The following is a 57,671-nucleotide window of genomic DNA, read 5'->3' as shown; positions in this document are numbered from 1 at the left end:
GCTGTTCTGCTGATCTTCATGGTCATCGGATTGTTCTTCTACGGTCCGCTTGGCGATGCGTTCGAACTGACATTCTATCGGCGTCAACAGGAGCGCGCCTTTGTGCGCATCCGGGAAGTTCTCGCCATGGAGCGGCTGAGCGAACCCCATGCTGTGGGCAAGCCGCATGACACGGGGATCGAGTTCGAGCGCGTGTCCTTTTCCTATGATCGCGCGTTACCGGCATTGCGCTTGGCGAGCTTCGTCCTGCCGGCAGGTGGCCTCTATGCCCTGGTGGGGCCATCGGGATCAGGAAAGTCCACGGTGCTGAACCTATTGGCGCGCTTTTGGGATGTGGACGAAGGGGCGGTGCGCATTGGTGGTGTTGACTTGCGCGATATGAGCGAAGGCCAGCGCGCTGGTATGTTTGCTACGGTCTTTCAGGACACATTCCTGTTTGACGACACGGTGGCCGGGAATTTGCGAATTGCCAAACCCGAGGCAACTGACAGCCAGCTCGAAGCTGCATGCAGGGCTGCCGCCTGCCACGGCTTCATCGAGGCACTCGAACAGGGCTACGACACGCATATCGGCGAAAACGGACAGCTTTTGTCTGGAGGGCAGCGGCAGCGGCTGGCCATTGCGAGGGCGCTCCTCAAGGACGCACCGATCATTCTCCTCGACGAGGCGACCGCATCGGTGGATCCGGAGAGTGAGTTCGAGATACGGACAGCGATCGCATCGCTTTGCGCAGGGCGTACGGTCATCGTCGTTGCCCACAAGCTGCGCTCGATCACCGGGGCCGATGCGATTCTCGTCTTTGAGAACGGCTCACTTGTCGCCGATGGGCGGCACGAGAAACTGCTTTCCGATTGCGCTGTTTACCGGCGGCTCTGGAATGCGGAACGCGCTGCGCGGGAGGGTGCTGTCCCCGCTGGGCAGGGGGCTGAATATGACAAAACAATTTCTTGAGACCACGAAAGTGGAGTCTCTGGAGAAGTTTTTTTGCCTGTTCTATCCCCGGGGTGAACTGTCGGTTCAGTGGACCGATCCAGAGTGAGGTGGGGTTTGTAATGGTTGGTAACAAAGGGACGCTCCTGGCATCCACGTTTCTTGGAGGGGCACTCCTGGGCGGGGCGGCGGGTTTTCCGGCTCATGCAGACGAGGACGCTGCCACAGTCTTGCCGGTTCTGACCGTCACCGCTCTGAAGCGGATCGAAGCGGCCCATGAACTTGCAGGCAGTGTAACCGTCGTTGAAGGTGACGATCCGGTTTCAAATGCTGTCGATCCGGGTGCGGCGCTGACGCGCTCTGCGCCAAACTTCTATTTCGGCGGTTTCGGCCAGCCTGGCCTCGATTTCGTGAACATGCGTGGCATCGGACCACTGGGACAGCCGGCGAACTCTCTCGATAACTCGGTTGGTTTTGCAACCAATGGTGCCGGCACGAGCGCCTTCGGCTTCCCGCCGTCGCTGCTTGACGTGGAGCGGATCGAGGTTCTGCGTGGTCCGCAGGGCACGCTCTTTGGGCGCAACGCAATGGGCGGTGCGGTCAATGTCGTGACACGCCCTGCCGATGGCGAACACGAAGTAAGGCTTACGGGCGAGGTCGGGACCGAAGGTTATGCGCTTGGCGAGGCGGTGATTGGCGGTTGGCTTCAGGAGGGGGTACTCGCCGGGCGTGGAGCACTCCGCTACCAGAAGCAGGACGGGGATGTTCCCAATGTTGTGATCGGTGGCGAGGAAGGCGCTCTCGACATCGCGGCAGCACGCGGAACCCTGCGCTACACGCCCACCGACGATCTTTCGGTCAATCTGGTTCTGGGTTTCGACCGCGACGAGCGGCACAACAATTACAATATGTACCTTGAAGCGCCGGGCTTTCCGGTCAGCGGCTCCGACGTCATTCCCGAAAACCGCCGCACGCGTGCGGAAGCGACACTTGAGATTGAAAAAGAGTTCGAAGCCTTCAGGCTGACATCGATCTCCAATTACCAGAACATCAGACTCAATGGTCTTGTGGACGTGACTGACGCCGTTCTTTTCGATGGTGCCTATGGTTACGTACCGACGCCGGGGCAGGACAATTCGCACTCGGATGAACGCGAGCAGATATTCAGCCAGGAGTTACGTCTGAACTCTTCGGAAGATGCGGAGATTTCATGGGTTGCCGGCGTCCACTATTTCTTTTCCGACTATGCGTCGGATCGCAATCAGGACAGCACCTACAGCCCATATTCGAGCGGCATCTTCAATACCGGGATCCGTTCGCAGACAGTCTCCGCATTTGGAGATGTGACCGTGCCCGTCACGGAAAGGCTGAAGGTTTCGGGTGGTCTCCGGCTCGCACATGATCGACAGAGACTCGATCTCGACTATACCGGCAAGGGTTTTCCCGGCACGGTCAGCGCATTCTCGCAGGATGGAGAAATCTCTGACACCTATCTCACGGGCCGTATGGCCGTGAGCTACGATTTCTCGCACGACTGGATGGGCTATGCCTCCGTCTCGCATGGTTACGCATCGGGCGGTTTCGAACGCTTTACGCTCAATGCACCGGTGGGGCGGCCCACCATACCGTTCAGGCCGTCAAATGTGTGGAGCTACGAAGCCGGCCTGAAGGCGAGCCTTTTGGACGAGCGTCTCGATCTCTCCATCAGCGCCTTCTACAATGATGTGCGTGACGGGCAGCTGGTCGCGTATGATACTTCTCAATTGCCCATCACGTTCTCCTTCGTCAACCAGGACTATGAGAGCTACGGGATGGAATTGCAGGGCCGAGCTGCAATCACCGATGCGCTGTCCCTCGGTGCCGGCCTTGGCTTTACGATCTCGCGGATCAAGAATGTGGGTGCGGATGCCGTGCCGGGCACTTTCGATGGAAACCGCGTCCCCAACGCACCGAAGTTCACCGCTTCGGCAGACATTGACTATCGGTTCTGGGAAGATTTCCATTTCAACGCTCAGTACCAGTATGTCGGCAAACGTTCCGTGGATATTCAGAATACGGCCGACCTCGATGACTACCATATGGTCAATATGAGACTTGGCTGGAGCCGCGACGGTCTCGACATATACGCCTTCGCCAACAATCTTCTTGACGAACGGCCGGTATATTTCGGTTCGACCTATTCGCCCACTGTTCACACGGCCACAGTGGGACCCGGTCGCGTTGTCGGAGTGGGTGTGAGCAAAACTTTTTAAAGCGCTGTGCGTCCATCTGTACGCAGAAAGGACACTCTAGTCAGTTTGTTCTCCGCATTTCTGCGGACGCCGGGTGATCTCACCTGATTGCAAATGCTGTAGCAAGAAGACGCGGGTGAGGGGACAATTTGTGGCCTCACCCGTTGTCTCGTCCACTCGTCTTCAGCCACTCCATGTATCGAGGTCCAGCGCCGGCGCGCCGAGGCGGGCCGATGTCAGGCGTATCAGCGGCCGTGAAAGAAGAACGGGGAGGACCCAGGACTGTATGCGCATGCCCCGTTTGCTTTGCGGCACATAATGCCCGCCGATCTGACGCGAGACCGCCTGCATGCGCGTCACCAGCGGACGGAGGCGGTTTTCATAAGCGGAAAAAGCTTCGCCAAAAGGTTTGCGGGCAAGTTCGGACGCGAGAATATAGGCACCGGCCATCGCGGTGGATGTGCCCTGACCGGCAAGAAATGTCAGGCACCAGGCGGCATCGCCAAGCAGGGCGACCCGGCCTTTTGACCAGTGCGGTACTTCAATCTGCGAGATTGTGTCGAAGAACGCCTGATCCCAGTCGATGGGCAGGCGCAGTGCTGAATGTATGGGGTCCGGCCAGTCGCCGAAGCGCTCCATGAGAACATTGAGGCGCTCCTTCGGGCCAAGCCGCCCGGTGTCTTTATCACGCCAGCAGAAGAGCGTCGCGGCTGTTCCATCGCCGACATTGTAGAGACCGCCCTGATGATCGACATCCATCATGCCGACGAAACTGGCCTCAAGCGGTTTTTCGATCTGCACGCGCCACGCGCTTGCCCGGTAACCGAGCGGTCTCAGAAACCGTTCAAACGGCCCGAATGTCATGGCGCGCAGATGACTGCGATATCCATCCGCGCCGATCACAAGATCGAAGCGGTCCGAACGCCCGTCCGAGAATGTGACATCGACACCGTTCCTGTCATCGGTCACGCTTTCAAGCGTGGTCCGGTAGCGTATATCGACGTCCCTTTCGATTTCCTGCGTCAGGATGTGCTGAAAATCACTGCGCAGGATGGCGAGCATCTGGCCATCCGCAGCTTTCGCAAGCGTCCGGTAATCATAGGAAAAGAGCTTCCGTCCCGTGCGGTCAAGTTGATGCGCGGGACCAAGCGGCATCGCCTTCGCGCGGAAGGTCTCGATCAGCCCAAGCCGCTCCGCTACGCTCCATCCATTGACGTGGAGGCCGATGGAATAACCTCCGGTGCGCCCCTTCTCGTTCTTCTCCATGACCGTGGCTTCGATGCCTCGGTCACGCAGGCAGGCGGCAAGGGTCAGGCCGGCTGGGCCGCCGCCGGCAATGAGGACACGCATGACCCGTCCCCTAAAATGTCAGGTTGATGCGGCCGCCGATCGTGCGGCCCTGACCAACCTGATAGACATTGCCGTAGGGCGAACCGGCATTGAAGCCGTAGGTGGTATAGGTCGTGTCGAAGAGGTTGGTGACGAAGGCCTCGGCGGCCACCTTCTCGTTGACCTCCCATTTCATGCCAAGGTCGACGAGCGCATAGCCATCCTGTCCAATCGTGTTGGTTTCGTCGAAGTAGATGTCACTCACATAGCTGACGGCGGCATAGGGGATGAGTGCGCCATAGTCGCCTGCAAGATCGAACCGGTAATCGACCATGAGATTGGCCGTCAGTTCAGGGGCGTAGGGCACTCTGTTTCCGGTGTAATCGATGCCGGGCGTGAAAGGATTGTCGTATTTGGTGAAACGGGTGTGATTGTAGCCGATGCCGGCGGTTATGCCGAACCTGTCGGTAGGCATGGCGCGCACTTTCAGGTCGACGCCTTTCGATGTGACTTCGCCCACATTCTGGAGATACTGGACCGGCTGAACGCCGACAAACATCTGGTAGTCGCGTGTGACATTGTAGTAGGCGGAAAGCTGTGCTTCCAGAGTGCCGGCATCGTTGCGATACTTGACGCCTACTTCGCCATTGTAGGTGTTTTGTGGATCGTAGGTGAAGGCGATGTTGGCAGGCGTCACATTGCGGGTGAAGCCACCGGCTTTGAACCCGGTGCTGAACAGGCCGTAGACCAGCCATTCGTCCGAAAGGCGATAGCTTGCGCCCAGTTTGGGTGAAAGGGCGGAGAAGCTGTTTTCGCCGTCGAGCGTGACGCCGCCCGTGGCGGTTGCGGTGGCCTTCTCATGATCGAAGCGCAGGCCGGGGCTGATGTCGAGACGGTCGGTTGCATGCCAGGTGAGATCGGCAAAGAGCGCGTAGGAATTGATCTTCTGATTGGAGACCTGACCGGCCACCGGCACTTTGCGTGTGAAATCGAGGTTCTGATAATAACCGCCGATCACATAATCGATCGGATTGCCCTCATCCGGGTTGGAAGCGATGCGAAGTTCCTGGCTGAAGGTGCTCTGCCATTCCGGCGTGTAGCTGCCGAAAATCGTCCGGTCGAGCGTGCTGTCCTGATAGCCGGTGAGCGCGGTTAGCGTCGCGAATCCCAGATCGTAGCTGGCGTTCAGCCCTAAATTCCACGTGTCGAGATCGTAGCTGGAAGGCACTGGAAGCGCGATCCTCTCCTTCAGCATGGATTCCAGGACGAAATACTCCTCCGTGGAGGTCACCCGGCCGCGCCCGGCTGTCAGCATCACGTCAAACGGGCTGCCCTCCGGTGCGTAGCGTAGCCGGACTTGACCGTGAACGTTGTCGGTGCCGCCCACATCCTCGCCCGTCATCGTCGTGTAGCTGTCCTTATCGCGCAGGGCGGAGAAGGTCGCGTCCGCGAACAATGCCCCATCGATGAGAGGAAGGTTGACGTGAAGCGAACTCCTGGCGCTTTCTGTGGTGATCGCGCCGTCCAACCCGAAGCGGAATTCATCGTCGGGCTTGCGGGTTGTGATGTTGATGACGCCGCCAATGGCACCGCGGCCGTATAGCGTGCCCTGCGGGCCATAGAGAAGCTCGACGCTATCCAGATTGCCGGGCAGGGCGCGTGCGAGATTGAAACTGTCCTGCGGCAACCCGTCGATATAGACCTGTGTGCTCGGATTGTAGAAATCCAGCGATGCCTGCCCGCGAATGGTGAAGTTCGCATAGGTGCGGCCGGAACGCGTGCGGATGTTGACGTCGGGAAAAACCCGGTCGAGGTCCGCCACATTGTCGATGTTGCGCCGCTCAAGCGCGTCGGGCTGGGCGATGTCGATCGTCGCCGGCAATGCGAAATAATCCTGATTGCGCTTTGTTGCGGTAATGGTCAGGCGTTCAAGCAGTGTGGGGTCGGAGTAATCCTGTGCAGACGCACCCTGTAACGAAAGGCCGGTGACAAGGGCGAGAAGGGAAACGTCCCGAAGGAGCTTGTGTTTCATTTTTGCAGAACCTCTTCAGGGAGTTGTGAATGTGACGGTTTCGGACCTGCTCCAGCCAGAAGGCGCGGCGCGATGAACAGCGCGCCTGCGATCAGGAAAGCGGCAAAACAGAAGATCCAGCCATAGCCGAAGGTCTGGCCAAGCACGCCGGCGACCGAGGCGGCGGCAATCGCAAGCACGGCGTCGATGCTTTGCAACACGGCAAAGTCCGTGGCTGCCTGGTGCGGGTTGCACCAGTTCATCATCGCCGCGTAGACGGCGACGAAAGACATGGCCACGGCTGCACTCTCGACGATAAGCAGGACAATGGCGGTCGTGGTCGACACGCGTCCTGACATCTCCAACCCCGCAAGAAGAAGCAGCACACCGGCGTTCAGGGCCGCAAGCAGGGTGATCGAACGGACGATGCCGGCCTTCTGCACCAGGACGGCCCCGAACACTGCCGCGAGGAAGCCGGCAGCCGCGCCGCCGGCACCGCGGATGATGCCGATCAGGTCGAGCGAGACACCCTTGTCGACCAGATAGGGCCCGGTCATGGAGGAACCCGCGCGCAGCCCCAGCTGATAGAAAAGCAGAAAGATCAGTCCGCGCATCAAGGCGCGGTTCGAAAGCGTGTTGCGCAGGCGGGCTTTCGGCAGGGCTTCACCGTATTCGGCAGGGTGTCCGGTGCGCTGTTTTGCAAGCGCGATAGGCAAGCTCAGCGCGACAACGAACGCGGCCATGGCAAGCATTGACACAGCCCAGCCGGCATAGTTGTAGACGATCAGCCATATGCCGCCACCAATGAGAAAGCCAAGATAGGCGCCTGCGGTGGACGCACCGCTTGCCGCGCCCCGCGTCTCGGGCGTTGTCGCGTGAACGGCCAGCTTGTCGGTTGCGATGTCCTGTGTCGCGGCCAGAAAGCCCATCATCAGAAGAACACCGGCGAGCGCGGGCATATGATCCTGGGGCGGCAGGTTGGCAGCAGCGATGAAGCAAAGCGTGATCCCCGTCTGACAGAGAAGAATCCATGTGCGCTCGTTCAGGAACCGGTCGATCAACGGCGCCCAGAGAAACTTCAGTGCCCATGGCAGGAAAAGCACGGACAGATAGCCGATGCTGTCGAGCGGCATGCCAATGTCGCGCAGTACAACCGGCAGTGCCGTCTGCACCATGCTTCCCGTGACCGATTGCGCGGCGTAAAGCCCTGCGAGCCAGCCGAGTATGGCCCAGCCAGCGGAACGCGCCATCACGTATCGAACGATCTTCACCATGCCCCCTCAGTCTCGAAACCGGGGCTTCATAGGATGGTGCGAAAAACTTGACTATCATTATCAGGTTCAATGATAGTGCGATCAGGTCCATAATTTGCGGCAAGCGGGAACGGATGCGCAATTCGTGGGGGCATGGCTTTGAGTTTACATATCGAGCAAAGAACGCTGGCGCAGTCCGAACAGCGCGAAGTGGTGGTTCTTGGACCGAGTCCAGCGGAGAAAGTGACCGCTCCACCGAGCACCGATGGCGCCTACAAGGTTCTGGGGGTGCGCAACGGCCTCACTCTGACTGTCTTCGATATCGTCGTCGGCGGGGATTTCGTAGGCCGCTATCAAACGGAGCCCTGCGTCGCCATTGATTGTCTTTTTTGCGCTTCGGGGCAGGGCTGGATACTCGGTTCCGAAGGGGAACGCGCCGCCGTGGTGCCCTATCGACCGGGCCGCGCTTATGTGATGGCAGCGCCACGTGGTGCGCACGGCTATTATGACGTGCCGCTTGGCTCTCGCTTCAAGGGGATCGACATCCGCGTTGACATGGAGTTCTGGGGAAGGCTCGGTGCCGGCGATCTTCTCAATACGCTGACGGACGGGCATCCGCTTCACTCGGCTTCGAGCGAGGAGACATGGGTCGGTGTCCTGCCGGTACCGCCAGAGCTCCTGGCGCACGCAAAAGCGCTTTTCGATAGCGCGATGTCCGACAGCGGAGACCTGGTGCTGGAGGCGCGGGCGCTGGACATCATCGACATGGCAATAAGCGAGCTGCGCGAGGCTCAACCCGCCACGCTGGCCGCACCGCGCGACCGCCGTCAGCTAAAACAGGCACGCGATGCGATGACCAGCGACCTCGGTCGTGCGTGGACGATCGAAGCACTTGCACGTGAAGTCGGGCTCAGCCAGAAGCGGCTGAAGTCGGGATTTCGCAACATGTATGGCACAGCGGTCTATGCGTATCTGCAGGAGCAGCGTCTTATGGAAGCGCAGCGGATGTTGCAGACAGGTGAAATGAGCGTCACCGAGATCGCGTATTCCGTCGGTTATAACAGCGCAAGCCACTTTTCGCGGCTGTTCGTTCGTCGTTTCGGCGTTCAACCATCGAAAGTACGGTGTTTGGTTGTCCAGGAAGCGGGAAGCCTTTGAGAGCGGTTAAAACGGCTCCCGGGTGCATTCATGACGAATGCAGCCATACCCGCGACCGGACTTGGATCGATATCAATACTGTTTCGCAAACTCTTTTGGCGAACAACCGACACGCCGCCTGAACATGGCTGAAAAAGCGCTGGGGCTTACGTAACCGAGATCCATGGCGACGGTCGTAACTGGGTCACCGGCAGCAAGGCGCGCAAGGGCGTTCAGAATCAAAGCCTGCTGACACCATTCTGAGTAGGTCATCTTCAGCTCTGTCTGAAAAAGCCTTGTCATGGTCCGGTGGCTGACATTGCCGATGCGAGCAAGCTCATCCTTGCCACGCAGAACGGTCGGTTCACGCAATATGGCATTGCAGATGCGCGCCAGTCTCCTGTCCCGCGGCATTGGCATCGACATATCCAGACGACTTGCGAGTCCGATCTCGTCACGGATCAGGGTTACGATGGCATCGAACGTCGAACTCGAAAACGCGCCCTTCTCCTCGATCTCGATCATTCGCTGCATCAAGCATTCGAACAGATCCGAGGCATGGAACACTTCGGAATTGCCTGGAAGGTCCGGCCACAATCCATTTTCGACGTAAATGCTCAGCATGCACATCCCATCCTGCGCCTGTGCCTGATGGTACATGTTCGGCGGAATCCAGATGAAATGACCGGGCGGAACGATAATCGTCCCCTCGTCCGTCATCACCAGCATCATTCCGCTTTGACAATAGCTGATCTGACCGCGACCATGCTTGTGGCGGCTGGACAAAAACCCCTGCGCATAATGCGATTGCAAAGCGACCGCCGTGTTGGTGCAATGCTCCAGATTGGCAACGATCGCGCAGGTATCCGTCATCGATTCGGTAACAAAACCATGCTCGACCACCGGACGTGATTGCGACCGTACGGGTTGCGTTTGCATATCCATCATCACGGTGTCCCTGCGCTCCCAAACTCTTCAGCAGCGTGTCATGAAGGATACCACCTGACAAGCCACGGGAAGCATGCCATCGCCTCAATGCACCGGCTCGATAGGTATGACCTCACCGCCAACACGCTCCATTGCGTTGGCGGCGGCGAGCAGACGTCCATCATTGAAGCGGTTGGCGATAAGTTGCACTCCGAGGGGCCCTGCCCCGTCGATCGATATCGGAACGGAAAGCCCCGGCAGACCGAGGATCGGCGGCATGGTGGTCGGCGAGAGTTCTGTAAAGAAACGGTCGAACCAGGTCTTGTTCGTCTGGTCCGTGCCCACACGATACGGTTTGCGCCAGCAGACAGCCGTAAGCACGAGTGGATGGGTTTCAAAAAGCAACTGCCAGTCGCGCAAAAGCGTGCTTCTGCTCGCCAGGGCCTGTAGGAAACCCGTCCGGTCCAGTTCTGGAACGCCCTCGCAAAACGCTTCCGCCGCATAGCGAATTGCAGCATCGCCGTTCTTTTCAATCTGTGTGAGAAGCCCACTGCGCATTTCGTTTATCATCACCGTGCGCCACAGATGAGCAGCCTCTGAGATCGACGGTATCGGCACCTCCTCCACCTGATAGCCAGCTTCACGCAATCGCTCCGCAGCCAGAAGGATCGCTTGCGCAACGTCCGGATCAACAGCACATTCCTCCGGGTCGGCAAACAATGCCACGCGGCAGGGTTTCTGCATTTCCGGTGAGGTCAAGTTCGGTGCCGGAACTTGCCAGACATCGCGTGGATCGTGACGGGACAGGGCCTCGATACCGAGAGACAAATCACCCGCCGAGCGCGCAAGCGGACCCTGAACCGCCATCATTTGCGATGCGATCATGCGCTCGGAAAGCTGAGAGGGGTTGTAGGAAGGCAGGAGACCCGATGACGGACGCAATCCATAGACGCCGCAACAATAGGCCGGATAGCGTATTGACCCGCCAATGTCGTTGCCGTGGGCAATCGTGCCGATACCGGCTGCCGCTGCCGAACCGGCTCCACCCGATGACCCACCGGGCGTTATGTCCTTGTCGTGCGGGTTGAGTGTGGCGCCATGCAAGGCGTTGTCTGTGAACCAGCGCATGGAATAGCAGGGCGTGTTCGTCCGCCCGATAACAATCGCACCTGCGGCGCGCAGATTGCGCACAACAGAGCCGTCCTCCGGGGCGATGAGGTCAGCCTGGCTACGGACACCATTGGTCGTTGCCCTGCCTGCATAATCGACATTTATCTTAACGGTGACGGGGACCCCATGCAGAATGCCCGGATTGTCGCCACGCGCGAGTGCATCATCAGCGGCGCGGGCCTCGGAGAGCGCGGCCTCAGGCAACGGATCCACTACGGCATTCAAATGCGGGTTCACGGCCTCCATCCGTGCAATAGCACTCTCTACGGCCTCTCTGGAGCTGACTCGCCTTTCCCGGATCGCCTTGGCAAGATCGCTGGCATTCCATGACCACAATTCATCATGCATCGTCGTCCTCCCCTTGCGATCTCGCCTCCAGACGCTCCATGAAATCTGCGCTGCGTGCCGTGGCTACATCCCTTGCCAGCGCAGCCCTCACGCCCTTCCTGTCAGCTTCGGATTTGTCCTGATTGAACTTCAGTTTGCCTTCGATGCGATCGATCTCGATCTCCAGCCCGACAATGGCACGCAGTCTCGGCGCAATCATTTCCTCGGGCATGGTCTCGAACGACCAATCGCCATCCTGCGGACGCTCGTATCGGGCTATGGTTTTCTCAAGGATCTTCCAATTGATCTCGGGATCCTGATTCAGGCGCACTTTTCCGTAAACATGGATCGCTCCGTAGTTCCATGTGGGAAACGTGTGCTGCATGTCGTACCAGTTGACGGAGACGAAAGCATTTGGCCCCTGAAAGATGATGAGCGCATCGCCGCCAGCCTCGAAATGCCGCCATTGCGCGTTGTTCCTGGCAATATGGCTGGTCAGTATTCCGAGGTCTTTATGCCCGCCCGGCGCAAGCAGGAAGGGCAAGTGCGTAGCCAGCAAACCATCCTGACCGTGCGAAACGATCGTGGCGAAACTCCATTCACGCATCAAGTCGTGCAGGAAGGCGGTGTCCTGCTCGCGATAGGAGGCAGGCGTATACATCAGCCGATCCTTTCGCGCAGCCAGTCTGCCGTTTCACCGATCGCCCGGCGGCTGACGGCCGCGATCGACATCGCTTCCAGAAAGCTGTGAACCGTACCCGGATAGATGTTGTCGCAAACCTCGACACCGGCCTCGCGTAGCGCCTTGGCCATGGCGACATTGTCATCATAAAGGACATCGTGGTCGGCGATCGCCATGAAGGCAGGCGGCAGGCCGGCCTTCTCGCCGCGTAAAGGGCTGGCCAGAGGGTCCAGCATGTCATCCGGCGTGCGGATATAGTTCATGGTGAACCACAGCATCATGTGTGTGCCAAGCACGTAGGCCCCATTGCCGAACTTCACGACGGAGTCCTTGGCAAACCCTAGATCGAAGGATCCATAGTTGAGAAGCATCGCGGCAGGCAGACGTTTGCCTGTATCGCGCCGTTTCATGCAGGTGGCGACTGTGAGATTGCCGCCGGCACTGTCTCCACCCATTGCCAGTTTGCCGAAGGAAAAACCGAGGGTGGCGTCGTTTTGCTCCAGCCAGTCAAGCACCGCGTCGAGTTCGTGTATCGCTTGCGGAAACTTCGCCTCCGGTGCCCGCGAATAATCGATGCCCAGAACCGTGATGCCCGCAGCCTGAGCGTACTCGCGCATCAGCCGGTCATGGGTATCCACGCTGAACAAGGTCCAGCCGCCGCCCGGAAGATAAAGCAACGCCCCATCGCCCGACCGGTTCTTCGGATGATAGACGCGAAGCCTTAACGCCTCATAGGGTGTGGGAACCGCGAACTCTTCGACGGACGCCATGGTTGGCCCACCTTCAACCCATTGCGAACGCACAATTTCGGCCACTTTACGGGCCTCCGGCGGCGACATGCTTTCGCGCGGTGGAAATTTCTGGGATGCCACTACGCCACGGCGGATGAATTCGGCGATCTCAGGGTCGAGAAGCGAAAGGGGATCGGTTGCAGACTTGATGTCCGGCTCGGTCGTCATGCGTGTATTCCTGTTCCTGTCGCGGTGATGTCCTGATCGGCAAAAAATTTGCGCCCCGGCACCGCAGCCAAAAGGCTGCGCGTGTAGTCTTCTGTCGGAGAGGAGAACAATGTCTCTGCAGGTGCATCCTCGACGATGCATCCGTTGCGCATCACGACAATCCTGTCCGCGATTTCGCGGGCAACGCGCAGGTCGTGCGTGATGAACAGCATCGTCAGACCCATTTGCGCTTTGAGATCCGACAGCAGTTTGAGCACCTGCGCCTGAACCGAAACGTCGAGCGCAGAAACGGCCTCGTCCGCGATCAGGAACTCAGGATCGAGAGCGAGGGCTCGGGCAATGCAAATCCGTTGGCGCTGGCCTCCTGAAAATTCATGCGGAAAACGATCAAACGCACTCGCATCCAGTCCAACGCGTTCGAGCCATTTCCTTGCCGTGGCCTCCGCCTCCCTGCGTGGGCTTCCGAACGCTATGGGACCACGGGCGATGCTGTCACCCACACGCAGTCGAGGGTCCAGAGACGCGTAGGGGTCCTGAAAAACGATCTGCGCGCGGCGGCGGTATTCCCGCAAAGCCACGCGCCCCATACCGCGGACATCCTCTCCATTGAACAGAACCTGCCCGCTGTCTGCATCGATCAGCCGAAGTATCATCCGCGCGAGTGTCGATTTTCCAGAACCGCTCTCCCCGACCACGGCAAGGGTTTCCCCCTTGCTGATCGACAGCTCAAGCCCGGCAGCAGCATCGACGCGGCGATACTTGGCAAACAGCCCCTGCTTCACGACGAATGTCTTGCGCAGGTCACTGATCTGCAGGAGCGCTGTTTTTTCCCCACCACCTGCGCGCACATGACCACGACCGGGAATGGCATCCATGAGTTGGCGTGTGTAGGCATCACGCGGATTGTTCAGAATTTCACTCGCCGTACCCTGTTCCACCACTTTGCCGTGGCGCAGCACCACCACGCGATGCGCTATGTCGGCAACAACACCGATGTCATGGGTGATGAACAGAACGCCCATGCCACGCTCGGCCTGCAGCGAACGAATGAGATCCAGAATCTGCCGCTGTGTGGTGACATCAAGGGCCGTTGTCGGTTCGTCGGCGATCAGAAGAGCCGGGTCGTTTGCCAACGCCATGGCAATCATGACACGCTGCCGCTGGCCGCCCGAAAGCTGGAACGGAAAAGCGGATACCGCCGCTGCGGGATCGGGCAAACCGACCTGTGAGAAAAGCTCGATCACCCGCTGCGAAATGCTCTTTGCCGAAACATCGCTGCGGTGCGTGTAGATCGCTTCAGCCACCTGCTCGCCCACGCGCTGTAGCGGATTGAGAGCGGTCAACGGCTCCTGAAAGATCATGGCGAGGTCGGAACCCCGAAGTCGTCTGATTTCGCCGGCGGGAGCCTCTGTCAGCTTCTTTCCATTGAAGACGATATCGCCATCCAGATATCGCACCTTGCGCGGCAAAAGGTCGAGGATCGCATGCGCGATCATGGACTTGCCCGAACCGCTTTCGCCCACCAGGCAAACAATCTCGTTGGGCCTGACATCAAGGCTGACAGCGTCCAGCGCCTTTTTTCGGTCTGCGCCCTCGGGCAAGGCCAGAGAAAGACTCTGAATGGAAAGCAGTCCGCCGCTCATGATCTTGAAATCCTCGGATTGAGAGCGTCGTTAAGCGCTTCTCCGACCAGATTGATGGCGACCACCGTCACCAGAATGGCAATCCCCGGGAAGAAACTCATCCACCAGGCCTGACGGATAACCGTACGACCCGCGCCAATCATGTACCCCCATGACATGTGGTTGGGATCGCCAAGCCCCATGAAAGAAAGAGCCGCTTCGATCAGAATGGCCGATGCCACCGTCAGGGATCCGGTGACGATGATCGGCGAAATCGCATTCGGCAGAACATGGCGGAACATCACGGATAGTGGCGATTGCCCCTGGCAGCGTGCTGCCTGCACAAACTCTCGCTGGGTGACCGACATCACCTGCGCGCGCGCCAAGCGCGCAAGCGGCGGCCAACTGACAAGTGCAATCGCCACGATGATCGTGCCAAGCGAGGGCGACAGAATGGCTACGAAGAGGATCGCCAGAACAAAGCTCGGTATCGTCTGGAAGATCTCGGTAAACCGGACAGTGACCGTATCGACGGTGCCACCCGCATAACCAGCGACACATCCCAACAAAACGCCCACGAACAGCGCTGCAAGCGTTGAAACAATGCCTATAAGCAGGGAAACGCGGGCACCATGCATGACACCGCTGGCGATATCCCGGCCGAGAGTGTCCGTTCCAAGAAGCATCCCGTTCTCACCGGGCGCGCTAAACGGAATGCCCGACATTTCCCACGGCGAAGCGGGATACAGAATCGGCGCGGAAACGGCCATCAGACAGCTGATTGCCAGCAAAAGCAGTCCTGCTATTCCCGCCGGGCGGCCAAGGAAAGTTTTCACAACATCCTTCATATCTGCCTGCCTTTACTGAGTCGCAATACGAGGATCGACCAAGCGATAGATGAGATCGGTGAGGAGATTGACGGCAATCACGAGGATGGACATGACGAGGAACAATCCCAGCAGCACCGGGTAGTCGCGCTGGGTCACGGCGTCGAACGTCAACCGGCCAAGTCCCGGCCATGAAAACACGGTCTCGACCACCACGGCGCCACCGATCAGCGCACCAACCTGCATCCCGGCCATCGTAACGACTGGCAACGCCGCATTGCGCAACATGTGCCTGCGCAGGATCGCGCCCTCCGCAACGCCCTTGGCGCGCGCTGTCTTCACGTGATCTTCCTGTGACACCTCGATGAGGGAAGAGCGCATGAGCCGGGTGTAGACCGCCATGTAAATGGCAGACAGTGTAACGGCCGGCAGGATCAGGTGACGCGCCACATCCAGAGCGTAGTTCCACGCCGAAAATCCGGAGGCGCGTATGTCGACATAACCAAACGCGGGCAACCACTCAAACTGGATGGAGAAGACGAGAACAAGCATCAGCCCCAGCCAGAAAACCGGCGTCGCATAGAGCAGCAGTGCCACCATCGAAATTGCCACATCCGACCATTTGCCGTGACGCCGCCCCGCAAGCGCTCCAAAAAAAACACCCCCGATCAATGAGAGAAAAAATGCGCTCAATGTCAGGATGAGGGTTGGGCCGAGCCGCTCAAGGATAAGATCTGAAACCTCCTGGCGTTGACGAAACGAATAGCCGAGATCGAATTGCGCGACCTTCAGCAGGTAGGTTCCGAGTTGCACGGGCCAGGGTTTGTCCAGGCCGTACTCCGCACGAATCTGCTTCAGAAAGGTTTCGTCCGCGGCACCGGATTGTCCGGCCATCACGGCAGCGGGGTCTCCCGGTGCCGCGTTGACCAGTGTGAAGTTGATGACCGCGATGAGAAATATCGTCAGGACAATCCCGGCTATGCGGAATCCGATACGGAGTAAGATTTCCAACCTGCTTTACTCCGCATAGCGCGCGGCGGCGAAGTTTCCGTTGACGCCGGTCGAAGTGGTGATGAGATTTTCGATCCGGGCGTCGTAAATGGTCGGATAGCGTTGCTCGGTGAGCCACAGCAGCGGCGCGTCCTCTACCAGAATCCGTTGAGCTTCGGAGTACAGTTCCTGACGCCTTGCATCCGAGGTCTCAACCGCCGCCTCGTCGAACAGCCTGTCGATATCGGGATTGGAATAGCCGGACGTGTTGGAGAACATCACCCCTTTGCGGATGTTGGAGGAGATGTAGGTGCGCGCGACACCAAGCGCAGGGTCGCCATACTGGTAAAGCATGTTGGTGGTAAGGTCGAAATCCCAATTCGAGATGGCCGACGCCCAGCCGCCAATATCATAACTGTCGAGAATCACCTCGATCCCGGCTGGCGCCACGGCCTGACGGAAATACTCCGCCGTGCGAACCCACATCTCGCCATAAGGCGCCACGGCAAAGCGCAGCGTGATGCGCTTTCCATCGCTGTCAGGCTTCAGACCGATTTCGTCCAGCAGGGCTGTCGCCTTCTCAACCGACAATTCATACTGTTTGACATCGCTTTCAAAGAAACGCGTCGTGGAGGCGATCGGACCCGTCGCCGGTTTCGCAAGCCCAAACATGATCCGTTCGGCAACGAATTTCTTGTCCGTCAGATGCATGAGCGCCTGCCGGAAGCGCTTGTCATTCATGGGCTCACGGCGGTTGTTGATCTCGATCCACAAGACAGGCGAGAACAACTCGTAGCCCTTGGTCGTCATCGTCAGATGGTCGAGCGCGGCGAGACGCTCCACGTCGAACGTCTCGATATCCATCCACTGCGCCAGCTGCGCCTCACCGGTTTCCATGGCAACCGCACGCGAAGCGGCATCCGGCACGATGCGATAGTAGATCTCGGTCAGATGCGGCTTTCCTTCCTGATAGTAGTCGGGGAAGGCCGTGAGATGGATATGCGAGCCACGCACCCATTCGCTGAATTTGAATGGGCCCGTGCCGACAGGCTTGTTGTTATAGGGGCTGTTCCGATAGTCCTGCCCTTCATAAAGATGCCTCGGCAAGATCGGCGCGGAAGAGGCTTCAAAGGCCAGAATAAAAGGCGCAAACGGCTCCTTCAGAGTAAAAACAACCGTGTGGTCGTCACGCGCCACGATGCTCTCGCACCGATCGAAATTTGCGCGCGCTCTCGGATGCACCTCCATGAGAAGATCGGCGCAGGAGAACACAACATCGGCGGCTGTAAAAGGCTCGCCATCGTGCCACTTGGCATTCTTCACAAGCCTGAAGGTATACATTTTCCCGTCTTCGGAGATCTCCCAGCTTTCGGCCAGTTGCCGCATTGGCTGAAGATCGAAGTCATAGCTGAGAAGGCTTTCAAATATTTTGCCGCCGACGACACCTGTCGGCGTCTGCTGATTCAGGGCAAGATTGAGAATTGGCGGTTCCGGCTGGAGGATTGCTGTCAGCCCGCCCTCGCGGTGCTGGGCGAGCGCACGCGGCGCGGGCGAAACGCCAAAGGCCGCCAGTGCCCCACACGCCAAGAGCATTTTATTGAAGTCGCGCCGTTCCATTCCACCCCTCCACTTTGTGTTTCTTGTACCCTGCATGCCCCGCTGGCTCGCCAGCGGCGAGAACACCTGCCTCCCGGCACATATCTGCAGCGTCCGATCATAGTGTTGTCGTGCTGATAAATTTTCTCGCGCGAACAGGCCAACCATTGCCGAGAATGGGCCAGAGAGGGCAGGTTGGCCTGATTGCGATAGTCATTTGCCCGCATGAGAGAGGCAAGGGCGCTCCTCTTTGCCAAAAGAGCCCCGTTGGGGTTTGCGCGCAGTGAGGGTATGTCTTTATGGATATTGCGATAGTGTCCCGCCTTGGGAAGCTGGAGTTTATGGCGCAGGCCTTGTCCGAAGCTCTGCCGGAAGCGCGGTTCTTTCATTGGCCCGAACCCGAAGCACTGAGTGCCGACATCGCCCTGTGCTGGGCTCCCGAACCGGGTGTTCTAGCACGCATGCCAAACCTCAGACTGATCCACTCGATCGGCGCTGGTGTGGACAGCATTCTCGCAGACCCGCATCTTCCGCCCGTACCCATCTGCCGCATTCGTGATGAAGGCTTGGCCCGTGCGATGGCGGATTACGTTCTTTGGAGCGTTCTTTATTTCCACCGGCAGTTCGACCGCGTCATCGCCAATGCCGGGCAGCATATCTGGCATCGTTACGAGCAAAGGGCCCGGGAAAAAATGCGTGTCGGCATCATGGGCCTGGGGAGCATTGGTTCTGAAGTGGCCAGTGTGCTGAGCCAGCACGGTTATCCGGTATCAGGGTGGGCACGTTCCAGGAAGGATATGGCTGGTGTTGACGTCTATGCCGGCGATGCGGAACTGCCGAATTTCCTCGAAAGTGCAAATGTGCTGGTCTGCCTGCTTCCGCTCACGGCTGAAACTGAGGGCATCCTGAATCACAGGCACCTCTCAATGCTGCCTGAAGACGCTTCGCTCATCCTTTGCAGCCGCGGCGAACACCTTGTGGTCGAAGACCTTCTGGAACTTGTAAAGTCAGGGCACATGCGCGGCGCTATTCTCGATGTCTTCACCAGCGAACCCCTGCCAGCCTGTTCGCCGCTCTGGAGTACGCCCGGCATACTTGTTACTCCGCACATGTCCGGCCTCGCAAAACCGCGCGATATTGCCTCCCAGATAGCTGAAAACATCGCCCGGCTTGAGCGTGGGGAAACGCCGCACAGCGTTATCGATCCTTCCGTGGGGTATTGACGATTGTTGTGTGGTGAACGCGACCTTGCGGCAAAACCAAGTCTTGATGGCATCCGTTTGGCAAAGCTCGTTTCTTGAAGTACTGAACCGGGCCGGTTTCGCTGGAGGTCATTTGGTTTAAGCTGTGCGGCCACGATCGCTTGATCCAGCGTGGCGTAATACTGTTCCTCCGCTTCGGCCGGAGGGATGTTTCCCGTGGGCTCTTGGTCACGCCGGTGGTTGGACCGGTCGGCCGGTTCGAGTGTTGCGAACTCGACGGCTTCGAAGTTGTGTCGATAGCAGTCAGTGGTTGTATTTTTCGGCAGAACTGGCGCGGTTCATGACTTATTTTTAACCGACTATCTAATCGGAATTGCAGATGATGGAGATGCATATACCTTTAGCCTGATTCCAGCGGCAGGGAGCGAAGACGAAGGAAATGGGCAGGGGTGTTGTGGGAAACGGTTGTCTCGACAGCAGCCGCCAGCGATCTGGCAATTGTGTCTTCGAAGAGTTTCCGCAGATCACGGGGCCGCGTCTGGCGACGCGTCTGGGCGGCGTCACTCATGTTTCCCGCCCGCCCGGTTCACTGGTCATCCCCAGAAGCAGGCACAATCTCATCAGCGTCCATCTTGGGCCTGTGCCGGGGATGCAGGTCGCGGTCGGATCCGACAGGCTGATGGTGTTTGACGCAGTTCCCGGTACAATCCTGATTGCGCCGGCAGGGGCGAGTGTCAGAAGCTCCTGGCCCTGTGCAAGGGAAAGCATCACGGTGATTTTGCCGGAAGCCGGTGTTGCGGAACTGCTCGCTGAGGAAGCAGGTCGTGGTATCGCCGGTTTCTCTCCACTGCCGCTTGGAACGACGGACGGATGGGTGCTGACCATTGCCGAGCAGCTTCGGACCGAGCTCGCAGATGCTCGGCAACCGAACGAACTCCTGGTTGAATCATTGATTGCGGTTCTCGGCGTTCATCTGCTGCGAAATCAAAGTGGCAACAGCAGGACGACCTGCACCGCAAACGGCGGGCTTTCGAAAAAGCAGATAAAGCTGGTGACGGATTATCTGGAAGATAATTTTGCCAGCAAAATATCTGTTGCGGACCTGGCTGCAATTGCCGGGTTATCCCGGCACTATTTCATTCAGGCCTTCGCGCGGAGTTTTGGGAAAACGCCACATGGTTACGTTATCGATCGTCGGCTAAATTTTGCCGAAGAACTGATATTAAAAGGCGATCATTCCATCGCAAATATTGCTTATCTGAGCGGTTTTTCCAGCCAAAGTCATTTGACGGCAACAATGCGAAAGAATCGTAACAGAACGCCAATGCAACTGCGGCGGTCGCGTTAAGGCCATATTCACCTAGAGATTTTGTCTCTCCATCCATGAAAGCTATTTCCTGAAAAGAAACACAGTTTTTTGAAAGACAAGGCGGCTAATATTGATGCCCACTGCCGGCGCGATTTGTTCGGGTTGGTCAGCTCTTTCTGAAACTGCGGCGCTAGATTTTCGTTACAGGAAACGCGACCAGGGCCCGAACCACAACGTTCGAGGGGGCCCCGACCATGCGAAAGCTGTCTTCGCCGACGGTGGAATTGCGCGCATTCTACTTGCGTGGCGATTTGCTTTTAAACAAATTGCATGGCTGCTTGATCGCAGCATTTCTGGTTGTGTTTGCGTGGGCCTTCATGGGGAGCACCGACGCGCAGGCTCAATCACAGCCGGCATTTCCGGGGTGTACCGCCGATACTTATCTGGCGCAGTATTCCAACACCAGGCTGTTCAGCTTCGATACCTCGGTCAATCCGTTCATCGTCAACCCGATCGGCCCCGCCTCGGGGATGACGTATAACGCAATCGGCTTCAATCCTGCCGATAACTACATTTATGCGCTTAGATCTACAAACCTTCTCAGGATCGGCAGTGATGGCAGTGTACGGGATTTAGGTCCGATTTCCGGACTCCCTTCAGGCTCGATCGCCGGTGAGTTTGGTCCTGGCGGGGCATATTACGTCGCCCAAGCTTGGAGAATTTATAGGATCAACGTCAATACAAGGACAGCGACATATAAGACGCTGACACAGCGTGTCGTTGCACACGATCTTGCTTGGCATAATGGGCTTCTTTACACCGCCGCGAACAACAACGGTCCCTTACGCTCCATAGACCCCAACACCGGTACTGTGACCGATATCGGCAACACAGGCGTTTCCAACAGTGGCTTCGGCGGCATGTTCGGCGCACCAAATGGTGTTTTCGGTGCCAGCAATGACGGTGGGTTTTATCAGTTCAACCTGAACACGGGCAAAGCCACACTGATTTCCGACCTGCAGGGCTCCGGCAACAATGACGGCGCCAAGTGCCCCACAGCTCCTTTTGCATATGCTGCAGATCTCGAAATCACCAAAGATAATGGGCGGACAGTCTACACATCAGGAGACACGACCTACACGATTACGGTGACCAACAAGGGGCCGTTCGGCGTACAGGATGCCGTTGTGCGCGATCCACTGCCTTCCGGCATCACCGTTGCCAACTGGACCTGCACCGCGAACGGAAGCGCGACATGCGATGCTGCGTCCGGTACGGTCGCAAACGGCAACGCCATCGATGATGCCCTGGTGAGCATCCCGGCTGGTGACAGCGTTGTCTTTTCGCTCACGCTCAACGTTCCCGCCTCCCAGAGAGGCGATCTGACCAACACCGTTACCGTCATCAGCCCTTCGGCTTCCCCGGACCCTGATCCGAGCAACAACACGGCTTCCGACACGGACATTTCCCGTCCGGTCCTGACACTTGAAAAGAATGTCGTGAACGACGATGGCGGAACGCTCAGCGCTTCGGACTTCACGCTTAACGCTAGCGGTCCATCGAATATTTCCGGCCGAAGTGGCGATGCAACCGTGACGAATGTGCCAGTCACTGCCGGCACCTACACGCTCGGTGAAGTGGCCGTACCAGGCTATTCGGCCAGCGATTACAGCTGTGTGATCAACAGCGCGGCGCCTGTCTCGGGCAACACGATAACGCTCGCCAATGGCGACGCAGCGATCTGCACGATCACGAATGACGACGATGCGGCGACCCTCACACTGCGCAAGACCGTGGTGAACAATGACGGCGGAACGAGCGGTATCGCGGACTTTACGCTGACGGCTTCGGGCCCGACCAACATCTCAGGCGTGACCGGAGATCCATCTGTCACGGCGTCCTCCGTTCCGGCCGGCACCTATACGCTGGGTGAACTCGCAGTGGCCGGTTATTCCGCCGGCACCTATCGCTGTTCGATCAACGGTGCGGCAACGGTGGTGAGCAACAGTCTGACGCTTGCCAGTGGCGCCGCCGCGATTTGTACCATCACCAATGATGATATCCCGCCGGCGGTGACGATTGGAAAGGCGCTTGTGGGGGAAACCGGGGCGCAGCCCGGCACGCCGGAACCCGGTGAGACACTGACCTATGAGATCACGCTGACCAACACGGGAGGTCAAGCCTCCAACTATGACGTTGTCGACGTTCTGGACAGCAAGGTCACTTTCTCGTCCGCGGATAACGGTGGTGCGCTTGTCGGCAGTGAGGTCCGCTGGGCCGGACTGACGGTGCCGGCGCAGGACGCAGGCACACCCGGCGTGCTGGTGTTGACAGTCAGTGTTGTCGTCAATGCTCTTTCGCCGGGCGATCAGGTCGCCAATCTTGCAAAGCGGCCCGGCGATCCGGATCCTGCCTGTCCGTCGGCACAGTGCGTGGTCATCCCGCCTCCGCCCCATATCGAGATTGAGAAAACGCTGGTCGGCGAAAGTGGCAGTTTTGACGGTGTGGCGGAGCCATCCGAGCAACTGACCTATCAGATAATGCTGACCAATCAGGGCAGTGCCACATCGACCTATGCGCTTCGTGATCGTCTTGACGTCAACACGACATTCGCCTCTGCCACCAATGGCGGGTTGCATTCCGGCGGCAGCCCGAACGGGGGGCAGGTGGACTGGACCAATCTCGCCGTTCCTGGTGCCAGCGGCGGCGTGCCAGGCACACTCGCGCTGCAGGTCGTGGTCGATGTCGCAGCGTCGCTGCCGGTGGGTACGACACGCATCACCAACATCGCCTTCGATCCGGGCGAGCCGGAGCCGGCCTGTCCGTCGCTGCAATGTGCCACGGTGCCGACCGCAGGTGATGTTTCCGTTGCCAAATCGCTTGCCGGCGAGAACGGAACGCAGCCGAACGTCGCCGAGCCCGGCGAGCAGCTGACCTATGAGATCACCCTCACCAACAGCGGTGGCGCTCCCGTCAATTATTCTGTCGACGATGTGCTCAGCCCGTACACCAGTTTCGTCAGCGCCTCGCCCGTGGGCGCTCTCAATGGCGGCACCTATACGTGGTCAGGCCTGACAGTGCCGGCGCATGATGGCACGAATGCCGGCGAACTTGTCCTGTCCATCTCGGTCGAAGTCGCCGATCCACTGCCGGACGGCACCGTGTCCTTGACCAACATTGCCAAGGAGACGGGAACCCCGGATCCATCCTGTCCCTCCGATCAGTGCGTCACGCTGCCGGCAGCACCAAACGTTTCCATGAGCAAGACCCTGACGGGTGAAAGTGGCAGTCTGCCAGGCACCGTGGAAGCGGGTGAACGTCTCACTTACACGATCACCCTGACCAATCAGGGCGGCGAGGCGTCCAATTTTGCGGTCGAGGATTATTTCGATCCGAACACGATCTTCGTCAATGCGAGCAATGGCGGCCAGCTATCTGGCGACCACATTGCCTGGTCGGGCCTGACGGTTCCCGCGCACGATGGCGTCAACCCCGGTCAACTGGTGTTGACCGTGCAGGTGGATGTCGCCGACCCGCTGCCAAACGGTGTCCCCAGTGTCTCGAACATCATCAAGGAACCTGGCGCTCCTGATCCCGTCTGTCCGTCCGCACAGTGCGTGGTGACGCCGACCGAGGGAGCCGTCACCATGATGAAGGAACTCGTGGGCGAAACCGGTTCCCAGGTCGGGGTGGCGGAAGCCGGCGAGACGCTGACCTATAACATCACACTGACAAACACCGGCGGTGAAGCGACAGGCTATGCCGTGCAGGACGTACTTGATCCCAATACGACTTTCGTTTCCGCTTCGAATGGTGGCGTCGACAACGGGACGACGATTGACTGGAGCGGGCTGACGGTTCCAGCCTATTCGGGAGGAGCGCCTGGAACGCTCGTGCTGACGGTGGCGGTCCGGGTGGTGGACCCGTTACCGGCCGGTGTCTCGCAGGTTTCCAATATTGCAAAGAAGCCAGGGGACCCTGATCCCGTCTGCCCCTCCAGCCAGTGCGTGATTACGCCGTCTGCGAACGTTGTGACGATTGCCAAGGCGCTAGTCGGTGAGGGCGGGGCTCTAGCCGGCATGGCCGAGCCCGGTGAGACGCTCACCTATGAAATCACCCTGTCGAATGACGGAGGCGCGGCAAACAATTACGCGCTTCAGGATGTGCTCGATCCCAACACGGTCTTTGTCTCGGCCACCAATGGCGGGGTCGACAACACCACGACGATCGACTGGAGCGGGCTCACAGTGCCTGCCCATGATGGTGCAAATCCCGGTACGCTGGTTCTCACGGCTGAAGTTCGTGTTGCAGACCCGCTGCCGGCGGGTGTCACCGAGCTGCGCAACATTGCCAAGCAACCGGGGGATCCAGACCCCTCCTGTCCCTCGAACCAGTGTGTTGTGACACTGGCACAGGACGCAAGGCTGGTGCTTGCGAAGACCGGTGCCTATGAGGACAGCAATGGCGATGGTGTCGCAAGCGTTGGTGATCTGATCCGCTACACTTTCACTGTTCGAAACGACGGCAATGTCGAACTTCAGGATGTTGCGCCGGTCGACAACGGGCCGACATTCGGCGGCAAGGCCGGCGCTGGCACCCTTTCGAGCTATACGCCGAACAGGGCGACACTGACGCCGGGCGGCGAGCAGGTCTTTACCGCCACCTATGCCCTGACACGGCCGGATATCGATCTGGCTGCGGGGTTGACCGATGCGGTGGAGAACAAGGCGGTTGCCCGCGGTTATGCCAACGGCAGTGTTGTGAGCGGTCAGCCAGTGGATTCCAATGAGAGTGCGTCTCTGCTGGCGCTGCCGGCGGCCACCAGCACGGTGTCGGTGGAAAAAGTCGCGCTGCTGCATAGCATACGCCGCGGCGAGCAGGCCCCGTTCGTAATCCGGCTCACTAATCACTCCGGTTCAGTCGTCACCGGTCTCACAGTCACAGACACGTTGCCGTCCGGCTTTCGCTATGTGGCTGGTTCGGCCAGCATGGATGGCGTTTCCGTCACGCCGCAGGTCAGCGGTCGCACGGTTCGTTTCGAGAACATCTCGCTTGCGGGTCACCAGACGGTTGAGTTCCGTCTGAGCATGCTGGCGCTGAGTTCCGCGGGGCCAGGCAAACACACCAACACGGCGTCGGTCACCGATGCGGGCGGAACGCCGCTCGCGCCGAATGCGAAGGCCGTGGTCGAGATACTGGTGGAGCCGGTGTTCGACTGCGGTGATGTCATCGGCAAGGTGTTCGATGACGTCAATCGCAATGGCTACCAGGACGAGGGGGAGCCGGGCCTGCCGGGTGTGCGCATCGCCACGGTCAAGGGCTGGCTCGTGACCACCGACCGGCATGGCCGTTTCCATGTCGCCTGCGCCATGCTGCCGGACCAGCGGATCGGCTCGAACTTCATCATGAAGCTCGACACCCGGACGCTGCCGACGGGCTATCGCGTGACGACGGAGAACCCGCGCGTGGTGCGGCTCACCGCCGGCAAGATGACGAAGCTCAACTTCGGGGCCTCGATCGGACGTGTCGTGCGGCTCGACCTCAGGGACGAGGCGTTCGAACCGGGTGGGACTGACCTTGTACGGCAGTGGAAGGAAGGCGTGGATCAGCTGATCGGTGTGTTGCGCAAGGAAGAATCGGTGCTGCGGCTGAGCTATGTGGACGCGTCCGCCGATGCTGACCTGGCCGGGGCAAGGCTGAAGGCGCTGAAGGCCCTGATCGGCAAGCGCTGGCGCGAGGAAGGTGCGCGCTATGCCCTTGAAATCGAGACGCGTGTGGAGGTGGGACAATGAGCACGGTCATCCTTTCGAAGCGCGCTTCCATGCGGCTTCTCGCACACCGCGCGCTTCTCCTGGCAGGCACGGCACTGATCGCATCGGCAGCAATGCCGGATGGTGCGGTTGCCGACGACCGGCCGGTGGTGCGCAATCTGCCGGTCGGGGAGAATCCGGAACGCGAGACGCTCGCCGATGAGGGAAGCATACCCTTCTCCATCAGCGTTGACGGCGAGACGGTTGAAGAAAGCGCGGCGCCGCGGCAGAAGCCCATGCCCACTGCCGGCCGGCAATCTGCGCAATCCAGGCCGGTCGACCGGCAGCGTCAGGCGGATGTCGGCCTGCATGGTGTGGACATTCAGATAAAGTTTGACGGGCTCGAGGCCGAGCCATTGCTCAATGTTGCGACGGTTTCGCGGCGCAGCCGGTACCGGGCTGGCGAGACCGTACGGTTTCTTGCATCGACCAACTATCCGGGCTTCATCGATCGGGCCGAGATTCGCATTCAGGAGGTGGATGCTGGCCGGGCGCGAACGAAGCCTTTCGCCATGATTCCTGTCGAGGTCAACGGTGAAGCGCAATGGACGATGCCAACGGCCGAAGAAGAGCGCGATTTCAGCTATGTGCTGAGGGTCTATGACCGAAGCGGCCGGTATGACGAAACGGAAGCGCTTCCACTCTCGCGCAGCGAAAAAACAATGAGGCCAGAGGCCGGCACAGCGGCTGCGGCGCCCGGAACCGGCGAAGACCGCACTGCCGTGCGCAACATTCCCGTGCGCGGCGGCGTGGTCACCGTTTACGGCCGCAATGTTCCGCCCGGGTATCGTGTCGAGGCGTTTGGCGAGACCATGCCGGTCGATCCAGACCGTGCTTTCGTCGTTAATCGCATCCTCCCTCCGGGCGATCACGGTGTGGAGGTTTCCGTAGAAGGGGTGTCGAAGAGCGGCGGGCTACATTTCGCCCGCGAGATCAACATTCCCGACAATGAGTGGTTTTACGTGGCGCTGGCCGACCTCACCATCGGCAGGCGCACGGGAGATGACAATATCGAGACTGTACGGCCCGGCGAGTATGATGACGTCTATTCGAAAGGACGGCTGGCCTTCTATCTGAAAGGCAAGATCAAGGGTGAGTATCTGCTGACAGCGGCCGCCGACACCGGTGAGGACGACATAGAAAACATGTTCCGCGACCTCGATGGCAAGGATCCGCGCCAGCTTCTGCGACGTCTCGATCCAGACGATTACTATCCGGTCTATGGCGACGATTCGACCTTTGTGGAAGACGCGCCGACCAAAGGGAAATTCTATATCAGGCTCGAGCGTGGCGACAGCCATGTCATGTGGGGCAACTACAAGACCAGCATCACCGGCACGGAGTTCTTACGCGCCGAGCGCGGCCTCTATGGCGCCAATGCGGTGTACCGTTCGGAAGGCAGCACGTCTTTTGGGGAGCGCAGCACGGAGGTCACACTCTACGCCGCCCAACCAGACACGCTGCCGCAGCGCGAGGAGTTTCTCGCCACAGGCGGCTCAGCCTATTTCCTGAAACGCCAGGACATTGTCGAGGGCTCGGAAACGGTCACCGTCGAAATCCGCGATGCGGTTACCGGCCGCATCGTCGAGCGCCGCGCGCTACAATACGGTCAGGACTACCGCATCGATTACCTGCAGGGCGTCATTATCCTGCATCGCCCACTCTCTTCCTCCACAGGCACCGATGCGCCGGTGCGCAATGGCGCACTCGGCGGAAACAAGGTTTATCTGACGGCGCAATACGAGTTCGAACCGGTGGCCGGAGACGTGGACGGATACGTCTATGGTGGTCGTGCCCAGCACTGGCTGAACGACAAAGTGCGCGTCGGCGTGACAGGCATGAACGAGACGACCGGGCTCGCCGATCAGCAGGCGCTTGGCGCGGACATCGAGCTGCGTCACACCGAAACCACGTTTCTCGAAGCGGAGGTGGCGCACTCCAAAGGCCCCGGTTTCGGCCTCTCGCGTTCGACCGATGGCGGTCTGAGCTCAAGCGATTACGGCACGGCAGGCAGCCGCGACCGTTCGGCCATGGCCTGGCGCGTGCGCGGGCAGGTCGATCTGGAAGACATCGAAAGCGCCGGCATGAAGGGAACGCTCGGCGGCTACTATGAAGAGAAACAGGCCGGCTTCTCCACGCTTTACGATCAGGTGAATGTCGACAAACGGATATGGGGCGCGCACGCCGATCTCGCCTTGAGTGACCGCGTGGGGCTGAAACTCGCCTATGATGATTTCAGCGACGACGACGGCCAGATCAAGCGCGACGGCACATCCAGCATTGCCTGGCAGGTGGATGAATACTGGAAGGTCTCCTTCGGGGTTTCCTACACCGAGCTGATGTCGCCGCGCGCCATCACGGCCGGAAAACGTGGGTATGACGGTTCCCGCCTCGATGCCGGTGTCCGTGTCGATTATCGCTTTGACGACGAGCATCTTGTCTATGTGTTCGGGCAGGCGACAGTGGAACGATCGGGTGACATAGACCGCAACGACCGCATCGGTGTCGGTGCAGAGGTGCAGCTGACGGAAGCGGTGGGCGTTACCGGTGAGGTTTCCTACGGCACGCACGGGCTCGGCGGGCTCGCCGCCATCAACTACGATCCCAACGATGATGAACATTACTACATCGGCTACAGGCTCGATCCCGACCGTGCGTTCGATCTCGACCGCAACCATGATCTTGTCGGTTCCGACGGCGGGGCGATCGTGGCCGGCATGCGCCGGCGTGTGGACGATGTGGCGTCGGCCTATGCCGAAAGCAGCTATGACATGTTTGGCCGCCGACGCGCGCTGACCCAGACCTATGGTGTGATCTACACCCCCGACGATGTGTGGACGGTGGATGCCGGGTTCGAGGCCGGTCGGGTGCGCGATGACACAATCGATCCGGCAACGGGGCTGCAACGCTCTGATTTTGATCGCTATGCGCCATCACTGGCCATCGCCTACAAGGATGAGGAAGCGGGTGTCACCGCCCGCGTGCGCGGCGAGGTGCGCATCGAGGATTCTGAAGACGGCACGCGGGACCAGAACACCTATCTGTTTGCGGCCGGGGTCTCTTGGAAGACAAGCGAAAACTGGCGCTTGATGGCTAATCTCGATGCCGTGATCTCCGATACGCGCTCGACGGTGACCTCCTTCAAGGATACCGATTACGTGGAGGCGTCGCTCGGCTATGCCTATCGGCCCGTCGATCACGACCGCCTCAACGCGCTTTTCAAGTATACCTGGCTCTACGACATGCCCGGCAACAACCAGCTTGTCAGCGGGGCGACGGGAGATGCTTATGCACCGGCCCAGCGCAGCCACATTCTGTCTGCCGACGTCACCTACGATCTGGTGCCCTGGCTGTCCATCGGCGGCAAGTACGGCTTCCGTTATGGCGAGGTGAAATACCGCACTGCCAGCGGCTCGGGTACGGGGTTTGAGCAACATTGGCAGCGCTCTTCGGCGCATCTGGGAATCCTGCGAGCTGATCTGCACGTGATCAAGAAGTGGGATCTCCTGCTTGAGGGCAGGGTGCTACACATGCCCGAGGCCAACACCACGGATCTCGGAGCGCTGACGGCGCTATACCGCCATGTCGGAAACAATTTCAAAGTTGGCGTCGGTTACAATTTCGGCCGCTTCTCCGATGATCTGAGAGACCTTACGCTCGACGATCAGGGCGTGTTTCTCAATGTCGTTGGAAAGTTCTGAGAAAGGGGGCACCAGACTGGGCCATCCTGTTTCCCTGAACAGTGCTTTCACTGTCGGTCTGGTAAAGCCGGAGAGGCATAATTCACCCTACGGTTGGTCGTCTCCGGTCGTCCCGGCGGTTAAGCTCGCTTCAAGCCATGATTTGGGGGAGCACGCAGGGCCATCTGAGTGTGGAGGAAGGTGTCTGGTCTCCCAGCTTTGAAGCAGACATCGACTTGAACATACGTGACAAACTCCTCGCCGAACGCGCTTCCTCGAAAATGTCCTTCGACAGTTCGGATGCGCTCTTTTCCTTCATCCCCGATTTGCAGGAACGCAGGTGGGTTGCAGCACCAAACGGAGGCGTTACGCATTCCGTTCGAGGAGCAGGTGAACTGTCCATTTCGGCCGAAAGTCACTATGCTACAGTCTTTCTGCGCCCTGTTGCCGGAGTTTTCACAACCATCGACAGTGATCGCCTTGAGGAAATCAACGTTCCTGCCGGAGCTGTCGGGGTGGCGCCGGCTGGAGTGCAGGGAAGGACGATCTGGCCGGTTTCCCGCGAGACCGTTGCCGTTGTCATTCCGCCAGGCAGGCTTAGAGCGCTCGCCGAGCAGGAATGTAGAGGCGGCATCGCGGACATCAGGTTCACACCCGCTGTATCGCCAGACCGGTGGGCGCTGCAGGTGGCGCAGATGTTTCGGGATGAACTGACCAGTGGTGTCGGCGTCAATGAGCTTTACGTTGACTCGCTCATCACGGTGTTCGGCATTCATATGCTGCGCAAATATGGGGATTCTGCGCCTGCCAGAAGCCGGGGAGGAGGCAAGCTCTCAAGCCGAAATGAGCACAGAATCCGTGAATTCCTGTCGGAGAACTTCAGGCAGAAGCTCAGCATCGCCGACCTGGCGGGTGAGTGCGGATTGTCACAGGGACACTTTATCGTTGCCTTCACAAGCACATTTGGCGAGCGGCCGCACCAGTATCTGATCAAACGCAGACTTGATCATGCTCAGCGCCTGCTTCTGGAGAGCGATATGCCAATAGCAGAGATTGCGTTATTCTGTGGCTTCTCAAGCCAAAGCCATCTGACTGCGTCCTTGAAAAGACATTGCGGTTTGACACCAAGGCAATTGCGCTCTCACGGTTAGAGGGGAACGCTGAAGCAAGCGAAAGGACATCCAGCCCCCGATCGGCCGATTTTGCGCCGCCTTTGACACCTGTTTGAAGAGCTGGGTTTTTCCAGCATCCGGTTGGTTGTCGAGGCCTGCTCGGCATGCACCATCTGGTTCACGGAACATCGGTGATGGCTTTCAATCTCGCTGCGGACAATGATGACGAAAACCGCAGCAGATAGGAACGCTCCCCCGGCGAGCACCGGAGGAGCGAGTGATTTTTGCCTTGAGGGCTGGCTTGTGTGAAAGCTATTCGGCCGCGTCGCGTCTGGGCAAAACCCAGCCTGGCCGCGGAAAGTGGCATGTATAGCCGTTAGGATAGCGCTCCAGATAGTCCTGATGCTCGGGCTCGGCTTCCCAGAAGTCACCGACCGGCTCAAGTTCCGTAACCACCTGGCCCGGCCAGAGACCCGATGCATTCACATCGGCGATCGTCTCTTCCGCCACGCGCTTTTGCCCGTCGTTCTCATAATAGATCGCCGAGCGGTACGACATGCCGACATCGTTGCCCTGGCGGTTCACCGTTGTCGGGTCGTGGATCTGGAAGAAGAACTCCAGCAAGCGGCGATAGCTCATTTTCTCGGGATCGAAGACAATCTCGATCCCCTCCGCATGGGTTCCATGGTTGCGATATGTGGCGTTCGGCACGTCGCCTCCGGTATAACCGACACGGGTGCTGATGACGCCGGGCAGCCTGCGGATAAGGTCCTGCATGCCCCAGAAACAGCCACCGGCCAAAACAGCGCGTTCCGTCATTTTACATCCTCCACCTGGTCCAGATAGTCACCGTAGCCTTCGGCCTCCATCGCATCACGATGAACAAAGCGCAGCGCCGCTGAATTGATGCAGTAGCGCAGGCCGCCGCGGTCTCTCGGTCCGTCTTCAAAGACATGCCCGAGATGGCTGTCGCCATGCGTGGAACGCACTTCCGTACGGATCATCCCGTGGGACGTATCCCGCAATTCGTTCACATTGGCGGGCACGATGGGTTTTGTGAAGCTCGGCCAGCCGCAGCCGGACTCATATTTGTCGCTGCTTGCAAAGAGCGGTTCACCGGAAACGATGTCGACATAGATTCCCGGTTCCTTGTTGTTCAGGTACGCGCCCGTTCCGGGTCGCTCCGTGCCGCTCTTCTGCGTCACGTGATACTGCTCCGGGGTGAGGCGGGCCAAGGCTTCGTCGGTCTTCTTGTAGTTCATTGGCAGCTCCGGCTTCCTGATTGTTCGTTCTGTGTTCATATCGGGCAATGGAAGGGAAACTCCACGCCCGCGGAGCCTGATGTAGGTATCGCTCCTGCGTGATCCCAATCATATTAGCGTGAACCGAAACGGAAGTCCGCCATGCCGCCTATGCGCGCGCCAGCAGAGTGCTTTTTTCGCTATTGCGACGCGTAGCCGGTGAGGAATGCCGTCAGATTGTCTGATAGCGCATCGCAGAGATAGCCGCCTTCCTGCACGATGACGCTCGGCAGGCCGAGGCTGGAGATCGCCTCCGCCATGCGGGCGAAGCCCGGCGTGCTGACGGACAGTCCGCCGAAGGGGTCGCCCTCGAACGCGTCGAGGCCGAGCGCCACGACCAGCGCGTCCGGCGCAAAGGCGCGGATGCGGCGGAACGCAGGCTGAAGCGCTTCCAGAAAGGCTTCATCGCCGGATTTGCGCGGCAGCGGCAGGTTGAGATTGTAGCCAAGGCCCGGTCCTTCGCCGCGCTCGTCGGCGTGTCCCCAGAAGAAGGGGTAGAAGCGCACCGGGTCGGCATGGATGGAGACGGTGAGCACGTCGGGCCGGGCATAGAAAATGCCCTGCGTGCCATTGCCGTGGTGCAGGTCGACATCAAGAATGGCGACGCGGGCGGCCTGTTTCCGAAGATGCTGCGCGGCGATTGCCGAATTGTTGAAGAAGCAGAAGCCGCCTGCGGCATCGGCAAAGGCGTGGTGGCCGGGCGGGCGCGAGAGCGCATAGGCGGCGGGCGCGCCGCTCATGACGGCCTCGGCGGCTTCCACGGCACTCCACGCGCTCCAGCAGGCGCTGTCCCAGGTCTCGGCCGAGATGGGGCAGGCGGTGTCGGCCATGTGGTAGCCGGCCTGTCCCACGGCGGAGGCCGGGTAGCGGCCATTGCGGCCAAGCGGGTGAATGTTCGGGATCACCTCTTCGGATGCGCCCTCGATGCGCTGCCAGCGCGTGTAGATGTGCTCCAGAAAGTCCAGATATTCCGGCGTGTGGATGGCGGCGATGGGACCGCGCCCATGCTCGCGGGGGCGCTCGATGGCGCAGCCGGCTGCCTTCGCGCCCAGGAGAAGACGCTCTGTCCGCTCGGGCTGCTCCGGGTTCGGCTGCGGCGCACCGCTTGAGAGGAAGGCTTTCGGATTGTGCTGTTTCTGCTCTACGGCGTAGAAGGCTTTCATCATTACCCCTGTCTTGTCTGACGGCTGGCCAACGCTTCAAAGGTTGCCCCATAAGCGGCGTGCGCGTGTTCGTTTTCATTCCAGCCGATGCCCAGCCGGGCGTAGAAGGCCTTTGCGTTGTGATTATCCGCATAAACCGAAAGCCGCAGGTAGACCCCGCCGCGCTGTTGCGACCACGCTGCCGTGGCAGCGAGCAGGGCTTCACCCGCGCCGCGCCCCCGCGCCTCTGGCGAGACGTAGAGATCCTGTACATAGACACCGGGCTTTCCGAGCCAGGTGGAAAACACCGGAAAGAAGAGGCTAAGCCCTGCAAACGCTCCATTGGCTTCTGCGATCAGGCAGGAGAAGGCCGCGTCCGGCCCGAAGCCGAAGCGACGGAAATCCTCCACCTGCGCGACAGCGTGCTCCTGCTCTCCGACATAGACGGCGAGGTCCATGATGGCGCGATGGATCGTCTCTGCGTCATCCGCCGCGGCAGGGCGGATCGAAAAGCCGGTGTCGGCGACGGCGTGTTTCGGCATGGGATACTCCTTAGAATGCGACCCGGTCGCCTCCCTTGAGGCCCAGCAGATCGCGCGCCTCGGCAGGAGAGGCGATCTCCAGCGAGAGGGCCTCCAGAACGGTTCGGATGCGTTTTACCTGATCTGCATTGGAGCGCGCCAGTTCGCCGCGTCCATTGTACAGGCTGTCCTCCAGCCCGACACGCACATTGCCGCCCATGGCCGCCGACATGCTGATCATCGGCATCTGGTGCCGGCCAGCCGCCAGAACCGAGAAGCTGTAATCGTCGCCGAAAAGCTTGTCGGCAATGCGCTTCATGTGCGTGAGGTTTTCCGGGTCCGGCCCAATGCCGCCCAGCACGCCAAACACGAACTGGATGAAGAGATGGCCAGAGACCAGCCCGCGATCGCGGAAATAGGCCAGCGAATAGAGGTGGCCGACATCGTAGCACTCGAACTCGAACCGCGTGCCGCAGCCCTGTCCGAGCCGGGTCAGGATGTTCTCCATGTCGGCGAAAGTGTTCTGGAAGATGGAGCTGCGCGTCGCCTCCAGAAGCTGCGGCTCCCATTCGTGCTGCCAGTCGGTCTTCTTTTCCAGCGCCGGAAAGAGGCCGAAATTCATCGAGCCCATGTTGAGCGAGCACATTTCCGGCTCGGCACGCAGGGCTGCGGCGATGCGGTCTTCCAGCTTCATCAGCGAGGAACCGCCGGTGGAGATGTTCACCACCGCATCCGTTGACTGCTTGATGCGCGGGAGAAACTGCATGAACAGCGCCGGATCGGCCGAGGGGCGGCCATCCTCGGGATCGCGGGCATGCAGATGCAGGATCGACGCGCCGGCCTCTGCCGCCGCGATGGCCTCTGAGGCGATCTGGTCGGGCGTGATCGGCAGATGGGGCGACATGGAGGGCGTGTGCACGGAGCCGGTGACCGCACAGGTTACGACGACCTTGCGGCCCGGCTTCTTCTTCATGCCATCGGTCTTTGTGTCTTTGGTCATGGTGCAGCTCAGCGGTTGACGGGGAGATCGAGTTCGGCGGCCAGTGCCTCGAGCGTGTCGCCCAGAATGGACGTGATGGAGCCGATCTCCTCGTTTGTGACGATCATGGGCGGGCAGACGAGGAAGTGATCGCCCTCGACCCCGCCGCGGGTGCGCCTGGAATAGATGATGAGCCCACGCTCATAGGCCATGTCGACCATGCGCTGATGCGCGTTCAGCTCCTTGGGCAGGGGCTTCATCGTCTCGCGGTCGGAGACGAATTCGGCAGCGAGCAGAAGCCCCTTGCCGCGCACGTCGCCGATGAAGGGGAAGCGCTCGGAGAGGCGTTCAAGCTCGCCCTTCAGCACCTCGCCCATCCGGGCCGCATTGTCGATCAGGCCGAGACGGTCGATCTCATTGAGCACTGCGACACCGGCCGCGCAGGCGAGCGGATTGCCGGCATAGGTGAAGCCGTGCTGGAAACCGCCGGCATCCAGAACGGGCTTAACGAGGCGGGAAGGGGCGGCCATCGCGCCAAGCGGGCAGTAGCCGGAGGCAAAGCCCTTGGAGAGCGCGATCAGGTCCGGCTTGCAGTTCCAGTGATCGCCGCCGAGGAATTTGCCCGTGCGCCCCACGCCGCTCATCACCTCGTCATGGATGAGGAGAATGCCGTAACGGTCGCAGATCTCGCGGATGCGCGGGAAATAGCTGTCCGGCGCAACCAGCGCGCCGGTCGAAGCGCCGCCGATGGGCTCCATGATGAAGGCGAGCACGCTTTCAGGGCCTTCGGCCAGAATCTTCTCTTCAAGCATGTCGGCATATTTGATGCCGCGCTGCTCCATGGTGAGATTGTCACGGTCGAGATAGGCGGTGGGAGCCGGGATTTTCGGCATCTCGCGCATCATCGGCGAGAACGGGTCGCTGAGCGCTGCATAGCCGGTCACGCCAAGCGCGCCGAGCGTTCCGCCATGATAGGAAGGGAAGCGCGAGATCACCTTCCAGCGTTCGCTCTGGCCCACGGCAAGCGCCCACTGGCGGGCGAGCTTGATGCAGGATTCCACCGCTTCGGAACCACCGGAAACGAAGAAGATGCGGTCCATGCCTTCCGGCAGGCGTTCCGCTGCCATGCGGGCGAGGTCTTCTGCCGGCTCGTTCTCGAAATGCAGGCGGTAGGCGAAGGTCACGCGGTCCATCTGGCGCTTCATCGCGTCGAGCACGTTGCGGTTGCCGTGGCCGATATTGACGACCATCGCGCCGCTCGACCCGTCGATCATGCGGCGGCCTTCCTGATCCCACAGATAGATGCCCTCGGCCCGGTCCACCAGCGGCCGGCGCAGGCGCGACTGGTAGAAGAGGTGAGACGGGGGGCGTTGTGTCGAAGATGTGTTCTGCATGGCGTGTCTCGCTCAGCGGGAGAGGTAACGGTCGAGGACATTCGATGTGACGCGCTCGACCATCGCGTCACCGCGTTTCAGCGCGGCCACCCATTCGCAGCTTCCGGCGTGGAACACCTCGCCACGGCCGCGCGGGAAATTGACGATCATGCCCGCGCCGCGCTTGATGCGGTTCACGGCCTCGTCGGACTGGTTGCCGACCAGCGTTTCGGCGACGAACTTTGCGTCGGCGTCGGAGAGAAACTGGTCGTCGACGGGAATGTCGGCGCTCTCCTCCTTGAGGGAGGACATGCCGAGCGCCAGGATCTCGAGCCCTTCGGGCGCGCCGGAATCCTCCGTCGGCTCCGGCAGACCGCCACGGATCACATAGTCGAGCCCGTCCACTTCGTAGCCGAAGGCATGACCATCCGCGCCCAGAAGGTCGCCGTAGTAGATGCCGGTTCCGGCGAAGGCCCAGTGCTCGGGCCGGTAGACGGGGAACCCGCGCACGCCGCGCGGCGCGCAGCCGCCCCAGCCCACGTAAAGGCCGCGCAGGGCGTTGAGGCCGAATGTCCGTGCGGCTGGCCGCCCGGTCTCTTCCGCTTCCCAGCAGCCGGAGGTGCGGCGTTTGTCTTCCGACTGATAGACCGGGTCTTCCGCACGCGCGCGGTATTTGTAGCAGACCTGCTTCTTGCCATCGTCTTCAAGCCGCGTCTGCCACATGAAGTTGCCGGCGAAACGGGCCGCCCTGCCGCCATTCTCGACATAGGCATCGACAGCGTCGCGCATCTCCCATGTCCAGTATTCGTCATGGCCGACGAAGACCACGCAGTCATAGCCGTCGAGAATTTCCGGCGTGAAGTGCAGCTCGTGCTGGCTCGCCAGATCGACCGCGTAGCCGGCGCGTTCCGCCCAGCGGAAGAAGTGGCTGTCATAGCTCGCCCAGCCGGCGGAGGCGTATTTCTTGGAATAGCCATTGGCATAGGCCCATTCCATGTGCGGATAGCGCGGGGGTGCAGCCGGCGGGGTGTAGATCTCCAGCGGCACGCGTGGCGCGTTCTCCGGCAGAACTGCGAAGCCACGGCAGAACGGGCGCTCGGTGCTGACCATGGGCGCATACTGGTTGCGTCCGGGGCCGGTAATGCCCTGATAGTGGTTGGAGCCGCCCCAGGTGTTGTAGGCGGTCCAGGTGCCGGTGGCGGCGACCTGCAGAATGCGGCCGGGCTTGCGACCGGCAAGCGGGCGCACGATGAACACATGATGGCAGGTGATGGCGTTGCCGTCACGGCTCTCTGCCGTCAGCGTGATGCGATAAGCGCCCGACGGCCAGTCCTCGCCGATGCGGAACGCATGCGAGACGGACCAGCCGCAACCGATGACGGAGCACTGGTCGGGCGTGTCCTGCCAGGCGGCGGCAAGGCCGTCCTGCGACAGGACCGGGGTTTCCGTTGCGCCGTCGCGCACGATCTCCAGCCGGTATCGGGAAGCGGTCGCGCTCACATGCAGGTTGACCGTCGCGCCCGGCGGATAGGCATAGGCGTCGGTGTAGCACCAGATTTCGCCGCGTGCGCCGTCCATGCCGGGAATTTCGTAATAGTGGCCCAGAACCGCCTCGCGGCGTTGCTCTGGCGTCAGCCCGAAATCGGGGAACTCGGTTTCGATGATATGCATGGTCTCAGTCGGCAAGATACTTCTTGAGGAAGGAGCGGGTGCGCTCCTGCTTGGGGGCGGTGAAGATCTCGCCGGGCGGGCCTTCCTCCACCACGACGCCGCCATCCATGAACAGGACGCGGTCGGCGACTTCACCGGCAAAGCGCATTTCATGGGTGACGATCAGCATGGTCATGTGCTCGGCGGCGAGCTGCTTCATCACCATGTTCACCTCGTCGACCAGCTCGGGATCGAGCGCGGAGGTTGCTTCATCGAAGAGCATCACCTTGGGCTGCATGGCCAGCGCGCGGGCGATGGCCACGCGCTGCTTCTGGCCACCCGACAGGCGGGAGGGATAGGCGTCGATCTTATCGGCGAGGCCGACCTTGGAGAGAAGCTCCAGCGTGAGTTCGCGCGCTGCGGCCTTGCTCATCCCCTTGAGGATGATCGGCCCCATGGCGATGTTGTCGTGCACGGTGAGGTGCGGGAACAGGTTGAAGTGCTGGAACACCATGCCCATCTGCTGGCGCACCGCATTGATGTGGCGCTCGAAGGCGCGGCCGGTGAGCGGCTGGTTGACCTGAACGCCATCGAGCCAGACCTCGCCGCCATTGAGCGTCTCAAGGTGGTTGATGGAGCGCAGGAGCGTGCTCTTGCCGGAGCCGCTGGGGCCGATGATGGCGACGATCTGGCCGCGCTCGACCGAAAGGTCGATGCCTTTCAGAACCTCGAAGGAGCCATAGGCCTTGCGGGCGTCCTTGACCTCGACCATGGGGTTGCGGGTGCTCATCGAGAGACCTCCACTTTCTTTTCGACCTGCCGCAGGCCCGCTTCCAGAACGAGGTTCAGGATGTAGTAGAGCGCGGCGGCCGTGATGTAGAATTCGAACGGACGGAAGGTTTCGCTGATGGCAAGCTGGGCAGCGTGGACCAGTTCGGCGATGCCGATGACCGAGACCAGCGAGGATTCCTTCAGGAGGGCGATCATGTTGTTGCCGATGGGCGGCGCGGTGTTGCGCACCGCCTGCGGGATGACGACGTAGCGCAGCGTCTGCCAGCGACCGAAGCCGATGCTGCGCGCGCCTTCTGACTGCCCCGGATCGACGGCGGTGATGCCGGCGCGCAGAATGTCGGCGTTGTAGACGGCGAAGTGCAGGCCAAGGCCGATAATGCCTGCGCCAAGCGCGGGAATGTCGATGCCGATCTGCACGAGGCCGAAATAGATCAGGAAGAGCTGCAGAAGCAGCGGCGTGCCCATGAACAGCCACATGAAGAAGCGCACGGGATAGGCGATGACCGCCGGGGCGTAGAGCACGGCAACGGCAAACAGAATGCCGCTGAAGAAGCTCAGGATGGACGATGTGACGGTGAGAACGATGGTCCACCAGACACCCATCCACAGGAGGCCGAGATAGGGAGTGACGACGCTGAAATCCAAACCTTGCATGAGTCGCTCCCTCAGCTCAGCGCGTAGCGGCGGTCGAGCAGGTCGACGACACGCGCAACGGCATAAACGATGATCATGTAGAGAAGGGCGGCGACACCGAAGATCTCGAACGGCTTGTAGGTGGAGCCGATGAAGCGTTGCGCGGTGTAGGTGAGTTCCACCACGGAGATGGTCGAGACCAGGGCGGAACCCTTCACCAGTGCGACCGTGTTGACGCCGAGCGGGCGGATCATCAGACGGGCGGCCTGCGGCAGAACCACTTTGCGCATGGTCTGCGCCCGGCCGAAGCCGATGGTGCGCGCGGCTTCCGCCTGGCCCCTGTCCACGGAGAGGATCGCGCCACGGATCGATTCAGCCATATAGGCGCCGATGTTGAGGCCGAGACCGATGACACCGGCGGCAAAGGCGTCGAGATGAATGCCGATCTGCGGCCCGCCGAAATAGAGAATGAAGAGCTGGATCAGGCAGGGTGTGCCGCGAAAGACACTCACATAGACCGTGCCGATCATGCGAACGGTGCGAGAGCGGGACAGTTTGGCGGCGGCGCCAAGCGAACCAGCGGCAAGGCCGATAACAAGCGCCAGTGCTGAAATCTGAACGGTGACCAGTGCGGCTTCCAGAAAGAACGGGAAGACGCGCACCATCAGGGAGAAATCCATACGGAAGCTCCGGAAAGGGGCAGGCGGGGCGACCGGCGCTGGAACGCGCCGGTCGGATGTTCACTGCGGGATCAGCGTATGTCGCTGCCGATCCATTCCATCGAGATCTTCTCGTAGGTGCCGTCTTCCATCATCGCATCAAGCGCTTCCTGCATGGCGGCTTTCAGCTCGGGGCTGTTCTTGCGGATGGCGATGCCGATGGCCACTGCGCCGCCCTCAATGTCCGGCGTGTCGAGCATGCGCAGCTTGTCACCGGTTTCCTTGATGGCGACACGCACGGGGATGTTGTCGACGACGATGGCGTCGAGGCGGCCGGACTTTAGCTCAAGCAGAAGCTCGGGCAGGCCCTTGTAGGTGCGGATGTCCCAGCCGCCCTGTTCGCGTGCCCACTTCTCGTGGGTTTCGCCCAGCGTCACGCCGAGCGTCTGCCCTTTGAGATCACCGAGCGCCTGCACCTCGGAATCTTCCATCACGAACACGGCGCGGCCGGCGTGGTAGTACGGGCCGACAAAGTCCACGACCTTTTCGCGCTCCGGCGTGATCGTCATGGAGCCGACGATAGTGTCGTATTTGCTGGCCAGAAGACCGGCGATGATGCCGTCCCAGGCGGTGGTGACGATCTCACCCTCGACGCCCAGACGCTTTGCGATTTCCATGCCGATTGAGGCATCGAAACCGACCACCTGGTTCTGATCGTTGACGAAATTGAAGGGCGGATACTGGCCCGACATGGCGATTTTCATCTCGCCGGCTTCCTTGATCGCTTCCAGATCGCCAGCCTTTGCTGGAAGCGTGCTGAAGCAGGCGGCGAAGCCGAGCGAGGCTGCAAGAAGACGCGACAATAGCTTGGACATGAGAATGGATCCTCCGTTCCTCTGGACGAATGCTGTTCTGTTTTTGGGCGTTGTTTCGATTTATGATTGCGTTTGCCGAAACATTACGCAAATAGATAATGGGAATATTAATTATAGATTTTGGAAATGATTGATCAGCGCAGCGAAAGGCTGGTTTGGGAACTCGACTGGAACCTTCTGCGAACCTTCGTCGTGATAGCGGAGGTGAAGAGCATCACGCGTGCTGCCGAACAGCTCAAACTCAAGCAGCCCAGTGTCAGCAATGCACTGAAGCGGCTTGAGGATCGCGTCGGTCGCCGGCTTGTGGAGCGTGACGCAACGCGCTTTGAGCTGACGGAGGTGGGGAAGTTGCTCTACGAGCAGAGCATCGAGGCCTTTGGCGCCATCTCGCAATTGCCGCTTTTGATGCGCGGGATCAATGACGAAGTGACAGGGCATGTGAACATCGCCCTTGCAAGCCATGTGGTGTCGCCCCTCTTCGACCGTGCGCTTACCGAGTTCCACAAAAACTATCCCCGCGCCAGCATCACACTCACGGTTTCGACAAGTATGGATGTGGCCAAACAGGTGCGCGAGCGGCGTGCCTCATTCGGTGTGTGCCTTGTGAGCCAGCGCGATCCGGCGCTTGACTACACGATGGTCTATCGAGAGTTCTTCGGCTTCTTCTGCGGCCCCGGCCACCGTCTTTATGGGCGCGGTGAACTCACCCTTGCCGACCTGAAAGGCGAATCGTCCGTTTCGTTCCAGACGGACCACATATCCGATGCGCTGCGTCCCGTGGCGCTTCTGCGCAGTGAAGCAAAGCTGGACAATAGCGTGGTCGGCGTGTCCTCCAGTCTTGAAGAGGTGCGGCGCATGATTCTGGCTGGCCTCGGAATCGGTCCACTGCCGCTGCATGTGGCGCGGCGTGACGTCAATGACGGGCTGCTGTGGCGTCTGCCACCCTATGACCGGCCGCCACAGATCGATATTTTCATGCTGACCAATCCGGAAAAGGTTCTGAACCGGGCAGAGAAGGCGTTGATCGCCGGGCTTCAGACGCTGATCTCCGAAACCCCGTTCGAGGAACGCGTCTACGACCGCTGAGGCGTCATTCCGTTGCGACGAGCAGCGCTTCGCCGCGGGCGCGCAGGCCGGCTTCGAGCTCCGCAGAGCGGCGCGCTTTGAGATCGAAGCGCACCGTGGTGGTGCGGTTCACGGCGCGCACGACGCCATCGATGCTGCCGGTCATGACCTGCTCGAAACTCACCGATGAACGCCCAAGGCGCGTCACATGGGAGTGGATCGTCAAAAGCGCGCCGGCTTCGGTCTCGTGCTTGTATTCTGTCTCGCTGCGCACATCGGCCCAGCCAAGGTCGCGGTTGTCGATGGCCTCGGGGCCGGCCAGATGGCCGAGCAACTGAAAGCTGGCGTCATCGAACATCGCCGCATAGTGGCGCACATTCATGTGCCCCATCGTGTCGCACATCCAGGGATGGGCAACACCGACAAAGGTTGTGAGTGCGGTGGAGGTCACAGGCTGTTCTTCCGCGTCTGGGTGTTGGGAGGGGCCTGCCGGCAGGCATCGTCGCATTGAGCAAACGACAGAAGCGGTGATTTTTCAAGGCCTGGCCCAATGCCGTCTGCATCACCTCTGGCCGAGCGGTCGCGCCAGCGTCTCAAAACCGCTCTGCGTGGTCCCCACAGCTTGCCGTGCGACTGGAACCGGGCGGCCGGTGACTTGACAAGGTGCCGACGATGCGGCTTGATACGGAAGTCCATTAATATGGATATTACTCCATAATAATGGACTAGCGGTAATCAGCAGGGGAGCACACTATGTCTATTTCATCGCATGCGAAATCACTGTTACTCACCGTGGCAGTGGTGGCTGCCGCTGCACCGGCGGTCGCTCAGGATCAAGGCAAGCTTAATGAGGTTCTGGAGCGCGGTCACCTCATTCTGGGCACCGGCAGCACCAACGCGCCCTGGCATTTCAAGAGCGTGGACGACAAGCTCCAGGGTTTCGACGTCGATATGGGGCGGATCATCGCCAAGGCACTGTTCGGCGATCCGGACAAGATCGAGTATGTGACGCAGTCGTCAGACGCACGTATTCCGAACATCACCACCGGCAAGGTGGATGTGACCTGCCAGTTCATGACGGTAACGGGTGAGCGTGCCCAGCAGGTTGCCTTCACCATTCCCTATTATCGCGAGGGTGTGGGCCTTATGCTGAAGGCCGATGGCGACTATGCGGATTATGATGCGCTGAAGGAAGCCGGCTCGTCCGTCACGGTCTCCGTACTCCAGAATGTCTATGCAGAAGACATGGTTCACGCGGCCCTGCCGGAGGCCTCGGTCGATCAGTACGAATCCGTCGATTTGATCTATCAGGCGCTGGAGTCTGGCCGGGCCGATGCGGTTGCCACAGACCAGTCTTCGCTGGCGTGGTACATGACGCAGAATCCGGGCCGCTATACGGATGCCGGCTATGGCTGGAATCCGCAGTCCTATTCCTGTGCCGTGGCGCAGGGAGACTCTGACTGGCTCCACTTCGTCAACACGGCGCTTCACGAAGCGATGACCGGGGTCGAGTTCAATTTTTACGCTGAATCGTTCAAGACATGGTTCGGCAAGGAGCTTCAGCCGCCGCAGATCGGTTTCCCCGTAGAGTACAAATAACCATCGCGTCTGGGCGGGAGCAGGCGGCGGCACATCGCCGCCTGCTTCGTTCCTGTTGCATGGCTGGGAACCAATATGGGCTATACACTCAATTTTTCCGCCGTCTGGCGCAGCTTCGATCAGCTTCTCTGGGGGCTTCTGCTCAGCCTTGAACTGGCGATTGGCGCGATCCTGATCGGCGCCGTCATCGGCCTGGTAACGGCCTTTGGCCTCATCTCCAAAAGCGGCTGGGCGCGCCGTCCGGCAGCGCTTTACGTCACGGTGATCCGCAATCTACCGATTCTCGTTCTGATCCTGTTTTCCTATTTCGCGCTGCCGCAGATGGGTGTCCGTCTGGGCAAGATCGAGAGTTTTGTGGCAACGCTCGCCATCTATTCCGGCGCCTATCTGGCGGAGGTGTTTCGCGCGGGCCTTCTGTCCATCCCCAACGGTCTGAAGGAGGCGGGCCTCGCCATCGGTCTGACGCCGATGCAGATCCGCACCTCCATCGTCATACCGCTGATGTTCAGAAACGTGCTGCCGTCGCTCTCTTCCACGCTGATCTCGCTTTTCAAGGACACGTCTCTGGCCGCAGCCATCGCCGTGCCGGAACTCACCTTTGAGGCGCGCAAGATCAATGTCGAAACCTTCCGTGTGGTCGAGACCTGGATCGTCGCGTCCTGTCTCTATGTCGCTACATGCACGGTGCTGGCCGCGCTTATGCGCATGGTCGAGCGTCGTCTCGTGATTTCGAGGTGAGCCGATGAACGAGTTTTTTGCATTTCTCGATCAGGTCTGGCTTGCCCGTTTCGTTCTCCTGCGCGGTCTTGGCCTGACCGTTTCAATCTCGCTTCTCGCCATCGCCCTGGGCTCCGTGCTGGGCGTTCTGGTCGGGCTTGCGCTGACCTATGGAAACAGGCCGCTGCGCTTCGTCGTCCGCGCCTACACGGATTTCATCCGTGGCACGCCCGTGCTCGTTCTGGTGCTCGCCAGCTTCTACATCCTGTCCACGATCGGCATTGAGCTGAATGCGTTTCAGGCGGGTGTGTTTGCACTGGCGGTCTTCTGCTCCTCGCATGTGGGGGAAATCGTGCGCGGTGCGCTGCAGGCCATTCCGGCCGGGCAGACAGAAGCGGCCAAGGCCATCGGCCTCACCTTCCGCCAGACCTTCACATCGGTTCTGTGGCCGCAGGCGCTGCGCCAGATGCTGCCCACCTGGGTGAACACGGCTGCGGAGATGGTCAAGGCGTCCACGCTTCTGTCCGTCATCGGCGTGGCCGAGCTTCTGCTCCGCACGCAGGAGATCATCTCCCGCAATTTCATGAGCCTGGAGTTCTATTTCCTGGCCGGCCTTCTCTACTTCGCCATCAATTACGCCATCGAGCGCTTCGGCAAATATGTCGAGCGCAAGGTGTCTGTTCCATCCTGAGAGTACCCGACATGACGAAGAACCTTCTTGAAATTCAGGCCCTGCGCAAGCGCTACGGTTCGGTGGAGGTGCTCAAGGGCGTCGACTGCACCATGCAGCAGGGCGAGGTGATCTCGATCATCGGTTCGTCGGGCTCCGGCAAGACAACCATGCTGCGCTGCATCAACATGCTGGAGGATTTTCAGGGTGGCCGCATCCTCATCGATGGCGAACCCATCGGCTATGAAGAGCGCAACGGCGTGCGCGTCCGCAAGAGCGAGAAGGAAATCGCCCGCCAGCGCGCGCTGACGGGCATGGCCTTCCAGCAGTTCAACCTCTTCCCGCACATGACGGCTGCTTCCAATGTCATGCTCGGCCTGATCAAGGTGAAGAAGATGGCGCGCGACGAGGCGCGCAGCGTCGCGGAAAAATGGCTCGACCGCGTCGGTCTCGGGCAGCGTGCGGATCACTACCCCGGTCAGCTGTCCGGCGGCCAGCAGCAGCGTGTGGCCATCGCCCGCGCCATCGCCATGAACCCGCGCCTCATGCTCTTCGACGAGGTCACGTCTGCGCTTGATCCCGAACTGGTGGGCGAAGTGCTGCAGGTGATCAAGGATCTGGCTGCCGATGGCATGAGCATGCTCCTTGTCACCCACGAAATGCGCTTTGCCTTCGAGGTTTCCTCCCGCGTCATCTTCATGAACCAGGGTGTGATCGGTGAGGAGGGTGATCCGAAGGTGATGTTCCTGAAGCCGCAGACCGAACGGCTTGCCGAGTTCCTCAAGACGTCGAGCTTCGCCTGAGGTCTTGACCAACTGTCGCCGGCGCGCCTGAGCGCCCGGCGGAAAATCTGGCCCCTGCCACGCACAGAATGATGGCGGCGGTGACCGCCATCATGCCGGCCGTCACGGGTTCGTGCAGCAGCATCGCCGCCAGCGCGAAGCCGAAAAAGGGCTGCAAAAGCTGCAATTGGCCAACCGTCGCCGTGCCGCCCAGCGCCAGCCCTCGATACCAGAAGACGAAGCCGATCAGCATGCTGAAGACGGACACATAGCCAAATCCCAGCCATGCCCCCGTATCCACGGTCTCAAACCCTGCCGGCAGGGTGTAGAGCGCCAACGGCAGCATGAGCGGGAGCGACAGAATCAGCGCCCATGAGATCACCTGCCAGCCGCCCATTCGCCGTGAAAGCGATGCGCCTTCCGCATAGCCGAGCCCGCACACGATGATGGCCGCAAGCATCAAGAGGTCGCCCTTCGGGGAAGCGGTCATGCCCTGGCTTGCCGCATAGCCCACGACAAGCGCGCTCCCCATCACCGAAAACAGCCAGAATGCCGGGCGCGGGCGCTCGCCGCCGCGCACAACGCCGAAAATGGCGGTCGCAAGCGGCAGAAGACCGATGAACACGATGGAGTGCGCCGAGGTGATGTGCTCGAGCGCCAGCGCCGTCAGAAGGGGAAAACCCACCACCACGCCGATGGCGACGATGAACAGCCCTTTCAGCTCGCTCCGTTTGGGCAGGTTTTCCCGAAACGCCAGCAGAAGAAGCCCGCCCAGAACCCCGGCAATCGATGCGCGCGCCACGGTCAGAAACAGCGGATCGAAACCCAGCACCGCCACCCGTGTCGCCGGCAGCGATCCGCTGAAGATGATCACACCCAGTAGGCCGCTCGCCCAGCTGCTCGCCCATCCGATCATTGTCTTGTTCATGCCATGCTCCTTTTCTCCTGCCTGTGTGGGGCAGGGGGCATGGCGTCGCCAGAGACGATGCAGTACAATTTTGATAAACTGTAATGGTCGAACGGACAGTACAGCGATGCTGACATCCACACGCAATGCCGATGAAACACGCCTTGAAGGCGTCATGTCCGCCATTCGCGGACGCATCGCCAATCGCACGCTCACGCCAGGGGCGAAGCTGCCGTCGATCCGCAGCTGCGCGCGCTCCATGGGTGTTTCGAAATCCACCGTGGTCGAGGCCTATGACCGGCTTGCCGCCGAAGGCGTGATCCGCTCGCGGCCGGGGGCCGGGTTCTTCGTCACCGCGCCGCTTGCGCCGCTGGCGCTGGCGGAGATCGGACCGGCGCTCGACCGTGAGGTCGACCCGCTCTGGATCTCGCGGCAGGCGTTGGCCTCCGGTTCGCGCATGGCGATGCCCGGTTGTGGCTGGTTGCCCGCGTCATGGATGCCGGTCGAGGCCATGCGCCGCGCGCTGCGTCGCCTGTCGCGCGCCGATGCGGCGGTGCTAGCCGATTATGGCGAGCCGCTTGGATCGCCATCGCTGCGCACGCTGCTTGCGCGCCGTATGGCGGGCCATGGCATAGAGGCTTCTCCCGGTCAGGTGATGCTCACCGATTCCGGCACGCAGGCCATTGATCTTCTTTGCCGCTTCCTTCTGAAGCCGGGCGACACGGTGCTGGTGGACGATCCCTGCTATTTCAATTTCCATGCGCTGTTGCGCGCGCATCAGGTGAAGATCGTCGGCGTGCCCTACACACCGTCGGGGCCTGATGTCGCGCGGTTCGCCGAAGCGCTGGACCGGCATTCGCCGCGTCTCTACATAACCAATTCCGCGCTTCACAACCCGACCGGAGCGGTGCTTTCGCCGGCGGTTGCCCATCGGCTTTTGCTGCTTGCCGAAAAGGCCGACCTGACCATTGTCGAGGACGACATTTTCGCGGATTTCGAGGTCGAGCCGGCACCGCGCCTTGCCGCCTTCGACGGTTTTGCGCGCGTGGTCTATATCGGCAGTTTCTCCAAGTCGCTTTCCGCCTCGATGCGGTGCGGTTTCGTTGCAGCGCCGCGGGGCTGGATCGACGGGCTGACCGATTTGCGGATCGCCACATGCTTCGGCGGGCCGTCCATGGCGGCGGAGCTGGTGCTGGCGCTTCTGGGTGATGGCAGCTACCGCAGGCATATGGAGACGGTACGCCAGCGGCTTTCCGCGTCGCGCGAGACGGTCGGCCATCGTTTGAAGATGCTGGGCATCGAGCCCTGGATCGAGCCCCGCGCGGGCATGTTCCTGTGGTGTCGTCTGCCTGATGGGCTGGATGCGTCGGCGATTGCCCGTCATGCGCTGGAACATGATGTGGTGCTTGCGCCGGGAAACGCGTTCAGCCTTTCCGGTTCGGCCCGTGGTTTCCTGCGTTTCAATGCCGCCCAATGCGATGATAAACGCATTTTTCTCGTGCTGGAAAAGGTCATGCGCGCGCTTTAACGCATGTCTCCCGAAAGTGGGCACCGGTTTCGGAACAAAGACATGCGTCAAATCAAGAACCTAAAGCGCGCAGAGCGAATCTGAAAGATCGCGACGCGCTTTAGAGCCAAGGCCAAAGCGGCTTTGCGCATTGTCCAAAAGTTTGCTTCAGCTTTCCACCGAAACAATATGTTGACTTCGTGGCCCCTATGGATACCAACTGTAGGGGTCAAGGTTCTTTCGATTCTTGTTTGGATCGGGAGTGAAAAGGGAAGCCGGTGCGCCTTTTGGGCAAGTCCGGCGCTGCCCCCGCAACTGTAAGCAGCGAGCCGCTTTCGTTTTGTGTCACTGGCGCCCAATGTGTGCTGGGAAGGCCGAACAGCGGTGACGACCTGCAAGCCAGGAGACCTGCCATGACGAGATAAACGTCCACGGGCGGGGTGTCCCGGTGGTGCGTGTGTCGCCATGGGAAACCCCGTCGCGCCGCATGTCTCCGCGCCCCTGTCCAACCGCCACGGGGGTCTAGATGCCGGCGACTGAAGTAAAGAACACCAATGGAACCGTCGCGGTTCCGCCATCCACCAGAAAGAGCGAAGCCGGTTCGTCCGAGCCGGGCTATCGTGTCATCCGCCGCAATGGCGGGGTGACGCCGTTCGATCCGGCCAAGATCACAATTGCGCTGACCAAGGCGTTTCTGGCGGTCGAAGGGTCCACCGCCGCCGGTTCGCGCCGTGTCCACGATATTGTCGAAGAGCTTGCCGAACAGGTTGTGTCCGCGCTGACGCGCCGGGCCGATGCCGACCGCCTGTTCCACATCGAGGAAATTCAGGACCAGGTGGAACTCGCCCTTATGCGCGGCGAGCATCACCGTGTTGCCCGTGCCTATGTGCTCTACCGTGAGGAACGCGCCCGCGAACGGGCCGCCGAAACCGTCGATGCCGAAGCACCGCAATCCACCCTGCAAATGACGCGGGACGATGGCACGCTGGTTGCGCTGGATGAGGCCCGCCTTGCGGAAATCGTTCATGAAGCCTGCGCCGGTCTCGAATCCGTTTCGGCCGAGCCGATCCTGAGCGAGACGAAGCGCAATCTCTACGATGGCATCCGTCAGGACGAACTGTCTCTGGCTCCCATTCTTGCCTCCCGCACGCTGGTCGAGCAGGAGCCCGATTACGCGTTCGTTTCGGCGCGTCTGCTGCTCGACAAACTGCGCCGCGAGGCTCTGACCTTCGTGTCCGAAAGGCCGGAGCAGGCCACGCAGGCGGAGATGTCGGAGCGCTACGCGCGTTACTTCCCCGACTTCGTGGCAAAGGGCATCGCCAACGATCTCATCGACCCGGAGCTTGCCCGCTTCGATCTGGAGCGTCTCGGCGCCGCGCTCCGGCCCGAACGCGACCTGAATTTCCAGTTCCTCGGCCTTCAGACCCTTTATGACCGTTACTTCCTGCATGCCAACGGCACCCGGTTCGAGCTGCCGCAGGCGTTCTTCATGCGTGTCGCCATGGGGCTTGCCGTGCGCGAGATCGACCGCGAGGCGCGCGCCATCGAATTCTACGATCTCCTGTCGTCGTTCGATTTCATGGCCTCCACGCCCACCCTGTTCAATTCCGGCACGCTGCGCCCGCAGCTTTCTTCCTGCTTCCTCACCACGGTTGCCGACGATCTCGACGGCATCTTCAAGGCGGTGAAGGACAATGCGCTGCTTGCCAAATATTCCGGCGGGCTCGGCAATGACTGGACGCCGGTGCGCGGTCTCGGCGCGCATATCAAGGGCACCAATGGCGAGAGCCAGGGCGTCGTGCCCTTCCTGAAGGTCGCCAACGACACGGCCATCGCCGTCAATCAGGGCGGCAAGCGCAAGGGCGCCGTCTGCGCTTATCTGGAAAGCTGGCACATCGACATTGAAGAATTCCTCGACCTGCGCAAGAACACCGGCGACGACCGCCGCCGCACGCACGACATGAACACGGCCAACTGGGTGCCCGACCTGTTCATGGAGCGCGTCGCGGCGGACGGTCCGTGGACCCTGTTCTCGCCCGACGAGACGCCCGATCTGCACGATCTTTACGGCAAAGCGTTCCGTGCTGCCTACGAGGCCTATGAGGCAAAGGCGGAGGCCGGTGAGCTGCGCGTCTTCAAAACCGTGCGCGCGGTCGATTTGTGGCGGCGCATGCTCACCATGCTGTTCGAGACCGGGCATCCCTGGGTCACGTTCAAGGACCCGTGCAACATCCGGTCGCCGCAGGGGCATGTGGGCGTCGTTCACTCGTCCAACCTATGTACGGAAATCACGCTCAACACCTCTAAGGACGAGGTGGCCGTCTGCAATCTGGGGTCCGTGAACCTCGTCAATCACATTGCCGATGGCGCACTCGATCTGGAGCGTCTGGCACGCACGGTCGGCACCGCCATGCGCATGCTCGACAATGTCATCGACATTAATTTCTACACCATTCCGGAGGCACGCCATTCCAATCTCAGGCATCGCCCGGTCGGCCTTGGTCTGATGGGCTTTCAGGACGCCTTGCAGAAGCTGCGCATACCCTATGCCAGCGAGGATGCGGTGGCGTTTGCCGATGCCAGCATGGAGGCGATCAGCTATTATGCAATTTCGGCTTCTGTAGAACTCGCCGACGAGCGCGGGCGCTATCCCACGTTCGAGAAGTCGCTGTGGTCGAAAGGCATCCTGCCGATCGATTCCATCCGGCTTCTGGAAGAGGCGCGGCCGGGTGTCGAGATGGATAACGCCGCAACGCTCGACTGGGAGAGCCTGCGCAAGCGGGTGAAGAAGGTCGGCATGCGTAATTCCAACTGCATGGCCATCGCGCCCACCGCCACCATCTCCAACATTTGCGGCGTTTCGCAGTCCATCGAACCCGCCTATCAGAACCTGTTCGTCAAATCGAACATGTCGGGCGATTTCACGGTGGTGAACGCGGCGCTCATCCACGATCTGAAGGACCGCGGCCTGTGGGATGAGGTCATGATGTCCGATCTCAAATATTTCGATGGGTCCATCGGCCAGATCGACCGGGTGCCCGACGATCTCAAGGCACTTTATGCAACCGCGTTCGAGATCGATTCCGCCTGGCTCATCGAGGCTGCCTCGCGCCGTCAGAAATGGATCGACCAGGCCCAGTCGCTCAACCTCTACATCGCCAATCCGAGCGGCAAGAAGCTGGACGAGCTTTACCGGCACGCATGGAAAAAAGGACTGAAAACCACCTATTACCTGCGTTCGCGTTCCGCCACCCATGTGGAGAAATCCACGCTCAAGGGAACCGACGGCAAGCTCAACGCCGTCTCCGCATCCAGCGTTTCAGCAGAACCCATCGCCATCGATCCGAATGCAGCCTGGACGAAGGCCTGCGCCATTGACGATCCCGAATGCGAGGCCTGCCAGTAGCCCGGCCTTTGGGCCCACCTTCATCCTGAGCCCGTCGAAGGACGAAGGTGGGCGCGCGCCGAATGCAAACCCAATCGGAAGACAAGACAATGCTGAACTGGAACGAACAATCGCAGCCCGCCACCATTCCAAATCCCGCTTCCCCCGAGGCAGACGCAACGGGCCTTGGCGAGATCGAACGCGGGGCGGCCCGTGTGTCGGTCGACGACAAGCGCATGATTAATGCACGCGCCGACGTTAACCAGCTCCTGCCGCTCAAATATCGCTGGGCGTGGGAGAAATATCTCGCCGGCTGCAACAATCACTGGATGCCCACCGAGGTCTCCATGCAGGCCGACATCGCGCTGTGGAAGTCGCGCGATGGCCTGACCGAAGACGAGCGACGCATGACTAAGCGCAATCTCGGCTTCTTCGCCGCGTCAGAGTCGCTTGTCGCCAACAACATCGTTCTGGCGATCTATCGGCACCTCACGAATCCCGAATGCCGGCAGTATCTCTTGCGTCAGGCTTTTGAAGAGGCGATCCACACGCACACTTTCCAGTACATCGTGGAGAGCCTTTCGTTGGACGAAGGCGAACTCTTCAACATGTATCGTGAGGTGCCCTCCATCACCGACAAGGCGGCATGGGCGCTGGATTACACCAAGCATCTGGACGATCCGGAGTTCAAGACCGGCACGCCGGAGGCCGATCAGGCGTTCCTGCGCGATCTGGTGGCCTTCTATGTCATCTTCGAGGGCATGTGGTTCTACACCGGTTTCGCGCAAATCCTGTCGCTCGGCCGCCGCAACAAGATGGTCGGCATCGCCGAACAGTATCAGTACATCCTGCGCGATGAATCCATCCATCTGAATTTCGGCATCGATGTCATAAACCAGATCAAGATCGAGAACCCGCATCTCTGGACGAAGGAATTCCAGGATGAGGTGCGCGGCATGATCGCGGACGCCGCCGAACTGGAAGCATCCTACGGGCGCGATACGATGCCGCGCGGCTTTCTGGGGCTCAACGCGGCGCTTTGCGAGCAGTACATGCACTTCATCGCCAACCGCCGCTGTGCCCAGCTCGGTCTCGCTCCGGTCTACGCTGAAACCGACAATCCATTCCCGTGGATGAGCGAGGCGATGGACCTGAAGAAGGAGAAGAATTTCTTCGAGACGCGCGTGATCGAGTATCAGAATGGCGGTGCGTTGAGCTGGGATTGATCCATGGCCTTTGACACCACATCGGCAAGACAGTTGCGTGCGGGTTCGATCCGCGCGCAACAGCGCGCTTTCATGGAGTGGGTGGTCAGCCTGCCCCCCGATGCGGATATCGAATATGCCGCGCAGTGCCAGCTTGCGGAGATCGACCGGCGCCTTCCCGGTCATCCGCAGGTGCAGTATCTGCGCCTGCTTCTAACGGCCTTTGCCGGCTCCGAAACCACGCACTGAATTTTTCTGTTGACCTTCCATTGACTGGAAGGTTTAAAAGCCTAACCCTGAACATTAGTCATATCAGGGTGAAAGCGATGAATACCCTTGCTGCCGACACGTCTTCGGCCAATGTGAAACGTTTCCGCATCGAGGGGCTGACCTGCGCTTCCTGCGTGAAACGTGCTGAAAAGGCGATCGCCGCCGTCGATGGCGTTGAAAGCGCCTCGGTCAATCTGGCAACCGAAACCGCCGATGTCACGGTCCGGCCCGGTCTCGATTTCTCCAGCATCGTCAAGGCGGTGGAAGGGGCGGGCTATGGCGTGCCCGCCAGCCATCTCGACATCGGCATCGAGGGCATGACATGCGCCTCCTGCGTGCGGCGTGTGGAACAGGCCATTGCCGCCGTGCCCGGTGTTTCAAAAGTCGCGGTGAACCTTGCCACCGAAAGCGCTTCCGTCGATCTGTTGAGCGACGAGGCGCGCAACGGCGTGGAAGAGGCGATCCGCAAATCGGGCTATACGCCTGTTCGGCGCACCGACGGCGCTGCCGCGCGCGATGCGCATGAGGAGGCGAAAGCCGCCGAATTTCGTTCGCTCAAGCGCGATTTCACGCTGGCTGCAATCTTCACGCTGCCGATCTTCATTCTCGAAATGGGCAGCCATTTCGTGCCGGGCATGCACGAATGGTTGATGGGCATTGCCGACCGCAGCACGCTCTACATGGTCTATTTCGTGCTGGCGACCATCGTTCAGTTCGGGCCGGGCCTGCGCTTTTACCGCAAGGGTTTTCCAGCACTGATGCGCTTTGCACCGGACATGAACTCGCTCGTCATGCTCGGCTCCACGGCCGCCTGGGCCTATTCGGTCGTGGCCACCTTCGCGCCCGGCATTCTCCCCTCCGGCACGGTCAATGTCTATTTCGAGGCATCCGCCGTCATTGTCACGCTCATCCTGCTCGGCCGGCTTCTGGAGGCGCGCGCCAAGGGCCGCACCGGTGAGGCCATCAAGCGGCTGATGGAGCTGCGCGCAAAGAGCGCCCGCGTTCTCAAGGACGACAGTTTTGTCGAAGTGCCGCTTGATGTGGTCGTCGTGGGCGACCGTCTTCAGGTGCGCCCCGGCGACAAGGTGCCGGTAGATGGCGTGGTCGAGAGCGGTTCCTCCTATGTGGATGAAGCGATGATCTCCGGCGAGCCGGTCCCGGTCTCCAAGGCCGAAGGCGACGAGGTGATCGGCGGTACGATCAACAAGACGGGCAGCTTCGTCTACCGGGCCACCAAGGTCGGTTCCGACACGGTGTTGGCGCAGATCATCCGCATGGTCGAAAACGCGCAAGGGGCCAAGCTGCCCATTCAGGCGGTGGTCGACCGGGTCACGGCCTGGTTTGTGCCGGCCGTGATGCTTGCCGCCGCGCTCACCTTCGTCGTCTGGCTGGTGTTCGGTCCTGATCCCGCCTTCGCTTTCGCGCTGGTCAATGCTGTGGCGGTGCTCATCATCGCCTGCCCGTGCGCCATGGGGCTGGCCACACCAACCTCCATCATGGTTGGCACCGGCCGCGCCGCGCAGCTCGGTGTTCTCTTCCGCAATGGCGAGGCGTTGCAGAGCCTGCGCAACACAAGTGTTGTCGCTTTCGACAAGACCGGCACGCTGACGCTCGGTCGCCCCGCACTCACCGATTTCGTGGTGCAGAACGGTTTCGAGCGCGCCGAAGTCCTTTCGCTCGTCGCCTCGGCGGAAGCCATGTCCGAACATCCGGTAGCCGAAGCCATCGTTCAGGGTGCGCGCGACGAGGGGCTCAACCTCAAGCCTGTCGATGCGTTCGATGCGGTTCCGGGTTTCGGCATTGCCGCAACCATTGGCGGTCGCAGTCTTCACATCGGCGCGGATCGTTACATGCGTCAGCAGAATGTCGAGATCGGCAAGGCTTCCTCCGATGCCGAAAAGCTCGCCGCCGATGCCAAGACACCGCTTTACGCGGCGGTCGATGGCAAGCTCGCGGCGGTGATCGCCGTTGCCGATCCGGTGAAGGAATCGACGCCCACCGCCATTGCAGCACTTCATGCGCTGGGGCTGGAAGTGGCGATGATAACCGGCGACAACCGCCACACGGCTGAAGCCATCGCCGCAAAGCTCGGCATCGACCGGGTCGAGGCGGAAGTGCTGCCGGAAGGCAAGGTCGAGGCGCTCAAGCGCCTGCGCAAGCAGGCCGGTCCGGTGTCCTTCGTCGGTGACGGCATCAACGATGCCCCCGCTCTGGCGGAAGCCGATGTCGGCATCGCCATCGGCACCGGCACCGATGTCGCCATCGAGAGCGCCGACGTGGTTCTTATGGCTGGCGATGTCACCGGTGTTGCCACTGCCATCGGCCTTTCGCAGGCAACCATGAAGAACATCCGGCAGAACCTGTTCTGGGCCTTTGCCTACAATGTGAGCCTGATCCCGGTTGCCGCCGGTGTGCTCTACCCGGCAACGGGCATGCTCCTGTCGCCCATGCTTGCCGCCGGCGCCATGGCGCTCTCCAGTGTCTTCGTGCTGGGCAATGCGCTGCGGCTCAAGCGTTTCAGGGCACCTCTTCCTGTCCGGTCCGCCGGGCAGGAGGGGGCTTCGGTCGGCGAGGGCAGGGCGGTCACGGCTTCGGCCTGACCGTCAGGTCCTGCCCCAATTCTGGGGATTTTCAAAAACCGATTCGACATGACGGTTCTTGCCGGGCATAATGCTTAAACGCTTAACCTTCATGTGAATCGGGCTTTGATGGCTTCTCGCGCCAATCTATCCGATATTGCCAAAGCTCTTGGCGTATCGGTTGCGACCGTTTCAAACGCGATGTCCGGAAAGGGCCGCGTATCGCAGGAGCTTGGCCGCGCGATCCGTGAAAAGGCAAAGGAGCTGGGCTATGTGCCCAGCCTTGCGGGCCGGGCGCTCAGCACCGGGCGCAGCCATGTGCTTGGTCTCGTTCTGGCCGATATCGGCCATCCGCTCTTTCCGCAATTCGCGCAGGCCATCGAGCATGCGGCCTCCGAGGCAGGCTATGGCGTGCTCATAGGCGACAGTCGTGGCGATATCGAAGCCCAGTCCCGCGCCATCAACCGACTGATCGAGCGTGGCGCGGATGGCATCGTCGTCGTGCCGCGCCACGGCACCTGCATTGGCGATATCGGCCGTCCTGTCGCGGTCATCGATTCCCCTTCCACGCCGGGCAACACCGTTGCCGCCGATCACCGCAGCGGCGGCCTTGAAATGGGGCGACATCTGCTCGATCTCGGCCATCGTTCTGTAGCGATCATCGGCCTTCATTCCGATTCCAACGTTCAGAACGACCGTATTGCCGGCATTCGTGAAGCCTTTGCCGGCAAGGGCGAAACCCGCCTGATCTGGATCGGCGAGATGGAGCGCAGCCATGGTTCCGGCTGCCCGCTCGGTCTCGTGCGTCTGGTGGAGGAGGGCGTTACGGCCTTCGCCGCCGTGTCGGATCTCCATGCCCTGCGCGCCATCACCGAGCTGCAACAGGGCGGCATCTCCATTCCCGACGATGTCAGCGTCACCGGTTTTGACGATCTCATCTGGGCCGGCGTCATTGCGCCGAGCCTCACCACAATGCGCATGGACATGGAGCGCATTGCCGAGATCGCCATTGCCGACCTGATTTTCCAGATCGATCAAGACGGTGCGCGCGACGCGTCGTCCGATCTGCCGGCCCCCGAGGGCCAAAGCTGCATCCCGATGCAGCTCATCATACGCCAATCCAGTGGCCCGGTGTTGGGTCGTGCCGCTCTTGGCGAAAGGGCGCCGGTCCAAGCCTGGCCCGCGTCATCCACCACGGACCAAGTCTAGAAGAAGCACCACCAGAGAAGGAAACAATTAGATATGTTCAAGAAACTCCTGGCTTCAGGCGTCGCGCTGGCCGCACTCAGCGGTGCGGCGCAGGCGGCTGATAAAAAGCTCGTCATCTCCGTCTATGGCTTCGCCCAGGACGCTTTCAAAGAGATCGTCTATGATCCGTTCGAGGCCCAGTGCGGCTGCGAACTGGTGGTGGAGACCGGCAATTCCGTGGAGCGCCTCGCAAAGCTGGAAGCACGCAAGGACGATCCGGAAATCGACATGGCTGTTATGTCCACCCATGATGCGCTTTCAGCTGCGCGCAAGGGCATCACCCAGTCCATCGATGTCAGCCGCCTTTCGAACTACGACAAGCTCTACGACATCGCCAAGGACCCGGTCGGCGACAACATGGGTGTCGGCTACACCTTCTATGCCACGTCGATCGCTTACCGTGCCGACGAGGTGACGATCGAAAGCTGGGCCGATCTGTTCCAGGACAAGCTGAAGGGCCGCGTTGCATTTCCGAATGTGAGCACCAATCAGGGCCCGCCCGCGCTCTACATGGTCGGCAAGGCCATCGGCGATGATGCGGCAGATTTGAAGGCCGCAATCGGTGAAGTCGCCAAGAACAAGGACGACATCGTCACCTTCTACGAGCGTTCCTCGCAAGTCGCACAGCTCATGCAGCAGGAAGAAATTCTGGCTGCTCCCATTGGACGTTTTGCCTGGGGCGCATACTCCAAGATGGGCTTTGACATG

The 57,671-nt window shown here is 60.5% G+C and carries 44 protein-coding genes, 1 pseudogene and 1 riboswitch (2 of these 46 only partly in view); of the genes and pseudogenes, 20 read left to right on the top strand and 25 right to left on the bottom strand.

Annotation, left to right across the window (positions count from 1 at the left end):
• Nucleotides 1-951, top strand: the final stretch of a protein-coding gene (locus BLW55_RS08055) for an ABC transporter ATP-binding protein (protein ID WP_177175047.1). The gene continues 2,631 nt to the left of window position 1, outside the view; the window shows 951 of its 3,582 coding nt (coding positions 2,632-3,582); its start codon lies off the left edge, out of view; it ends in the stop codon at nucleotides 949-951.
• Nucleotides 952-1,052: 101 nt separating this feature from the next.
• Nucleotides 1,053-3,182: a TonB-dependent receptor gene (locus BLW55_RS08050; protein ID WP_090328088.1), complete on the top strand. Its 2,130-nt coding sequence runs from the start codon at nucleotides 1,053-1,055 to the stop codon at nucleotides 3,180-3,182.
• A 162-nt stretch (nucleotides 3,183-3,344) separates the two neighbouring features.
• On the opposite strand, the gene BLW55_RS08045 is transcribed toward BLW55_RS08050, so the two are convergent.
• Genes BLW55_RS08045 through BLW55_RS08035 form a run of 3 tightly spaced genes read right to left on the bottom strand, consistent with a single transcriptional unit; the run spans nucleotide 3,345 to nucleotide 7,775 of the window.
• The gene (locus tag BLW55_RS08045; RefSeq protein WP_090328086.1) at nucleotides 3,345-4,511 is read right to left on the bottom strand and encodes an FAD-dependent monooxygenase; all 1,167 of its coding nucleotides are present in this window, start codon (nucleotides 4,509-4,511) and stop codon (nucleotides 3,345-3,347) included.
• Nucleotides 4,512-4,521: 10 nt separating this feature from the next.
• Complete coding sequence (locus BLW55_RS08040) at nucleotides 4,522-6,522, bottom strand: TonB-dependent receptor (RefSeq protein WP_090328083.1); 2,001 nt, start codon at nucleotides 6,520-6,522, stop codon at nucleotides 4,522-4,524.
• The gene (locus tag BLW55_RS08035) at nucleotides 6,519-7,775 is read right to left on the bottom strand and encodes an MFS transporter (RefSeq protein ID WP_090328080.1); all 1,257 of its coding nucleotides are present in this window, start codon (nucleotides 7,773-7,775) and stop codon (nucleotides 6,519-6,521) included. The genes BLW55_RS08040 and BLW55_RS08035 overlap by 4 nt, the downstream gene beginning before the upstream one ends.
• A 132-nt stretch (nucleotides 7,776-7,907) precedes the next feature.
• Here BLW55_RS08035 and BLW55_RS08030 point away from each other — a divergent pair, with 132 nt between their 5' ends.
• A complete protein-coding gene (locus tag BLW55_RS08030) occupies nucleotides 7,908-8,912 on the top strand; it encodes a helix-turn-helix transcriptional regulator (RefSeq protein WP_244439717.1) in 1,005 nt (334 codons plus the stop codon).
• Nucleotides 8,913-8,984: 72 nt separating this feature from the next.
• On the opposite strand, the gene BLW55_RS08025 is transcribed toward BLW55_RS08030, so the two are convergent.
• From BLW55_RS08025 to BLW55_RS07990, 8 genes are all read right to left on the bottom strand, one after another.
• On the bottom strand, nucleotides 8,985-9,839 hold the full coding sequence (locus BLW55_RS08025; RefSeq protein WP_090328078.1) for a helix-turn-helix domain-containing protein: 855 nt from the start codon (nucleotides 9,837-9,839) through the stop codon (nucleotides 8,985-8,987).
• A gap of 84 nt (nucleotides 9,840-9,923) precedes the next feature.
• Nucleotides 9,924-11,336, bottom strand: a complete 1,413-nt coding sequence (locus BLW55_RS08020; protein WP_090328076.1) for an amidase — start codon at nucleotides 11,334-11,336, stop codon at nucleotides 9,924-9,926.
• Nucleotides 11,329-11,976, bottom strand: coding sequence for an FMN-binding negative transcriptional regulator (locus tag BLW55_RS08015; protein WP_090328074.1), 648 nt, complete (start codon nucleotides 11,974-11,976; stop codon nucleotides 11,329-11,331). The genes BLW55_RS08020 and BLW55_RS08015 overlap by 8 nt, the downstream gene beginning before the upstream one ends.
• Nucleotides 11,976-12,956 carry an alpha/beta hydrolase gene (locus BLW55_RS08010; RefSeq protein WP_090328071.1) on the bottom strand — a complete coding sequence of 327 codons (981 nt, stop codon included), beginning with the start codon at nucleotides 12,954-12,956 and terminating at the stop codon, nucleotides 11,976-11,978. The genes BLW55_RS08015 and BLW55_RS08010 overlap by 1 nt, the downstream gene beginning before the upstream one ends.
• The gene (locus tag BLW55_RS08005) at nucleotides 12,953-14,599 is read right to left on the bottom strand and encodes an ABC transporter ATP-binding protein (protein WP_090328068.1); all 1,647 of its coding nucleotides are present in this window, start codon (nucleotides 14,597-14,599) and stop codon (nucleotides 12,953-12,955) included. Before BLW55_RS08005 ends, BLW55_RS08010 begins: the two co-directional genes overlap by 4 nt.
• Entirely contained in the window at nucleotides 14,596-15,426 is an 831-nt protein-coding gene (locus BLW55_RS08000) for an ABC transporter permease (protein ID WP_090328066.1), read from the bottom strand. Before BLW55_RS08000 ends, BLW55_RS08005 begins: the two co-directional genes overlap by 4 nt.
• 12 nt (nucleotides 15,427-15,438) lie before the next feature.
• Entirely contained in the window at nucleotides 15,439-16,416 is a 978-nt protein-coding gene (locus BLW55_RS07995) for an ABC transporter permease (RefSeq protein WP_090328063.1), read from the bottom strand.
• A gap of 6 nt (nucleotides 16,417-16,422) precedes the next feature.
• Entirely contained in the window at nucleotides 16,423-18,012 is a 1,590-nt protein-coding gene (locus tag BLW55_RS07990; protein ID WP_090328061.1) for an ABC transporter substrate-binding protein, read from the bottom strand.
• A gap of 278 nt (nucleotides 18,013-18,290) precedes the next feature.
• Here BLW55_RS07990 and BLW55_RS07985 point away from each other — a divergent pair, with 278 nt between their 5' ends.
• Nucleotides 18,291-19,214 carry a 2-hydroxyacid dehydrogenase gene (locus BLW55_RS07985; protein WP_244509015.1) on the top strand — a complete coding sequence of 308 codons (924 nt, stop codon included), beginning with the start codon at nucleotides 18,291-18,293 and terminating at the stop codon, nucleotides 19,212-19,214.
• Nucleotides 19,215-19,339: 125 nt separating this feature from the next.
• Here the strand turns inward: BLW55_RS07985 and BLW55_RS21090 are convergent.
• Nucleotides 19,340-19,483: pseudogene (locus tag BLW55_RS21090) on the bottom strand (IS3 family transposase); the annotation flags it as partial.
• A gap of 149 nt (nucleotides 19,484-19,632) precedes the next feature.
• On the opposite strand from BLW55_RS21090, the gene BLW55_RS07980 reads away from it, so the two are divergent.
• The 4 genes from BLW55_RS07980 (at nucleotide 19,633) to BLW55_RS07965 (ending at nucleotide 31,143) form a co-directional block, all read left to right on the top strand.
• Nucleotides 19,633-20,541, top strand: a complete 909-nt coding sequence (locus tag BLW55_RS07980; RefSeq protein ID WP_007007436.1) for a helix-turn-helix domain-containing protein — start codon at nucleotides 19,633-19,635, stop codon at nucleotides 20,539-20,541.
• A gap of 299 nt (nucleotides 20,542-20,840) precedes the next feature.
• On the top strand, nucleotides 20,841-26,294 hold the full coding sequence (locus tag BLW55_RS07975) for a DUF6923 family protein (protein ID WP_177175046.1): 5,454 nt from the start codon (nucleotides 20,841-20,843) through the stop codon (nucleotides 26,292-26,294).
• Nucleotides 26,291-30,013 carry a TonB-dependent receptor gene (locus BLW55_RS07970; protein WP_090328054.1) on the top strand — a complete coding sequence of 1,241 codons (3,723 nt, stop codon included), beginning with the start codon at nucleotides 26,291-26,293 and terminating at the stop codon, nucleotides 30,011-30,013. The genes BLW55_RS07975 and BLW55_RS07970 overlap by 4 nt, the downstream gene beginning before the upstream one ends.
• A 215-nt stretch (nucleotides 30,014-30,228) precedes the next feature.
• Nucleotides 30,229-31,143, top strand: coding sequence for a helix-turn-helix transcriptional regulator (locus tag BLW55_RS07965; protein WP_177175045.1), 915 nt, complete (start codon nucleotides 30,229-30,231; stop codon nucleotides 31,141-31,143).
• A 273-nt stretch (nucleotides 31,144-31,416) separates the two neighbouring features.
• On the opposite strand, the gene msrA is transcribed toward BLW55_RS07965, so the two are convergent.
• The 11 genes from msrA to BLW55_RS07910 form a co-directional block, all read right to left on the bottom strand.
• A complete protein-coding gene (gene msrA / locus BLW55_RS07960) occupies nucleotides 31,417-31,923 on the bottom strand; it encodes a peptide-methionine (S)-S-oxide reductase MsrA (RefSeq protein ID WP_007008964.1) in 507 nt (168 codons plus the stop codon).
• Nucleotides 31,920-32,366, bottom strand: a complete 447-nt coding sequence (gene msrB, locus BLW55_RS07955) for a peptide-methionine (R)-S-oxide reductase MsrB (RefSeq protein ID WP_007008963.1) — start codon at nucleotides 32,364-32,366, stop codon at nucleotides 31,920-31,922. Before msrB ends, msrA begins: the two co-directional genes overlap by 4 nt.
• A 179-nt stretch (nucleotides 32,367-32,545) precedes the next feature.
• Nucleotides 32,546-33,568: a histone deacetylase family protein gene (locus BLW55_RS07950; RefSeq protein ID WP_065816017.1), complete on the bottom strand. Its 1,023-nt coding sequence runs from the start codon at nucleotides 33,566-33,568 to the stop codon at nucleotides 32,546-32,548.
• A 2-nt stretch (nucleotides 33,569-33,570) separates the two neighbouring features.
• Nucleotides 33,571-34,089 carry a GNAT family N-acetyltransferase gene (locus BLW55_RS07945; RefSeq protein WP_007008961.1) on the bottom strand — a complete coding sequence of 173 codons (519 nt, stop codon included), beginning with the start codon at nucleotides 34,087-34,089 and terminating at the stop codon, nucleotides 33,571-33,573.
• 10 nt (nucleotides 34,090-34,099) lie between these two features.
• A complete protein-coding gene (kce, locus tag BLW55_RS07940) occupies nucleotides 34,100-35,068 on the bottom strand; it encodes a 3,5-dioxohexanoate:acetyl-CoA acetone transferase (RefSeq protein WP_025031486.1) in 969 nt (322 codons plus the stop codon).
• 8 nt (nucleotides 35,069-35,076) lie between these two features.
• The gene (locus BLW55_RS07935; RefSeq protein WP_090328050.1) at nucleotides 35,077-36,441 is read right to left on the bottom strand and encodes an aminotransferase family protein; all 1,365 of its coding nucleotides are present in this window, start codon (nucleotides 36,439-36,441) and stop codon (nucleotides 35,077-35,079) included.
• Between the two features lie 12 nt (nucleotides 36,442-36,453).
• A complete protein-coding gene (locus BLW55_RS07930) occupies nucleotides 36,454-38,091 on the bottom strand; it encodes a N,N-dimethylformamidase beta subunit family domain-containing protein (RefSeq protein ID WP_090328047.1) in 1,638 nt (545 codons plus the stop codon).
• A gap of 4 nt (nucleotides 38,092-38,095) precedes the next feature.
• Nucleotides 38,096-38,860, bottom strand: coding sequence for an amino acid ABC transporter ATP-binding protein (locus tag BLW55_RS07925; RefSeq protein ID WP_090328045.1), 765 nt, complete (start codon nucleotides 38,858-38,860; stop codon nucleotides 38,096-38,098).
• Nucleotides 38,857-39,516: an amino acid ABC transporter permease gene (locus BLW55_RS07920; protein ID WP_065815904.1), complete on the bottom strand. Its 660-nt coding sequence runs from the start codon at nucleotides 39,514-39,516 to the stop codon at nucleotides 38,857-38,859. Before BLW55_RS07920 ends, BLW55_RS07925 begins: the two co-directional genes overlap by 4 nt.
• Nucleotides 39,517-39,527: 11 nt before the next feature.
• The gene (locus BLW55_RS07915) at nucleotides 39,528-40,175 is read right to left on the bottom strand and encodes an amino acid ABC transporter permease (protein WP_025031482.1); all 648 of its coding nucleotides are present in this window, start codon (nucleotides 40,173-40,175) and stop codon (nucleotides 39,528-39,530) included.
• Between the two features lie 71 nt (nucleotides 40,176-40,246).
• Nucleotides 40,247-41,029: an ABC transporter substrate-binding protein gene (locus tag BLW55_RS07910; RefSeq protein WP_025031481.1), complete on the bottom strand. Its 783-nt coding sequence runs from the start codon at nucleotides 41,027-41,029 to the stop codon at nucleotides 40,247-40,249.
• 126 nt (nucleotides 41,030-41,155) lie between these two features.
• Between BLW55_RS07910 and BLW55_RS07905 the strand changes: the two genes are divergently transcribed.
• Nucleotides 41,156-42,115, top strand: coding sequence for a LysR family transcriptional regulator (locus tag BLW55_RS07905; RefSeq protein ID WP_025031480.1), 960 nt, complete (start codon nucleotides 41,156-41,158; stop codon nucleotides 42,113-42,115).
• A gap of 4 nt (nucleotides 42,116-42,119) precedes the next feature.
• Here BLW55_RS07905 and BLW55_RS07900 read toward each other — a convergent pair whose 3' ends face one another.
• Complete coding sequence (locus BLW55_RS07900) at nucleotides 42,120-42,545, bottom strand: acyl-CoA thioesterase (RefSeq protein WP_025031479.1); 426 nt, start codon at nucleotides 42,543-42,545, stop codon at nucleotides 42,120-42,122.
• 302 nt (nucleotides 42,546-42,847) lie between these two features.
• Here BLW55_RS07900 and BLW55_RS07895 point away from each other — a divergent pair, with 302 nt between their 5' ends.
• The 4 genes from BLW55_RS07895 to BLW55_RS07880 all read left to right on the top strand — a co-directional run bounded on the left by BLW55_RS07895 (nucleotide 42,848) and on the right by BLW55_RS07880 (nucleotide 45,883).
• Complete coding sequence (locus BLW55_RS07895) at nucleotides 42,848-43,693, top strand: transporter substrate-binding protein (protein ID WP_007008951.1); 846 nt, start codon at nucleotides 42,848-42,850, stop codon at nucleotides 43,691-43,693.
• A gap of 75 nt (nucleotides 43,694-43,768) precedes the next feature.
• Nucleotides 43,769-44,431 (top strand): amino acid ABC transporter permease, encoded by a 663-nt coding sequence (locus tag BLW55_RS07890; RefSeq protein WP_025031477.1) that lies wholly within the window; start codon nucleotides 43,769-43,771, stop codon nucleotides 44,429-44,431.
• A 4-nt stretch (nucleotides 44,432-44,435) separates the two neighbouring features.
• On the top strand, nucleotides 44,436-45,101 hold the full coding sequence (locus tag BLW55_RS07885) for an amino acid ABC transporter permease (RefSeq protein ID WP_090328042.1): 666 nt from the start codon (nucleotides 44,436-44,438) through the stop codon (nucleotides 45,099-45,101).
• Between the two features lie 11 nt (nucleotides 45,102-45,112).
• Entirely contained in the window at nucleotides 45,113-45,883 is a 771-nt protein-coding gene (locus BLW55_RS07880) for an amino acid ABC transporter ATP-binding protein (protein WP_007008948.1), read from the top strand.
• Here BLW55_RS07880 and BLW55_RS07875 read toward each other — a convergent pair.
• Nucleotides 45,861-46,790 carry a DMT family transporter gene (locus BLW55_RS07875; RefSeq protein ID WP_090328040.1) on the bottom strand — a complete coding sequence of 310 codons (930 nt, stop codon included), beginning with the start codon at nucleotides 46,788-46,790 and terminating at the stop codon, nucleotides 45,861-45,863. The two genes, BLW55_RS07880 and BLW55_RS07875, sit on opposite strands and share 23 nt — an antisense overlap.
• A 106-nt stretch (nucleotides 46,791-46,896) precedes the next feature.
• Between BLW55_RS07875 and BLW55_RS07870 the strand changes: the two genes are divergently transcribed.
• The 7 genes from BLW55_RS07870 to BLW55_RS07840 all read left to right on the top strand — a co-directional run.
• Nucleotides 46,897-48,297 (top strand): aminotransferase-like domain-containing protein, encoded by a 1,401-nt coding sequence (locus BLW55_RS07870; RefSeq protein ID WP_090328038.1) that lies wholly within the window; start codon nucleotides 46,897-46,899, stop codon nucleotides 48,295-48,297.
• Nucleotides 48,298-48,491: 194 nt separating this feature from the next.
• A riboswitch (cobalamin riboswitch) is annotated at nucleotides 48,492-48,706 on the top strand.
• A 96-nt stretch (nucleotides 48,707-48,802) separates the two neighbouring features.
• Nucleotides 48,803-51,682: a ribonucleoside-diphosphate reductase subunit alpha gene (locus tag BLW55_RS07865; protein ID WP_090328036.1), complete on the top strand. Its 2,880-nt coding sequence runs from the start codon at nucleotides 48,803-48,805 to the stop codon at nucleotides 51,680-51,682.
• An 89-nt stretch (nucleotides 51,683-51,771) separates the two neighbouring features.
• Nucleotides 51,772-52,887, top strand: a complete 1,116-nt coding sequence (locus tag BLW55_RS07860; RefSeq protein ID WP_090328033.1) for a ribonucleotide-diphosphate reductase subunit beta — start codon at nucleotides 51,772-51,774, stop codon at nucleotides 52,885-52,887.
• A gap of 3 nt (nucleotides 52,888-52,890) precedes the next feature.
• A complete protein-coding gene (locus BLW55_RS07855) occupies nucleotides 52,891-53,115 on the top strand; it encodes a hypothetical protein (RefSeq protein WP_007008943.1) in 225 nt (74 codons plus the stop codon).
• A 77-nt stretch (nucleotides 53,116-53,192) separates the two neighbouring features.
• The gene (locus BLW55_RS07850) at nucleotides 53,193-55,736 is read left to right on the top strand and encodes a heavy metal translocating P-type ATPase (protein WP_090328030.1); all 2,544 of its coding nucleotides are present in this window, start codon (nucleotides 53,193-53,195) and stop codon (nucleotides 55,734-55,736) included.
• A gap of 108 nt (nucleotides 55,737-55,844) precedes the next feature.
• Entirely contained in the window at nucleotides 55,845-56,924 is a 1,080-nt protein-coding gene (locus BLW55_RS07845) for a LacI family DNA-binding transcriptional regulator (RefSeq protein WP_090328028.1), read from the top strand.
• 33 nt (nucleotides 56,925-56,957) lie between these two features.
• Nucleotides 56,958-57,671, top strand: the 5' portion of a protein-coding gene (locus tag BLW55_RS07840) for a polyamine ABC transporter substrate-binding protein (RefSeq protein WP_090328025.1). Its footprint extends 309 nt past the window's final position; 714 of the gene's 1,023 nt are visible here — the first part of the coding sequence; the start codon lies at nucleotides 56,958-56,960; the stop codon falls past the right edge of the window.

Source organism: Nitratireductor aquibiodomus (assembly GCF_900105565.1).
GTDB lineage: Bacteria > Pseudomonadota > Alphaproteobacteria > Rhizobiales > Rhizobiaceae > Nitratireductor > Nitratireductor aquibiodomus.
Note: the sequence above shows the minus strand (reverse complement) of the source record. Positions and strands in the feature narration are given on the sequence as shown.

Bases quoted from the DNA above. Each gene is read 5' to 3' on its own strand.
- BLW55_RS08050 (WP_090328088.1), top strand. From the start codon at position 1,053: ATGGTTGGTAACAAAGGGACGCTCCTGGCATCCACGTTTCTTGGAGGG.
- BLW55_RS08045 (WP_090328086.1), bottom strand. From the start codon at position 4,511: ATGCGTGTCCTCATTGCCGGCGGCGGCCCAGCCGGCCTGACCCTTGCC.
- BLW55_RS08040 (WP_090328083.1), bottom strand. From the start codon at position 6,522: ATGAAACACAAGCTCCTTCGGGACGTTTCCCTTCTCGCCCTTGTCACC.
- BLW55_RS08035 (WP_090328080.1), bottom strand. From the start codon at position 7,775: ATGGTGAAGATCGTTCGATACGTGATGGCGCGTTCCGCTGGCTGGGCC.
- BLW55_RS08030 (WP_244439717.1), top strand. From the start codon at position 7,908: ATGGCTTTGAGTTTACATATCGAGCAAAGAACGCTGGCGCAGTCCGAA.
- BLW55_RS08025 (WP_090328078.1), bottom strand. From the start codon at position 9,839: ATGATGGATATGCAAACGCAACCCGTACGGTCGCAATCACGTCCGGTG.
- BLW55_RS08020 (WP_090328076.1), bottom strand. From the start codon at position 11,336: ATGCATGATGAATTGTGGTCATGGAATGCCAGCGATCTTGCCAAGGCG.
- BLW55_RS08015 (WP_090328074.1), bottom strand. From the start codon at position 11,976: ATGTATACGCCTGCCTCCTATCGCGAGCAGGACACCGCCTTCCTGCAC.
- BLW55_RS08010 (WP_090328071.1), bottom strand. From the start codon at position 12,956: ATGACGACCGAGCCGGACATCAAGTCTGCAACCGATCCCCTTTCGCTT.
- BLW55_RS08005 (WP_090328068.1), bottom strand. From the start codon at position 14,599: ATGAGCGGCGGACTGCTTTCCATTCAGAGTCTTTCTCTGGCCTTGCCC.
- BLW55_RS08000 (WP_090328066.1), bottom strand. From the start codon at position 15,426: ATGAAGGATGTTGTGAAAACTTTCCTTGGCCGCCCGGCGGGAATAGCA.
- BLW55_RS07990 (WP_090328061.1), bottom strand. From the start codon at position 18,012: ATGGAACGGCGCGACTTCAATAAAATGCTCTTGGCGTGTGGGGCACTG.
- BLW55_RS07985 (WP_244509015.1), top strand. From the start codon at position 18,291: ATGGATATTGCGATAGTGTCCCGCCTTGGGAAGCTGGAGTTTATGGCG.
- BLW55_RS07980 (WP_007007436.1), top strand. From the start codon at position 19,633: ATGGGCAGGGGTGTTGTGGGAAACGGTTGTCTCGACAGCAGCCGCCAG.
- BLW55_RS07970 (WP_090328054.1), top strand. From the start codon at position 26,291: ATGAGCACGGTCATCCTTTCGAAGCGCGCTTCCATGCGGCTTCTCGCA.
- msrA (WP_007008964.1), bottom strand. From the start codon at position 31,923: ATGACGGAACGCGCTGTTTTGGCCGGTGGCTGTTTCTGGGGCATGCAG.
- msrB (WP_007008963.1), bottom strand. From the start codon at position 32,366: ATGAACTACAAGAAGACCGACGAAGCCTTGGCCCGCCTCACCCCGGAG.
- BLW55_RS07950 (WP_065816017.1), bottom strand. From the start codon at position 33,568: ATGAAAGCCTTCTACGCCGTAGAGCAGAAACAGCACAATCCGAAAGCC.
- BLW55_RS07945 (WP_007008961.1), bottom strand. From the start codon at position 34,089: ATGCCGAAACACGCCGTCGCCGACACCGGCTTTTCGATCCGCCCTGCC.
- kce (WP_025031486.1), bottom strand. From the start codon at position 35,068: ATGACCAAAGACACAAAGACCGATGGCATGAAGAAGAAGCCGGGCCGC.
- BLW55_RS07935 (WP_090328050.1), bottom strand. From the start codon at position 36,441: ATGCAGAACACATCTTCGACACAACGCCCCCCGTCTCACCTCTTCTAC.
- BLW55_RS07930 (WP_090328047.1), bottom strand. From the start codon at position 38,091: ATGCATATCATCGAAACCGAGTTCCCCGATTTCGGGCTGACGCCAGAG.
- BLW55_RS07925 (WP_090328045.1), bottom strand. From the start codon at position 38,860: ATGAGCACCCGCAACCCCATGGTCGAGGTCAAGGACGCCCGCAAGGCC.
- BLW55_RS07920 (WP_065815904.1), bottom strand. From the start codon at position 39,516: ATGCAAGGTTTGGATTTCAGCGTCGTCACTCCCTATCTCGGCCTCCTG.
- BLW55_RS07915 (WP_025031482.1), bottom strand. From the start codon at position 40,175: ATGGATTTCTCCCTGATGGTGCGCGTCTTCCCGTTCTTTCTGGAAGCC.
- BLW55_RS07910 (WP_025031481.1), bottom strand. From the start codon at position 41,029: ATGTCCAAGCTATTGTCGCGTCTTCTTGCAGCCTCGCTCGGCTTCGCC.
- BLW55_RS07905 (WP_025031480.1), top strand. From the start codon at position 41,156: ATGATTGATCAGCGCAGCGAAAGGCTGGTTTGGGAACTCGACTGGAAC.
- BLW55_RS07895 (WP_007008951.1), top strand. From the start codon at position 42,848: ATGTCTATTTCATCGCATGCGAAATCACTGTTACTCACCGTGGCAGTG.
- BLW55_RS07890 (WP_025031477.1), top strand. From the start codon at position 43,769: ATGGGCTATACACTCAATTTTTCCGCCGTCTGGCGCAGCTTCGATCAG.
- BLW55_RS07885 (WP_090328042.1), top strand. From the start codon at position 44,436: ATGAACGAGTTTTTTGCATTTCTCGATCAGGTCTGGCTTGCCCGTTTC.
- BLW55_RS07880 (WP_007008948.1), top strand. From the start codon at position 45,113: ATGACGAAGAACCTTCTTGAAATTCAGGCCCTGCGCAAGCGCTACGGT.
- BLW55_RS07875 (WP_090328040.1), bottom strand. From the start codon at position 46,790: ATGAACAAGACAATGATCGGATGGGCGAGCAGCTGGGCGAGCGGCCTA.
- BLW55_RS07870 (WP_090328038.1), top strand. From the start codon at position 46,897: ATGCTGACATCCACACGCAATGCCGATGAAACACGCCTTGAAGGCGTC.
- BLW55_RS07865 (WP_090328036.1), top strand. From the start codon at position 48,803: ATGCCGGCGACTGAAGTAAAGAACACCAATGGAACCGTCGCGGTTCCG.
- BLW55_RS07860 (WP_090328033.1), top strand. From the start codon at position 51,772: ATGCTGAACTGGAACGAACAATCGCAGCCCGCCACCATTCCAAATCCC.
- BLW55_RS07855 (WP_007008943.1), top strand. From the start codon at position 52,891: ATGGCCTTTGACACCACATCGGCAAGACAGTTGCGTGCGGGTTCGATC.
- BLW55_RS07850 (WP_090328030.1), top strand. From the start codon at position 53,193: ATGAATACCCTTGCTGCCGACACGTCTTCGGCCAATGTGAAACGTTTC.
- BLW55_RS07845 (WP_090328028.1), top strand. From the start codon at position 55,845: ATGGCTTCTCGCGCCAATCTATCCGATATTGCCAAAGCTCTTGGCGTA.